Source organism: Amycolatopsis minnesotensis, from assembly GCF_039529815.1.
Classification (GTDB): domain Bacteria; phylum Actinomycetota; class Actinomycetes; order Mycobacteriales; family Pseudonocardiaceae; genus Amycolatopsis; species Amycolatopsis minnesotensis.
Genome location: NZ_BAAANN010000003.1, coordinates 1 through 56,980, shown reverse-complemented (window position 1 = coordinate 56,980; position 56,980 = coordinate 1). Strand labels below are relative to the sequence as shown.

Below are 56,980 nucleotides of genomic sequence, written 5' to 3'. Positions count from 1 at the left end.
GCAGTGGGTGCTGCTCGGCTACTCGCTTCCGCTGGTCGCGCTGAGCGTGCCCGCGGGCCGCTGGCTCGACCGCGCCGATCCGAGGACCGCGTTCGCGTTCGCCGTCGGCGGGTTCGGCGTGGCCAGCGCGCTGATCGCGCTCGCGCCCGGTTTCGCGTTCGTCGTGGCCGCGCGGGTGCTGCAGGGCCTCTTCGGCGCGCTCGTCGGCGTGACGGTGCTGCCGATCGTGGGCCGCTCGGTCCGCCAGGAGCACCGGGCGCGGGCGATGGCGGTGGTGCTGACGCTGATCCCGCTGAGCGGTGTCGCGGGCCCGGCGCTGGGCGGGCTGCTCACCGAAGCCTTCGGCTGGCGTTCGGTCTTCCTGGTGAACATCCCGGTGGCGGCGCTCGCCGTCGGATGCGGGATGCGCGCCATCGCGCGGGAGGGGCCGGGTCTGCCGAAGCCCGAGCGCGGGATGCTGACCGAGACGCTCGTGCTCGGCACGGCGTCGGCGGCGCTGTTCCTCGCGCTGGACCTCTTCGGCCGTCGAGGGAGCGTCGTGCCGCCGCTGCTGCTGGTGGCGGCCGCGGGCGTGGGCACGGCGGTGTGGGCGGCCCTGCGCCCGTCCCGTCCGGTCATCGCGCTCGTGCGGCGGCCTGGCATGTCCCGCGCGCTGCTCGCGCTGACGCTGGCCACGGCCGCGGTCGGCGCGGTGAACTTCCTGGTGCCCTACTTCCTCGCCGCCACGGCGCACGCGACGCCGGGCGAGATCGGCGCGGCGCTGCTGTGCCTGTCCGCCGCGATGGCCGTCACCTCGCCCGTCGCGGGCGTGGTCGCCGACCGGACGGGCAGCGCGCGGGTCGCGTTCGCGGGCGCGGTGGTGTTCGCGGGCGGGACGGCGTCGCTGCTGTTCACCGGCGAGCAGAGCACGCCCGGCGCGCTCGCGTGGCGGCTGGCGCTGCTCGGGATCGGGCAGGGCCTGTTCGCCGGGCCGAACGCGGCCGTGCTGCTGGACCTCACTCCGGCAGGCCGGTTCGGGGCGTCCAGCGGAGTGAGCGCGCTCGCGAGGAACATCGGGTTCTCCGTCGGCCCGGCGCTCGGCGCGCTCACCTGGGCCGCCGCGGGCGATCCCGGCGCGGGCTTCCGCGCCGGGGCGATCGCGCTGCTCGTGGTGGCCGCGCTCTCCGCCGCCGCGTCCCTGCCCCGGCGCGCGCTCAGAGCGCCTGGGACAGCGCGGGAGCGAGATCCCCGCGCCCGCCGGTGACCACGCCGTCGAGCTCCAGCCAGTCGGCCATGTGCCGGAGCTCGGCGGCGAGCTCGCCCGCCACGCGCTTCCTGTCGGTGCCGGGTTCGCTGAACGCGCCCTGCGCGCGCAGCACCCCGGCCGCGCGGTCCGCCTTGAGGTCGACCCTGCCGACGAGTTCGCCGTCGAGCAGGAACGGGTACACGTAGTAACCGTACTCCCGCTTGGGTTCCGGCACGTAGATCTCGATGCGGTAGCGGAAGCCGAAGAGCCGCTCGGTGCGCGCCCGTTCCCAGATCAGCGGGTCGAAGGGGCACAGCAGCGCCCGGCCGGTGACCGACCGCGGCGTGCGGGCGGCGGCGTGCCGGTAGGCCGTGCCGCGCCAGCCCTCGACGGCGACGGGTTCGAGGACGCCGTCGCCGACCAGTTCGCCGATGGCCTGCCTGGTGATCTCCGGCCCGAGCCGGTAGTAGTCCCGCAGATCGGTCTCGGTGGCGACGCCCAGCGCGGTCGCCGAGTTCTCGACCAGCCTGCGCGCACCCTCCTCTTTGGACACCGCGCGGCCGTGGATCTCCGGCGGGACCACCCGCTCGGTGAGGTCGTAGAGGCGTTCGAAGGAACGGCGGGTGCCGGTGGTCAGCGTGCCCATGCCGAACAGCCACTCGCACACCTTCTTCACCTCCGAGCGCTCCCACCAGGACCCCGGCATCCGCTTCGACGAACCCGCGACCTCGCGCTCGATCCCGCCCGCGCCGATCGGGCCCAGTTCCTCGACCACGGCGAGGATGTCGTCGACCAGCCCCGGCGACGCGTCCACCAGCGGCCGGTAGTTCCGCCACCAGCCCGGCCGCTTGGCACCGGAGTGCAGCAGCGGCCAGTCCTCCACCGGGATCAGGCTCGCCTCGTGCGCCCAGTACTCCACCAGCATCCGGGGCCGCTTGGCCGAATGCGCCCACGCCGCGTCGTCCACCAGCGCCGGGTCGTACGCCCCGAGCCTGGCGAACAGCGGCGCGTAGTGCGCGCGCACCGCGACGTTCACCGAGTCGAGCTGGATCAGCCGCACGCGCGAAAGCACCTTCCGCAGGTGCCGCCGCGTCGGCTCGCCCGCCGGACGTGGATCCGAGAAACCCTGCGCGGCCAGCGCCGTGCGCCGCGCGGCCGCCACACTCATCGTCTGCATGATCACCTCATCGTGCCAGCACCCACCGACATTTTCGGTTCGGCCGTCCGTTCCGCGCGGACCACCACCGCCACCGCCGCGAGCACGAGCAGCGCGCCGGCGAGCTGTGCCGCGCCGAACCGTTCGCCCGCGAACAGCACGCCGAGCACCACCGCGATGACGGGGTTCACGTACGCGTAGGTGGCCACAGTGGACAGCGGGAGCTCGGCGAGCACGAAAACGTAGGCGCTGTACGCGATCAGCGAGCCCGCGACGATCAGGTACGCGAGCGCGAGCCACGACGCGGTGCTCACCTCGTCGAGCACCAGCCGCTGCCCGCTCGCGAGCCCGGTGGCCGACAGGGCGGCCCCGGCGGCGGTCAGTTCGATACCCGCGGTGGTGAACGGGTTCGGCGGCATCTTCAGCCGGGTGCTGGCGACCGTGCCCAGTGCCCAGCTGAACGCGGCGACCAGCACCAGCGGCGGCGCCCACCAGGCGGTGCCGTGCGCCCCGCCGGCCTGCCCGCCCAGCAGCAGGAGCGCGGCGAGCCCGGCCAGTCCGAGCGCGACGCCCACCGCGGTCACCTTCGGCGGCCGGTCGCCGAGCAGCCGCCGCAGCGCGAGCACGTACAGCGGCACGACGGCGACGAGCAGGGCCGCGATCCCCGAGGACACCTTGGTCTCCGCGATGGTCAGCAGGCCCTGCCCGCCACCCGCCATGAGGAGCCCGAGGACCACCGCGGCACCGGCCTGCCGCCCGGTGACCCGGAACGCGCCACGACCCGCCGCCACCGCCACCGCCGCGAGCAGCACCGGGCCAGCGGCACCGAACCGGATCCCGGCGCCGAGCAGGGGCGGAACGGTGCCCACCAGCGAGCGGATGGCCAGGTACGTCGACCCCCATACGACGTACACGACACCGAGCGCGGTCCAGGCGAGCCAAGGTCGAGTCCTCACGAAGCCCACCGTGGCACAACCGGCTAAATAATTACAGTGGTTATTTTCGGGGCGGCCTCCCGCGGCCGGGCCGATGCGTTAGGTTGCCGTGGTGAGCACCGCGAACGTCCGCCCCGCCACCGTCGGCGACGCCCCCGAGATCGCCAGGATCCAGCGCGACACCTGGCGGACCGCCTACGCCGATCTGCTCGGCGAGCACGGGCTGGCCGAGCTGGACGCGACGGACCCGACGCTGCAGTGGACCGGCGCGATCGAGCACCCGGAGACGAGGGTCTTCGTGGCCGTCGAAGGCGAGTTCACGGTCGGCTTCAGCGTGTCGGGCCCCGCGCCGGAGGCGGACGCGGCGAACGCGGCGGGCGAGCTGCCCGAAGACGCCGGGCACCTCGCGATGATCGCGTCCGTGCTCGTCGAACCGCGCTGGGGCAGGCGCGGGCACGGCGGCCGCCTGCTCGCCACGGCCGCGCGCGCGTTGGCCGAACTCGGCGCCGAACGGGGCATCGCGTGGGTGGCGCAGGCCGACTCGGCGTCGCTGGGGCTCTACCGCCGCGCGGGCTGGAAGCCGGACGGCACCGTGCGCACGCTCGACACCGGCGAGCGGACGGTGCGCGAAATCCGCGTGACCGGCCCGCTCGACCTCGAACTGACGGAGTAGCCGCTCAGTCTTCCTGGCGGTCGGTGAACACGACCCAGCGCATCACCGAGTACATGAACACGCCCTCGCAGGCGCCCGCGATGATGCGGGACAGGTGGTACTCCACACCGAGCGCGGTGAGCCCGCTGCCGACGCCGAGGATGAACGCGGCGTAGTTGATGCCGACCGCGATCGCGTACTTCACCATCTGGCCGCCGACCGGGGCGTGGGAACGGAAGTTCATCGCCCGGTTCAGCACGAAGCTCAGCCCGAACGCGCACAGGTAGGCCACCGTGATGGCGATCGGCACCGGCCAGCCGAGCCCGCCGTGGAGCGCGGTGAGCAGGGCGAGGTCGACGGCGAAGGTAAAGCCGTTGATGACCGCGAAGCCGAGGAAGCTGGGCGCGACCCAGCGGCTCAGCCCGAACGGCAGCACGCGGACCACGGCCGCGCAGAGCGCCGAGAACCGGTCGGGAAGGGACTCGCGATGCCGTGCGGTTGCCCCGGCCTGCTCCTGCGCCACCTCACGAGAATCGCAGCCGCAGATGACGGCGAGCCGTCCGAGAGGTGATCTTCTGGTGCGTTCCGCCGCTCGAAGACGGGTGCCAACCCCACCGATTCCCCGGTGGTGGACTGCTAGCGTGGGAAATTCGGAGGGAGACGAGCATGCTGGGTTGGCTGTGCGTGACGCTCGGTGTCGCGTTCAGCTCCGCGCTGATCCCGGTGGTCAGCGTCGAGGTCTTCGTGCTCGGGCTCGCCGCCGCCCAGCCCACGTTGCACTGGTTCGCACTCGGCCTGGTGGTCGCGGTCGGCCAGCTCGCCGGGAAGTCGATCTTCTACCTGGCGGCACGGGGATCGATCAAGCTGCCCAAGAAGCTGCACGACAAACTGCACGCCAGGCTGCACCGCGAACGCCCGCCGTCCGCGCGCCGCGAACGCTGGCACGCCAGGACGGAATGGCTGCGCACCAAGCTCGACGCGCTGCGCGACCGGTGCCACCGCCACCCGCACTGGATGACCGGCACCTACGGCGTGAGCTCGATCGTCGGCCTGCCGCCGTTCATGGCGACCACGGTGCTCGCCGGCCTGGTCAGGATGCCGCTGTCCACGTTCCTCGCGGCGGGGCTGGCGGGCCGGATGATCCGGTTCAGCGCGCTGGCCGCGGCCCCGGCCGTCTTCTCGGGCTGGCTGCACTTCTGACCCGCGGGGCGTCCAGGTCCCTGGAGGTCGCAGTGCTGATGTGTGCGCGTCGATTCCGGTGAGCTGGGTGGCCGAAGTGCGGAGCCACCCGGGAGCCGCCCGGGGCTTGGTCCCTGAAGGGCACCTTCAGGGCATCCAACGCCGGGGTTCGCGGCACTCACACGGCCTTGGCCAGTTCGACGGCGCGGCGCATGGTGTCGCGGGCCCGTTTGCGGTCACCGGCGACGTCGTAGGCGTATGCCAGGCGGTACCAGTAGCGCCAGTCGTCGGGATGCGCTTCGAGCTCGGCCTTGCGGTCCTCGAACCACGCGTCGGCCGCCTTGCGGTCCACCCGGCCCGACGGCATGCGCGGCAGGTCTTCGACGTTGGGCAGCCCGCCCTCGGCTTCGAGACTGCGCGCGAGCCGCTGGATCTTGGAGCCGGAGCGCCAGGTCGCCACGATCATCCACGCACCGAGCACCGGCAGCACCATGACCCCGACGCCCAGCAGGACTCCCGAGGTCTCGCCGCTGCGGAACAACGCGATCGCCCGGTCCGCGAGCATTACGATGTAGAGCACCAACGCGGCGGTCAGCACCAGCGCGAGATTGCGGGCCCTCACAGTTCGATCACGTTCTCCAGGCCGATCGTCAGCCCGGGGCGCTTCGGTACGGTGCGGACGCCGAGCAGCACACCCGGCATGAACGACGCGCGGTCCATCGAGTCGTGGCGGATCGTCAGCGTCTCACCGTCGGCGCCGAACAGGATCTCCTCGTGCGCGACGAGACCGGGCAGCCGCACCGAATGCACCGGCACGCCGTCGATCGCGGCGCCGCGAGCACCGTCCAGTTCGGACGTCGTCGCGTCGGGGCCGGGCTTGAGACCCGCCGCCGACCTGGCCTCGCCGATGAGCTTCGCGGTGTGCGCCGCGGTGCCGGATGGCGCGTCGGCCTTGCGGTTGTGGTGCAGCTCGATGATCTCCGCCGACTCGTAGAACCGGGCGGCCTGCTGGGCGAACCGCATCGCGAGCACCGCGCCGAGCGCGAAGTTCGGCGCGATCAGCACGCCCAGTTCGGGTTTCGCGGCAAGCCACCCGCGCAGGGTCTGCAGCCGTGCCGAGGTGAACCCGGTGGTGCCGACCACCGCGTGGATACCGCGGTCCACGGCGAACCGGAGGTTGTCCATCACCACGTCGGGATGGGTGAAGTCGATGACCACCTCGGCACCGGCGTCGGCGATCTCGAACACCGAATCCCCGGCGTCGACCATCGCGACGACCTCGAGATCGCGGCTGGCTTCCACGGCCTTGACGGCCTGCGCGCCCATCCGGCCCCTGGCACCGAGCACGCCGACCCGGAGGGGTTTCCCCTCGCCGCGCTGAAGGTCTTCGGTCACGCGATCACCTCGTGCAGTTCGTCGGGCAGGTCGTCGTCGTGAGCGTACGGGCCGACCACGGCCGCGGCGGACACGGCCACCCCCGCTCCCCCGCGGGGCCTGCGCAGCAGCGCCTTCGCGAGATCGGCCACCTCGTCCGGGGTCACCGCGTCGATCCTGGCCACCGTGTCGTCGACGCCGTGGTAGTCGCCGTAGTTGAGCTCCTGCTTGCCGATGCGGGACATCCTGGACGCGCTGTCCTCCAGTCCCAGCACCAGCCCGCCGCGGAGCTGTCCCTTCGCCCGCGCGACTTCGGCGTCGGAGAGGCCGTCACGGGCGACGTCGGCGAGCACGTCGGTCAGCACACCGGTGACCTCGCCGAGCCGGTCCGGCTGGCATCCCGCGTACACCGAAAGGTGACCGACGTCGGCGTAGCTCGCGACCGACGAATACACCTGGTACGCCAGCCCGCGGCGTTCACGGACCTCCTGGAACAGCCGGGAACTCATCCCGCCGCCGAGCGCCGCGTTGAGCACGCTCAGCGTGTAGCGCCTGGGGTCGTGCCGCGACAGCGCGCGCATCCCGAGCATGACGTGCGCCTGCTCGGTGTCGTCGGTGTGCAGCACCAGCTTGCCGTCGCCGGTCAGCCTCGCCTTACCGGCGCGCGGCGGCACCGGGGTGTCCACACCGGACAGCCGCGCGCCGAGTGCCTTGCGCACCAGGCGAAGCACCTGTGCGTGTTCGACGTTCCCGGCGACCGCGAGCACCATCCTCGGCTGGGTGTACCTGGTGCGGTAGAAGCGGCGCAGCGCTGTCGCGGCCATGCCCTCGATGGAGGCTTCGGTGCCCAGCACCGGGCGGCCGAGCGGATGCGTGCCCATCACCGCGCCGACGAAGTTCTCGTGCAGCAGGTCCTCCGGGTCGTCGTCGCGCATCGCGATCTCTTCGAGCACCACCCTGCGCTCGGTGTCCACATCGGACGGATCGCACCGCGCGTCGAACACGACGTCGGTCACCAGGTCGACGGCGAGGGGGAGATCGGCGTCGAGCACCTGCGCGTAGTAGCAGGTGTGCTCCTTGGAGGTGAACGCGTTGAACTCACCGCCGACCGCGTCGATCTCCTCGGCGATCTGCGTCGCGCCCCGCTTGGCGGTGCCCTTGAACAGGAGGTGCTCGAGGTAGTGCGCGGCACCGGCGACGGCAGGCTGCTCGTCACGCGAACCGACACCGACCCACAGCCCCACGGTGGCCGACCTCGACGCGGGCACGTGCTCGGTGACCACGCGGAGCCCGCCTGCCAGCACGGTCCGCTTCACCACCGCGCCGTCCGAAGTGGACTCAAGGGTGCGGGTGCTGCCGACGGGCTGTTCGTGCCCGGAAACCTGACGCGCCATGGGGTCCTAACTCATGTACCGACCGAGAAGGCCCCCCGCGCGGCGAAACACGCGCGCACGGGAGGCCTTCGCGGAACTGCTGTCCTGTTCGGACTTACTTGGCTTCGGCCTTCTCGGCGTCATCGGCCTTCGGGGCGTCGCCCTCGGCGGGCTTCGCGTCCTCGTCCACGACGATCAGGCTGATCTTGCCGCGGTTGTCGATGTCGGCGATCTCCACGCGCAGCTTGTCGCCGACGTTCACCACGTCCTCGACCTTGCCGATGCGCTTGCCGTTGCCCAGCTTGGAGATGTGCACCAGGCCGTCCTTGCCCGGCAGCAGCGAGACGAACGCGCCGAACGCGGCCGTCTTCACCACGGTGCCGAGGAAGCGCTCGCCGACCTTGGGCAGCTGCGGGTTGGCGATGGCGTTGATCTTGTCGATCGCCGCCTCCGCCGACGGGCCGTCCGCCGCGCCGACGTAGATCGTGCCGTCGTCCTCGATCGAGATGTCGGCGCCGGTCTCCTCGGTGATCGAGTTGATCATCTTGCCCTTCGGCCCGATGACCTCACCGATCTTGTCGACCGGGATCTTCACGCTGGTCACGCGGGGGGCGAACGGGCTCATCTCGTCGGGGCCGTCGATCGCCTCGGCGATCACCTCGAGGATGGTGTGCCTGGCGTCCTTCGCCTGGTTCAGCGCGGCGGCGAGCACCTCGGACGGGATGCCGTCGAGCTTGGTGTCCAGCTGCAGCGCGGTGATGATGTCCTTGGTGCCTGCGACCTTGAAGTCCATGTCGCCCATGGCGTCCTCGGCACCGAGGATGTCGGTCAGCGCCACGTACTCGGTCTTGCCGTCGACCTCGTCCGAGATCAGGCCCATCGCGATGCCCGCGACCGGCGCCTTCAGCGGCACACCCGCGTTGTACAGGCCCATCGTGGACGCGCAGACCGAGCCCATCGAGGTGGAGCCGTTCGAGCCGAGCGCCTCGGAGACCTGGCGGATCGCGTACGGGAACTCGTCCCGCTTCGGCAGCACCGGCACCAGCGCGCGCTCGGCCAGCATGCCGTGGCCGATCTCGCGCCGCTTCGGCGAACCGACGCGGCCGGTCTCGCCGGTGGAGAACGGCGGGAAGTTGTAGTGGTGCAGGTACCGCTTCGTCGTCTCCGGGGACAGCGAGTCGATCTGCTGCTCCATGCGCAGCATGTTCAGCGTGGTGACGCCCAGGATCTGCGTCTCGCCGCGCTCGAACAGCGCCGAGCCGTGCGCACGCGGGATGACCGCGACCTCGGCCGAGAGCTGGCGGATGTCGGTCAGGCCGCGGCCGTCCATGCGGATCTTGTCCGTGAGGACGCGCTTGCGCATGATCTTCTTCGACAGCGACTTGAACGCCGCGCCGATCTCCTTGTCACGGCCTTCGAAGGCTTCGCCCTCACCGACGCCGACCTTGGCCAGCACGGCGGCCTTGACCTCGTCGACGGCGCCGTCGCGGTCCTGCTTGCCCGCGATCTGCAGCGCCTTGGCGAGGTCGTCGGTCGCGACGGCGGCGACGGCGTCGTAGGCGTCCTGCTGGTACGCCAGGTAGACGGGGAAGTCACCGGTCGGCTTCGCGGAGACCTCGGCGAGCTTCTGCTGCGCCTCGCACAGCGCGCGGATGAACGGCTTCGCGGCCTCGAGGCCCTCGGCGACGGACTGCTCGTTCGGCGCCTTGGTGCCGGCCGCGATCAGGTCCAGGGTGTGCTCGGTGCCCTCGGCCTCGACCATCATGATCGCGACGTCGTTCGCGCCCTCGCCGACGATCCGGCCCGCGACGACCATGTTGAAGGTCGCCTTCTCGAGCTGGCTCCAGGTCGGGAACGCGACCCACTGGTCCTCGATCAGCGCGACGCGCACGCCGCCGATCGGACCGGAGAACGGCAGGCCCGCGATCTGCGTCGACGCCGAGGCGGCGTTGATCGCGAGCACGTCGTACGGGTCGTCGGGGTTGAGGCTCTGCACGGTGATGACGACCTGGATCTCGTTGCGGAGACCGTCGGTGAACGACGGGCGCAGCGGGCGGTCGATCAGGCGGCAGGTGAGGATCGCGTCGGTGGAGGGGCGGCCCTCGCGGCGGAAGAACGCGCCGGGGATGCGGCCCGCGGCGTACATGCGCTCTTCGACGTCCACGGTCAGCGGGAAGAAGTCGAAGTGCTCCTTCGGGTGCTTCGACGCCGTGGTCGCCGACAGCAGCATGGTCTCTTCGTCCAGGTACGCGACGACGGCGCCGGCGGCCTGCTTGGCCAGCCTGCCGGTCTCGAAGCGGACGGTACGGGTGCCGAACCGGCCGTTGTCGAGAACGGCTTCGGTTTCGTGCACGGTGACTCCGGTGGAGTCGGTCATAGGGTGTTTCTCCTCTTTTTCTCTGCGGTCGCGCCGGGGTGCCAGCCCTTGGCGCCCCGCGCCCGAGAGTGAGGCCGGTCTTCGATCGAAGCCCCCGGGACCTCTCCCGGGAACCACTACCGAGGACCGGCGAACGTGTTCTCGTGGCGCGACGCGCGACCCTTCGTTTTCGGTCTTCTTTGTACCGAGGGGGAGCGACCTGACCGGTCACTCCCCCTCGAAACGTGCTATCGGCGCAGGCCCAGGCGCTGGATCAGCGACCGGTAGCGCTCGATGTCCACCTTGGCCACGTAGTTCAGCAGCCTGCGGCGGCGGCCGACCAGCAACAGCAGGCCGCGACGCGAGTGGTGGTCGTGCTTGTGGGTCTTGAGGTGCTCGGTGAGGCCGGTGATCCGCTTGGTCAGCAGCGCGACCTGCGCCTCGGGCGATCCGGTGTCCGAGTCGTGCACGCCGTACTCGGTGAGGATCGACTTCTTCTCGTCAGTGGACAGCGCCACGCTTACTCTCCTGTGTTCTGGTGATCGCGACCGCATGCGGCCGCGCCACCGGTGGGTGCCGTGCGGCCCGGACGGTGTCGCCCGCCGGGTGAGACGGTCACGGCCGCCACGGACTGCAGCCGGACCCGGTTCGCAAGGTTACCAGCCGACTACCGGACCACCGCGCCCGGCGGTCAGGGGGAACCGCTCGACCTCGGTGTACACCGGCCCGCCCTGGCCGGGGTCGCTGCGCAGGAGCACCACCTCGGACACGGTCCAGGACGCGCTCTCGTAACGCTGGAGCCGCCGAGTCCATTCCGGGTCGACCCTGGTCTCCGCCCTGGCCACGGTCAGGTGCGGCACGTAGTCGCGCTCCGACCCGCCGGCCAAAGCGGCGAGCAGGTCGAGATCGCCTTCGCCGAGGTCCTCGACGCCGAGCCACAGCACCCTGCCGAAGGTCCCCGACCCGGCGAGCCGGACCGTCGGCCTGCGGCACTGCGCGAACACCGTGCGCAGCGTCTCCGCCCTGCCCTCCGGGTCGCGCAGCGCGCCGTAGTAGGACAGCGTGATGTGCCACTGGTCCGGCGGGGACCACCGCAGGCCCTGCTGGAGCGCACCGTACTCGGGGTACACCGCCAGCTCCGCCCGCAGCGGCACGGTGACGTCGAAGGGCGGCAGCAGCGCCGTGAAGTACGTGCTCAGGGCTTACCGCGCCCGGCACGGCGGAGCAGGTCCGCGATCGCGGGGAAGTCGTCTTCGAGCCGCTTGGCCGCCTCGGTGAGGTCCTCGTTCTCGGCGACCTCGCGCAGCGCGATCAGGATCGCGCCGTCCTCGGTCGAGCCGGGCGACGGCGACTCCGCGGAGACCGGGAAGTTGTCCCTGCCCACCGTCGGGCGCGCGTCGCGGACGTCCTCGAGCGCGGCGAGCAGCGCCTCACGGCGCCCCGAGGCGACGTCGGCGGTGAGGCACTTCCGCTCCAGCATGATCATCCTGGCCAGCACCACCGGGTTGCCGATCTTGGCCCGCCGCCCGCTCATCACCTGGCTCAGCATCGGGGCGCTGATGCCGAGCACCTCGGCCAGGAACGCCTGCGACACGTCGAACGCGACCACCAGCCTGCGTACCCGGTCCCCGAGTGGCTCGCCGTACCACTCCCGTTGCAGCTCGATGTTCCGCTGCACGATCTTGTGGTCCTCCACAGCTCCCGCTCCCCTACCAGCTTCGGCGACCTCGTCCGGAAAGGCATCTTGCCAGGTGGCGCGCCCCGGCGTGCACGATTCGGGCAGGCCCGCACCCGATGCACCCGACCGGACGGCGCTCAGGCCAGTACCTGCCGCGTCCGCACGACGTCGTCGTCCATCTGCTTCACCAGCTCCTCCGACGAGGAGAACTTCACCATGCCCCGCAGCCGCTCGACGAAGTCGACCGCGACGTGCTGGCCGTAGAAGTCCTCGTCGACGTCGAGCACGAACGCCTCGACGCGCCGCTCGCGACCGGAGAACGTCGGGTTCGTGCCCACCGACACCGCGGCCTTCAGCGGCCGGTCCGGTGCGCTGGCGCGGGTGAACCAGGCCGCGTAGATCCCGTCGGCAGGCACCGCCGCGTACCGCGGGCTCGACAGGTTCGCCGTCGGGTAGCCGAGGTCGTGGCCGCGCCCGTCGCCGCGCACCACGATCCCTTCGAGCCGGTGCGGCCTGCCGAGCGCTTCGGCGGCGGCGACCATGTCACCCGCGTCGATGCACGAGCGCACGTAGGTCGAGGAGAAGGTGACCTCGCCGGTCTCGGCTGGCTGGTCCGGCTGCAGCGTGCCGCCCTGGAGCTCGGCGCCGTGCGCGACGAACCCGAACCGCTTGCCGAGCGTGCGCAATAGCGCGACGTCACCCGCCGCCTTCGCGCCGAAGGTGAAGTTCTCCCCCACGATCACCGCGGCCGCGTGCAGCTTGTCCACCAGCATCTCGTGCACGAACTCGTGCGCGGGCAGCCGCGAGAGCTCCGGGGTGAACGGCAGCACCGCGAACACGTCGACGCCGAGGCTCTCCACCAGCTCCGCCTTGCGGCGCAACGTGGTCAGCTGCGCCGGGTGGCTGCCCGGGCGGACCACTTCGGACGGATGCGGGTCGAAGGTCAGCACCACGCTGGGCAGCCCGCGCTCCTTGGCCACCTCGACCGTTCTGCGGATCAGGGCCTGGTGCCCGCGGTGCACACCGTCGAAGACACCGATGGTGACCACGCACCGACCCCACCCACCGGGGAGATCCGACAACCCTCGCCAACGCTGCACAGGAACACCTTAGGCCGGGCTGAGCACGACCACCGAGCGGGCCACGCCACCCTCGTCGACGGCGAGCGCCAGCACCCGGCCGTCCGGGGCGAACACCCCGTAGGTGCCGTCGATCCCGGCCGAGGGCACCTTCTGTCCATATTGGACCGCCTTGGCGAGCCCGGTGCCGACGTCGCGGCGCGGGAACGCCTTCGCCACCGCCGCGTCGAGCGAAAAGGACAGTTCCGGTTTCTCTTCGAGCTGCTCCAGCGTGCGCGCGGCGGCGAGCGCGAACGGGCCGACGGTGGTGCGCCGCAACGCGCCGAGGTGACCGCCGGCGCCGAGCCCGGCGCCGAGATCCCGTGCCAGCGCGCGCACGTAGGTGCCCGACGAGCAGTCCACCACCGCGTCGAGCTCGATCCTGCCCTCCTCGCGGCGGAGCACCAGGAGGTCGAACCGGTACACCGTGACCGGACGGGGCGGCAGGTCGAGCTGCTCGCCGGCGCGGACGCGGGCGTAGGCGCGCTTGCCGTCGACCTTCACCGCGCTGACCGCGCTGGGCACCTGCTGGATGTCCCCGGTCAGCGTCGCGATCCCGGCGGCGACGGCCTCGTCGGTCACCGCGGCGACCTCCTCGGCGGAGGCTTCGGTGAGCTGCTCGCCTTCGGCGTCGTCGGTGGTGGTCGAGGAGCCGAGGACGATCGTCGCGAGGTAGGTCTTGCGGTCCAGCGCCAGGTGCCCGAGCAGCTTGGTGGCCCGTTCGATGCCAAGCACGAGCACGCCGGTCGCCATCGGGTCGAGCGTGCCGGCGTGGCCGACCTTGCGGGTGCCCATGATGCGGCGGACGCGCGCGACGACGTCGTGGGAGGTCATCCCCGGCGGCTTGTCGACGACCAGCAGTCCGGGGGGTGGCGGGGGACGGCGGGGACCTTGCGGGCGGGACACGGGCGAACCCTATCCGCCCGCCGGTTACGCGGCGGCGGGGGACAGCGCGGGCGTCCGCGCGTCCCAGCGGCGGCGGGTGATGCGCACCGGGATCTCCTCGCCGCGGGCCTCGGCGGCGAACAGCGTCGCGCGCGTCCGGCGCCACCACACCAGCATCCGGACCGCGCCCAGTGCCAGCACCACGACCACGGCCAGCAGCGCGATCCGGAAGTTGCCCCCGGTCCAGCCCAGCAGCAGGCCGATGCTGAGCGCGGCCACGGTCGTCGCGACGAACCCGCCGACGTTCACCACCCCGGTCGCGGTGCCGACGCGGTGCAGCGGGTTGTAGTCCCTGGCGAGGGCGAACCCGATCATCGACGCGGGGCCGCCGAGCGAGAGGAAGGCGAAGGAGGGCACCAGCACGCCCAGCGGCACGGCGCCCGGCCAGCCGAGCAGGAGCGCCCACACCGCCGCCGCGCCGACGAGGTAGCCGCCGACGAGCGGCATCCGCAGGGACGGGCGGCCCGCGATGATGCTGCCGACCACCGGCCCGCCGATCATCGAGCCGAACACGAACACGGTGAGCAGCGCGCTCGCCGTCGCCTTCGGCTGCCCCTGGCCCTGCACCAGGTACGGCACGCCCCACAGCATGGTGAGCACGTTCGGCGCGAACATCGTGGTGAAGTGCACCCAGAACCCGAGCCGCGTGCCCGGCACCCGCCACGCGCCCGCGACCTGGCGCCCGAGCGCCTTCACGTCCACCGGTTCGCGCACCGCGGGCGGCGCCGCTTCCCCTGGCGCGTCACGGATCCCGCGGATCGCGAAGACCGCGTACAGCACGGTCACCACGCCGACGGTCAGGAAGGTCGGCGTCCAGCCGGGCCCGGCGAGCAGGAGCGTCAGCGGGACCGTCGCGGCGAGGTTGCCGACGTACCCGAGCGCGGTGGTGAAGGAGGTGACGACCGCGTACTGGCGGCCGGGGAAGTGCGCCGCGATGAGCCGCAGCACGCTGACGAAGGTGAGCGCGTCACCGAAGCCGAGCACCGCCCGTGCCGCCAGGCCGAGCCCGTACGAGGTGGCGAGCGCGAGCAGGATCTGGCCCAGCCCGAGGAAGAGCAGCGCCGCGGTGAGCACGCGCCGCGAGCCGTAGCGGTCGACGAGGACGCCCGCCGGGATCTGCATCGCCGCGTAGACGCCGACCTGCAGCACGGTGAACGTGCCGAGCGCGGCGACGCCGACGCCGAACCGGTCGGCCGCCTGCAGCCCCGCCACCCCGAAGGAGGTGCGGTGGAAGACGGCGAGCAGGTAGATGCCGGCGGCGGTCAGCCAGATCAGCCACGACTTCGCGGAAGCACGGACGGGCCGGGACGGGGAGCGCCGCTTCCTCGGGGGGTGGTGGTCGGGCGACGGGTGGGCCGCTTCGGGCGACACGAAGATCCTCCAGGCGGGGACGGTGGCGGTCACGGTGGCCCCGCGTCGGCCGGGCGCTGGTCGAGCCCCGGCGCGGACGCGGTCACGAGAGCGTCTTCGTTGCCGCCTCACCAGTTGTATCGCCTAAGCAACGCCGAAACATAGCCGTGACCCGCGTGCGATTGACCACACGTCACGCCCGCGCGGGCGGCGCCCCCACCACCGCCCACCGGCCCGACCGCCAGCGCTGGACGACCGCGGCCAGCCGCAGCACCATGAACAGCGACAGCCCGGTCCAGATCCCGGCGAGCCCCCAGCCGAGCGCGAGCGAGACCCAGATCAGCGGCAGGAACCCGATCCCGGCGCTGACCAGCGTCGCGGTGCGCAGGAACGCCGCGTCACCGGCGCCGAGCAGCACCCCGTCGAGCGCGAACACCACCCCCGCGATCGGCTGCAGCGCCACGAAGAACCACCACGCGTGCGGGATTTCGCCGAGCACGCCAGGATCGGACGTGAAGGCGCGCGGCAGCACCTGCCACAGTGCCGCGAACAGCGCGCACAGCGCGCAGCCGAACACCGCGCCGTACCGGGTGATCTGGGTGGCGACGCCCTTGGCCCGGCCTGCCGACCCGGCACCGAGCGCCGCGCCGATCAGCGACTGCGCCGCGATCGCGACCGAGTCGAGCACGAGCGACAGGAACGTCCACAGCTGCAGGACCACCTGGTGCGCGCCGACCGCCTCGGTCGAGGTGCGCGCGGCGACCGCGGCCGCGGAGACGAAGCACGCCTGGAACGCGAGGCTGCGCAGCACCAGGTCACGGCCGAGGCCGAGCTGTTCTCGCATCACCTTCGGCCGCGGCCGAAGCGGGACCTTTTCCTTGACCAGCGCCCGCACGAACAGCGCCGCGGAAAGGAGCTGCGCGACGAGGTTCGCGACCGCCGAGCCCTCCAGCCCCATCCCTGCCGGGTACACCAGCAACGGGCACAGCACGGCCGAGATGCCGTTGCCCAGCAGCACGTAGCGCAGCGGGCGCGTGGTGTCCTGCACGCCGCGCATCCAGCCGTTGCCCGCCATCGTGACCAGGATCAGCGGCGCGCCGAACAACGCGATCCGGAGCCAGGACACCGAGGCCGCCGCGGCGCCGGGATCGCCGGAGAGCGCGCGCACGACCGGGCCCGCCAGCAGCTGGCCCGCGACGAGCAGCACCACGCCGAGCGCCAGCCCGAGCCAGGTGGCCTGCACGCCCTCGCTGACCGCGTCACCGCGCCTGCCCGCCCCGTGCAGGCGCGCGGTGCGGGAAGTGGTGCCGTAGGACAGGAAGGTGAGCTGGGTGGAGACCTGCGAGAGCACCACGCCGCCGAGCGCGAGCCCGGCGAGCGGGACCGCGCCGAGATGCCCCACCACCGCCGTGTCGACGAGGACGTACAGCGGTTCCGCGGCGAGCACCCCGAGCGCAGGCAGCGCCAGCCCGAAAACCCGCCTCGCCGGTACCCGCTCGTCGACTGTGCTCACCACGGATCCGACCATAACGAGCGAGTCCGACAGTTCCCGCCTACACCAGTGGCGCCGTGGCCAACGCCTCACGGATGAGGTCGAGCGCCTCCGCCGCGGTCCCCTGCAGGGTGCAGCCCGCGGCGAGCCGGTGCCCGCCGCCGCCCAGCGCCTTCGCCGCCATCGAAACGTCGATCCGGCCCGCCGACCGCAGCGAGACCGACCACCCCGCGGGCCCGGCGGGCTTGAGCACCGCGGCCACCCCGGCGTCGCGGACGCACCGCACGACGTCGATCACGCCCTCGATCTCCTCGAGCCGCACCGAGGCCGCCTCTTCGATCGAGACGACCGCGTGCACGAACCCGAACCCTTGCGCGCCTTCCGGTTCGAGGCGCGCGGTGGACAGCACGGACGACAGCATCGGCAGCCACGCGAACGGGTGATCGTCGACGATGTCGCGCGCGATCGCGGCCGGATCCGCGCCCGCCTCGATCAGCCTCGCCGCCATGTGGTGCGTCGACGGTTTCGCCAGCCGGAAGCCCGCGGTGTCGGTGACGAGCCCGGCGTAGAGGCACCGGGCGACCGGCTCGTCGACCTCTTCGCCGAGCGCGTCGATGAGCTTCAGCACCAGCACGACGGTCGCTTCCGCCACGACGTCGACGACGTGCCGGGTGCCGTAGCCGAGGTTCGAAGCGTGGTGGTCGACGACGAGCACTTCGCCGCCCGCGTCCTTCGCCGTGTCCACCCTGGCCGCGAGCACGCCGAGACGGGCGGGGCTCGGCGTGTCGAGCGCGATCAGCAGCGGCTCGGACTCGGGGAGCTGGTCCAACGGCGTGAAGAGCCCGTCGACGTCCAGCGGCCGCAGGCTCTCGGGCATCTCGGCCGGTGTCCCGAAGGACACGCGCACCTTCGCGCCGCGCCGGTGCAGGACGTGGCCGAGCGCGAGCGCGCTGCCGAGCGCGTCGGCGTCCGGGCGCACGTGCGCGAGCAAGGTCACGTCGGTCGCGGTTTTCAGCAGTGCGGCGGCCTGCTCGATGTCGTGCTGGAGAGAGGTTCCCATGCGGGCAAGCTACGCTCACCGGCGATGTCCGACTACGCGATCCTCGTCTACCCCTCCGCCAACCGGGTCTACGCCGACTCCTCCCCCGCCCTGCTGCGCGCCGAACTGGCCGCGTTCGGCGGCGCGCTGAGCGCGGAGCCCGCCGACCTCGGCGAGCGGGATCTCGGCGGCGTCGGCTACGTGACGTTCTCCACCCCGGCGCCACTGTCCGAAGAGGACATCGCACTGCTGTCGAACCTGTCCGCGCTGTACGCGCTGTTCGAAGTGGACGGCGAGTACCTGAAGCCGGTGCGCCTGTCCCCCGCCGCCGAGTTCGACTCGGACCTGCTGACCATCCAGAAGTACGCCGGTAAGACCAACGAGCTGTTCACCAAGCTGCTGCTCAACGTCACCCTGCTCGCCGCGGGCACGGCGCCGGGCAGCCGGGTGCGCGTGCTGGATCCGCTGTGCGGCAGGGGAACCACGCTCAACCAGGCGATGATGTACGGCTTCGACGGGATCGGGCTCGATGTCGACGGCAAGGATTTCGAGTCCTACGAACACTTCGTGAAGACCTGGCTGCGCACCAAGCGGATCAAGCACACCGCGGAGACGATGGCCGTGCGGCGCGACAAGGTCCGCCTCGGGCGCAGGCTCGACGTCACCTACGGCGCGACGAAGGAGCGGTACAAGTCGGGCGACACCCGCACGATCGCCTACTTCAACTGCGACACGCTCACCGCGGACCAGCTACTGGGCGCGGGCTCGGCCGACGTCGTGGTCACCGACGCCCCCTACGGCGTGCAACACGGCAGCCACCGCGGCACCGGGCTGGCCAGGAGCCCGCGCGACCTGCTCGCCGCCGCCGTCCCGGTGTGGACGCGCGTGCTGCGCCCCGGCGGCGCGATGGGGATCTCCTGGAACACCACCGTGCTGCCGAGGGAAGAACTGGCCGCGACGCTGGCGAAGGCGGGCCTGCGGGTCTGCGACGGTCCCTTCGCGGAGTTCGAGCACCGGGTCGACCAGGCCATCCTGCGCGACCTGATCGTCGCGATCAAACCCTGAGGAGTTCAACGGCCCTTCTCGGTGGCGCAGCCACTTGTGTGGGCCGCCGGCTGGCACCGCCGCGCAAAGGGCGCCGAACAGTCTCTAACCGCGCAGGTGGCGGCCGGTGAAGGCCATGATGTCGGGCATGACCTGCTTCCAGTACTTGTCGGTGTGCCCGCCGGGCGCGAACGCGCTGTCCACCGGGGACGCGCCCTGGGCGAGCTTGCGCGCGGCCTTCACGAACGGGTCGCTCGTGCCGCACCAGACCCCGACCGGCATCGGTTTCAGCTCGTCGAGGTGACGCAGCGGCTCGTTGGCTTCCCATTCCTCGCGGGTCTCGAAGACCTTGCGCGCCTTGGCATCGCCCCAGCTCGTGAACAGCGCGGGGCTGCACGCCGTCGCCGCGCGCAGGTCGTGGTGGTCGCGGGCGTAGCGGAGCGCGCCGAAGGCGCCCATCGAGATGCCGAACACCGCGGAAGGCTGCCTGAGGTTCCGGTTGGACAGCCACGCGGGCAGTTCCTGCGACAGCATCCGCTGCGGGTCGTCGCCCGGTTCGGTTTCCACCCAGTAGTGGTCGCCGTCGATCGCGACCACCGCGAACGGCGGCGTCCCGTCCCGCACCACGCGGGTGAGCGCTTCGGGCAGGCCGAGGGTGAGGAAGTTCCGGGCGTTGGCGCCGCGGCCGTGCAGCGCCAGGCAGACCGGCAGATCCGTCGCCGATACCCCTTCCGGCAGCATGAACACCAGGTCGACGGTCTGGTTGCGGGCGGCTGAGACCACCCGCTCGACGGTGACCGCCGAGGTCAACGCCGCCGGTTTGACCGGAGGGGGCGCCGCGGGCGGGCCCGGCTGCGGGGTGTCGGCCGAGCAGCCCGCCGCGGTCAGCGCCACCGACGCGCCCGCGGCCAGGAATCCGCGGCGGGACAGCTCCTTGCCCAAGTCAGCCAGCTCCTACCGTTTCCGCCGGACACACGGTCGTAGTCCTTGGACGTGCGTGCCCGCGCTTCGGTTGCGAGGTCCTAGCCGCGCGACTCCGGCTCGGCGAGTTCGTCGGCGTCGTCGTCCGCGTCATCCGCCGCGTCGCTGTCCTCGCGGGGCACGCGGTACGGGTCCGGCTCGCCCGCGTGCTGGGCACCGGTGGCGCGGCGCGCGACCTCGGCGTCGGCCTGGCGTGCCTTCTCCAGCAGGTCCTCGATGCGCTGGGCGTCCTCGGGGATGGTGTCCGCGAAGAAGGTCAGCGTCGGGGTGAACCGGACACCGGTCGCCTGGCCCACCTTGCTGCGCAGCACCCCGCGGGCGGACTCCAGCGCCGCCGCCGCGCCGGCGAAGTCCGGTGCGGCGTCGAGGCTTTCGCCGAGCACCGTGTAGTACACCGTCGCGTCGTGCAGGTCCGCGGTGATCTTCGTGTCGGTGATCGTGACGTAGTTCAGGCGCGGGTCCTTGATCTCGTGCTCGATCGCGGACGCGACGATCTGCGAGATTCGTTTGGCGAGCTTGCGCGCGCGTGCCGGGTCGGCCACAACGCACCCCTTTCTGGTGAAGAACTCAGTCGTCCGGCCCGAGCAGCCGTCGATGCGCGGTCAGCAGCTCCAGCTCGGGCCGTCCGGCCACGAACCGTTCGCAGCTGTCCAGCACGTCCCGCACGTGCGCGCCGTCGGCCGCCACGACGGCGACGCCGAGCAGTGCCCGCCGGTGCAGGTCGAGATGGCCCGCCTCGGCGACGGACACTTCGAAGCGCTTCCTGATCTCGGCCACCACGGGCCGGACCACGGAGCGCTTCTGCTTGAGCGAATGGACGTCGCCGAGCAGCAGGTCGAGTTCGAGCGCACCTACGTACATGGGCATCAAAGGTGGTGTCGGAACGGATAGGGAACGGCGGGGCCGGGGAACAGGTGTTCCCCGGCCCCGCCGTGTCGATCAGGCGCGCGGCTTCTCGCGCTGCTCGTAGGTTTCGATCACGTCGCCGACCTTCAGGTCGCTGTACGACCCGAGGGTCAGACCGCACTCGAACCCGTCACGGACCTCGACCACGTCGTCCTTGAACCGCCGCAGCGAGCTGATCGGCAGGTTCTCCGCGACGACGGTGCCGTCCCGCATGAGCCGGGCCCGCGCGTTGCGGCGGATCTCGCCCGAGGTGACCAGGCAACCGGCGATGGTGCCGATCTTCGAGGACTTGAAGACCTCGCGGATCTCCGCCTTGCCGAGCTCGACCTCTTCGTACTCCGGCTTGAGCATGCCCTTGAGGGCCTGCTCGATCTCTTCGATCGCCTGGTAGATCACCGTGTAGTACCGGACGTCGACACCCTCGCGGTTGGCCCGCTCGGTCGCCTTGCCCTGTGCCCGCACGTTGAAGCCCAGCACGATCGCGTCGGACGCGGTCGCCAGGTCGATGTCGCTCTCGGTGACGCCACCGACGCCGCGGTGGACCACGTTGAGCTCGACCTCGTCGCCGACCTCGAGTTGCACCAGCGAGGCTTCGAGCGCCTCGACGGTACCGGAGTTGTCACCCTTGATGATCAGGTTGAGGGTCGAGGTCTCCTTCAGCGCGGAGTCCAGGTCCTCGAGGCTGACGCGCTTGCGCTTCGCCGCGTTCTGGGCGTTGCGGATCCGGGCCTGGCGGCGCTCGGCGATCTGCCGCGCCACCCTGTCCTCGTCCACCACCAGGAACGTGTCGCCCGCGCCCGGCACCGAGGTGAACCCGATGACCTGGACGGGCCGCGACGGCAGCGCCTCGGTGACGTCGACGTTGTGCTCGTCGACCATCCGGCGCACGCGGCCGTAGGCGTCGCCCGCGACCACCGAGTCGCCGACGCGCAGCGTGCCGCGCTGCACCAGCACGGTCGCCACCGGGCCGCGGCCGCGGTCGAGGTGCGCCTCGATCGCGACGCCCTGCGCTTCCATGTCCGGGTTCGCCCGGAGGTCCAGCGCCGCGTCCGCGGTCAGCAGGATCGCCTCGAGCAGGCCATCGATGTTGATGTTCTGCCGCGCGGAGATCTCCACGAACATGGTGTCGCCGCCGTACTCCTCGGCCACCAGGTTGTACTCGGTGAGCTGCTGCCGGATCTTGTCCGGGTTCGCGCCCTCCTTGTCGATCTTGTTGATCGCGACCACGATCGGCGCCTTCGCCGCCTGCGCGTGGTTGATCGCCTCGACCGTCTGCGGCATCACGCCGTCGTCGGCGGCGACCACGATCACCGCGATGTCGGTGGAGTTCGCACCACGGGCACGCATGGCGGTGAACGCCTCGTGACCGGGGGTGTCGATGAAGGTGATCAACCTCGGGTTGCCCTCGAGCTCGGTCTCGATCTGGTAGGCGCCGATGTGCTGGGTGATGCCGCCGGCCTCACCCTCGCGCACCTTCGACTTCCGGATCGTGTCGAGCAGGCGGGTCTTACCGTGGTCGACGTGACCCATGATGGTCACGACCGGCGGCCTGACCTGCAGGTCCTCGTCCTCACCGGCGTCCTCGCCGTAGGTGATGTCGAAGGTTTCCAGCAGCTCGCGGTCTTCTTCCTCGGGGCTGACGACCTGAACGTTGTAGTTCATCTCGCCGCCGAGCAGTTCGAGGATGTCGTCCGACACCGACTGCGTCGCGGTGACCATCTCGCCGAGGTGGAAGAGCACCTGCACCAGCGAAGCCGGGTTGGCGTCGATCTTCTCGGCGAAGTCGGTCAGCGAGGCACCGCGCGGCAGCCGGATCGTCTCGCCACTGCCCTTGGGCAGGCGGACGCCGCCGACGCTGGGCGCCTGCATGTTGTCCATGTACTCCTGGCGCTTCTGCCGCTTCGACTTGCGGCCCTTGCGCGAGGGACCACCGGGACGCCCGAAGGCACCCGCGGTACCGCCACGGCCACCGGGACCGCCGCCACGGGGACCGCCGCGGAAGCCGCCACCACCGGCGGGCGCGCCGCCACCGGGACGGAAACCACCGCCACCGCCACCGGGGCCACCGCCACCGGGACGGAAACCGCCGCCGCCACCACCGGGACCGCCACGAGCGCCGCCACCGGGACCGCCACGACCGGCACTGGGACCGCCGCCGGGGCCGCCACGGGGCCCGCCGGGGCCACCACGACCGCCGCCACCGGGGCCGGGACGGCCCGCGGGACGGCCCGGCATCATGCCGGGGTTGGGCCTCGGCGGCATGTTGCCGGGGCTCGGCCGGTTGCCACCGGCACCGCCGGGACGCGGGGCAGGCCGGTCACCACTGGGCCGGTCGCCGCCACCGGGACGCTGCGGCCGGTCGCCGCCGCCCTGCTGGCCACCACCGGGACGCGGTGCCGACGGGCGCGGGGCCGGTGAACCGGCGCCCACGCCGAACGGGTTGTTGCCGGGCCGCGGCGGGCGCGGACCGGGCTTGGGGCCCACGGGCTTGGGGCCCTGCGGCTTCGGCGGCACGACCGAACCCGGCTGGTTGCCCGCCTGCGCGGCGGGTGCCTGCTGGGCCGGCGCCTCCGGAGCGGGCTTCGACTCCGGGGCGGGCGCCTTGGCCGCGGCGGGCTCCGGAGCGGGCTCCGCCACGGGGGCGGGGGCGGGAGCGGGCGGCTTCGGGCCCGGCTTGGGGCCGGGAACCGCGGCCGGGCCGCTCGGCTTGGCCGGTGCCTGTGGTGCCTGCGACACCGGTGCCGGGTCGGCGGACGCCGCCGGCTTGGGCGCGGGCGGCGCCGGGGTCGCGCCGTTGGACGGCGGGCCCGGCATCGGGGCGGGCTTCTTCGCGCCGCCACGGCCGCCGGGCTTCCCGGACTTGCCACCGAGCGCGTCGCGCAGCCGCCTGGCCACGGGGGCCTCGACGGTGGACGACGCGGACTTCACGAACTCGCCCTGCTCTTTGAGCTTCGCGAGTACATCTTTGCTGGTAACGCCGAGCTCTTTCGCGAGCTCGTGTACTCGGGCCTTGCCTGGCACAGCACTCCTATTCTGGGGAGGCCGGCGGCAGACCCGCAGACCTCGTCCTACTGTCGCGCGTTCATGGCTTCAGCTTCACGGCTGACTCATGACGGGTCGACCTGCTTCCTTGTTTCCGACTGAGCGGGAGAAACTCCCCCGCCGGGTCCGTTCACGGCGCGTCCGCCGAGGTGCTCGGACACCTCCCGCGCGTCGAGCACCCCAGAAACCCGTAACGCCCTGGGGAACGCTCGCCGCCGTTCGGCCTTGGCCAGGCACTCCGGCCCGGGGTGCAGCCAAGCACCCCGCCCCGGCAGCCGCCGACGTTCGTCGACGACGAGGCACCCGTCCACCGCGACCACTCGCAGCAACTCGCCGATCGAAGCCCGTTTCCGGCATCCCACGCACGTTCGTACCGGGGTCTCCCGATGTTTCGTGAGCGCGGTCGCCGTCAGCGGGCTTCGAACCACACCTGAGTCTAGCCGGTCGCCCCTCACTCAGCCGAACCGGTTGCGGCGGCGCGCGGAGGACTGGCCTCGTGTCCTTCGTCACCCTCCTCCGCGGGGGCGGCGCCGGGGTCGCCCGCGGCGTCGCTGCGGATGTCGATCCGCCATCCGGTCAGCCGCGCGGCGAGCCGCGCGTTCTGGCCTTCCTTGCCGATCGCGAGGGAGAGCTGGAAGTCGGGGACGACGACTTGCGCGGCCTTCGCCCGCTCGTCCACGACCCGTACCGAGACAACCTTGGCCGGCGACAGGGCATTCCCGACGAAGCGCCCCGGATCCTCGGAGAAGTCGATGATGTCGATCTTCTCGCCTGCCAGCTCGCTCATCACGTTGCGCACCCGCGCGCCGACCGGGCCGATGCAGGCGCCCTTCGCGTTGACCCCGGCCACGGTCGAGCGCACCGCGATCTTCGACCGGTGCCCCGCCTCGCGCGCCACCGCGGCGATTTCCACGGTGCCGTCGGCGATTTCGGGCACCTCGAGCGCGAACAGCTTGCGCACCAGGTTCGGGTGCGAGCGCGAGAGCGTGATCTGCGGGCCGCGGCTGCCGCGGGACACCGTCACCACGTAGGCCTTGATCCGGCTGCCGTGCTCGTAGCTCTCGCCCGCCACCTGCTCCGCCGAGGGCAGCACGCCCTCGATGTCGCCGACCTGCACCACGACCATGCCGCGCGCGTTGGCCCGCGCGTCGCGCTGGATGACACCCGCGACGATCTCGCCCTCCTTGGTGGAGAACTCGCCGTAGGTCTTCTCGTGCTCGGCGTCGCGAAGGCGCTGCAGGATGACCTGGCGCGCGGTGGTCGCGGCGATCCGGCCGAAGCCCTCCGGCGTGTCGTCCCACTCCTCGTCGACCGAGCCGTCGTCGGCGAGCGTGTGCGCCAGCACCCTGACGTACCCGGTCTTGCGGTCGATGTCGATCCTGGCGTGCGGCTGGTGGCCGTCGGTGTGCTTGTAGGCGGTGAGCAACGCGGTCTCGATGGCTTCGATGACCGTCTCGAAGGGGATGTCCTTGTCCCGTTCGATCGCGCGCAGCGCCGCGATGTCGACGTTCACTTCGACTCCTCCTTCGGGTCGGTCGAGGCGGCGTCGATCATGCCGCAGGCATCGTCTTCGAGGCGCTTCAGGTCCTCGGTCGGCGGCTGCTTGAACTCGATCTCGATCACCGCGCGGGTGACGTCGCGATAGGACACGTCCCGGAACTCACCCGACACGAGCAGCCGCGCCGAGTCCTCGCCCGCGTACCCGACCCTGCCCGTGAGCTCACCGCCGTCGGCGGTGGTGACGCGCACCAGCCGGTACTTCGCGCGCCGCCAGTGTCTCGGCTTGACCAGCGGGCGGTCGACGCCCGGCGAGGTCACCTCGAGTGTGTAGGCGCCGGCGATCACGTGCTCGTGCTCGTCGAGCACCGCCGACACCACGCGGCTGACCTCGGCCACTTCGTCGAGCCCGACCCCGTCGTCGGCATCCACGACCACCTTGACCAGCTTGCGGCGCCCCGCCTGCTGGACGTCGAGCGCGTCGAGGTCGAAACCCGCGTCCGTCACGGCCTCGGCCACGATGGGCTCGAGCCTCCCGGCGAGTTCTCCTGGCACCTTGGCGCTCTCCCGTTTCTTTCGGTTGTGCTGAAGCTTCCGTGCACACGCCCGCCGACGTGTCGGCCCGCGTGCGTGGTGTGCCAGCTTATCTCGTTCCCGCCGGGCTTCGCCGATGGTCGGGGCGCGCCTGGCAGGATGGGCGCACGTGAGCTCAGGACGGAACCCCCGCACCAGGCGGGAAGTGCTGCGCGCGGGCGCGCTCGCGGCGTTGGCACTGCCCATCGGCCTCGGCGTCGCCGCGTGCGGCGAAGGCTACGCGGACGGCCCCGACCCGCTGGTGCCGCTCGCCGAGCAGGCGAAGGCGGACGCGGCAGCCGCCGACGAGGCGGCGAAGGCCGCGCCGGAGCAGGCCGCTCTCGCCCAGCAGGTCGCCACCGCGCGCCGCGCGCACGCGACCGCGCTGCAGTCCGAAATAGACAGACAGAACCAGCCGAAGGGCGGGCCGGGCGCGATCCCGCACAGCGGCAAGGGCATGGCCGGGCTGAAGGAGCGGCTCGCGGCGTCCCGCCGCCAGGCCGCCGATCTCGTGCCGGGGTTGCCCGCCTACCGCGCCGGGCTGGTCGCCTCGGTCGCCGCGGGCTGTGCCGCGCTGCAACGGATCTCCGATCAGCTCGGGCTCGGCGAGGACGTGTCGATCGACCCGGCCAAGGCGCCGAAACCGCCGGCCGAAGCGGGCGACGCCGTGCAGGAGGCGCTCGCCGCCGAGCACGCGGCGGTGTGGGTGTACGGGCTCGTGACCGCGTTCCTGCCCGACGGGTACCGGGCCTCGGCCACCGACGGCGCCGCCGACCACCGCGCCCGCCGCGACGCCTGCGAGCGCATGCTGGCCTCGGCCGGGGTGAGCGCGAAACCGGCGAAGCCCGCCTACGTGACGCCCAAGCCGGTGACCGACGGCAAGTCGGCGATGGCGGTGGTGGCGACCGCGGAGGCCGACGTGGCCACCGCCTGGCGCGGGGTCGTCGAGCGGACCGACGACCGGGGCCTGCGCGCGTTCGCCGCGCTCGCCCTCACCGGATCGGCGCGCCGGGGCACCCGCTGGCGGATCGCCGCGGGCGAACAGCCCAGCGCCCCCGCGCTCCCCGGCACCCCGCAGTCCTAACCCCCTTTGCCGGGGCCACCACGACAGCGTTTCGGGTGGTGCCCCGGCAGGCATGGCGATGCCGACGTCCTGAAGGCGCCCTTCACGGCACCACATTCCCTCAAGGGCGCCTTCAGGACATCCACCCCGGAGCCGAGCCGTCCCGCGAAGGCCACATCCGCGACATGCACGCCCCTGGAGACCCCTTCGGGGCACCAGCGCGGAAACGAGCACGAGGCGCGAGCCGTGAAGCCCCAGCACATGCCCGGAAGGACGCCTCCAGGGCATCCGACGCCACGTTCCCGGCCAGCGCAGCGCGGAGCGTGCTGCTCAGCGCAGGTTGCTGTCCAGGTGGAGCGCGCCGGTGGTGATGCGGTGCAGCAGCGCCTTGTCCTCGTGCTTTTCGAAGAAGGCGGCCTCGACGATCGTCACCTCGGCTCCCGCCTGGTTCGAGGCGTACTCACCGCCCGCGACCTTGGGCGCCTTCGCGATCTTCGCGGTGCCGTCCTTGACCAGGTCGGTGACGTTGCCCGCGTCGTCGGTGTCGGTGAGCTGCTTGAGCCCCGCGGCGAGATCGGGCGACGGCATGGTCACCAGCGACACCGAGACGAGCACCTTGGCCTTGCCGGAGTTCACCGTGTAGAGCGCGCGGGACAGCCGGGTGCACTGGTGGTCGCCGAACCACTTCTTGACCTCGCCGTAGGAGTTCGCGGCGCAGTCGCTCGCCACCTTGGGCCCCTCGGCGAGCTTGTAGTCGAACGCGGGTTTTTCACCCCCCTGCGCCTGCGACGGCGGTTCGTCGCCGTCGTGGCGGATCAGCCACCAAAGGAAGCCGGACACCACGGCCACCGCGACCAGCCCGGCACCCTTGAACAGGTACCCGGTCCGCCTGGACGGCGGTTCCGGCTGGGGTCCCGCCGGCCCGGCCGGAATCCGCTGCAACGGGGCCGTGTCACCCGGTCTCGGAGTAAATTGCGCACCAACCACGGGCGCATACGGTAGTTCACCCTGCCGGGCGACCTCACTCGAACGCGGACAATACCCGGTCTACATCACTGTCCGTGTTGTAGAGGTAGAAGCCGAACCGGGTCTTCCCGGCCCGCACCGCGGCGCGGACGCCCGCCGCGGTCAACCGCTCCGCCACCCCGGGTGAGCACTCCACCGAAACGATGGCGCTCCCCCTCGGCGCCAGCCCCAGCCCTGCGAGCAGGCGATCCGCGAGACCGGCGCAATGCGCGCGGACCGCTTCGGCGTCGAGCGAGGCGAGGTACGGCAGCGCGGCGGCGGCCCCGATCTGGGCGAGCCAGCCCGGCGAAAGATCGAGACCGCGCGCGCCGTCGGCCAGCCGCAGCGGAAGGCCGTACACGCTCTGCCACCGGTCCTGCCCCGCGTACCAGTTGGCCGAGACCGGCCGGGTGCGCTCGAGCGCGCGCGGGTGCACCGCGAGCCACGCCGCCCCGCGCGGCGAGAGCAGCCACTTGTACCCGGCGGCGACCACCCAGTCCGCCCAGCCGAGGCGCAGCGGGAGCCAGCCAGCCGCCTGAGTGGCGTCGAGCAGCACCGGGACTCCCGTGGCGCGCAGCGCGTCGAGATCGGCGAGCGCGCCATCGGCCGACTGCACCACGCTCACCGCGACCAGGTCGTATCCCGGTGCCCGCGCGGCGAGCTCACCCAGCGGCGCCTCGGTGACCGTGACGCCGCGGCCGGCCTGCGCGGCGAACGGGAAGGAGACGCTGGTGAACTCGCCCTCGGCGACCAGCACCCGCGCGCCGTCGGCGAGCCCGGCCGCCACCAGGCCGACGAGCTGCGACACGCTGGCCCCGCTCGCCACCGCGTCCTCGGCCACGCCGACGATCGCGGCGAACGCGGCGCGCGCGGCGGCCACCGCGGGATCGAAGCCGGGCGCGGAGGCCTCGCCGGAGCGCCATTGCTCGACACCGGCGGCCACCGCGTCGGCGACCGAGGCCGGCGGGATGCCGATGCTCGGCGTGTTGAGATACCCGTCCGGCACGGCGAACCCGGCCCCGAAAGCACTGCGCATGATCACGAGCGTACGGACGCCAAGGCACGATTTCGACCGGCTGACCCTGGCTCACAGTGCACGACCCCAGTGTCCACTGTGGAGGGCCAGGGTCAGCCGCCGCTACCGCCGTTCGCGCTGCTCGCGATACCGGCCCGCACGCCGTCGAGCGCGCGCAGCACCGACCGCAGCGCCGGTGCCGGCGCGCCGGCGCTCGCGCCGAGCGCGTCGAGCCGGTCGGAGTAGCGGCGGCGCTCCCCCGCGGTGGCGATCCCCTTCACCCTCGCCGTGACGGCGAGAGCGGTCAGCGCGGCATCGGAAGGCGGGATGGCGGCCACCTCGCCGCCGCCGCGCAGCACACCGTCCACGACGGACCGGAGACGGTGCTGGGCCCCGGTGTCGCGCAGGCGCTCGCCGCGCACCGGGAACACCCCGAGCACGTGCGCGCGCCGCGGTTCCACCACGCCCGCCGCCTCCAGTTGCGCCTCGACGGTGCGCACGGTGCCACGGGATCCCTTGCGCACCGCGCCTTTCCAGCTCCCCGGCCGATCCTCGACAAGCTGCCCGAGCACCTCGTCGAGCACGTCGTCACCGGTCGACCCGGCAGGCCGCACCACCGGCGTGCCGCCGTCGTCTCCGAGCCGCCCCCTGAGCACCAGATCGGTCAGCGCGGCGGCGCGCACCGCGTATGCGCTGCGCTCGCGGTCGCGAAGGCGTCCCGACTTCGGGTTGAGCGCGAGCAGGTATGCCTTGCCCGGCAGTGAAAGCTCCATGTCCGTCTCCTTCATTGGGTCTTGAGCGTCGGCCAGATCTCGGCCCACGGGCGGGTTCTGCCGGTCTCCAGCCAGGCCAGCCCCTCGATCACCGGTGTCGTCGCGGTGAAGGACCGGCCGAGCTTGCCGGGGTCGAAGCCGACGAAGAGCACGTCGCGCGCGCTTTCCGGTGGGGCGCCGAAGTACCAGTACCCTCTGTGTCCACTGTAGACAGTCCCGACGCCTCGCGCGGCGCCGTTGTATTCGATCGCCGAGGCGAACGGGTAGATCTCCGCGAACACCACCGTGCGCGCCTTCTGCTCCGGCGGCAGCGCGTCGTAGGTCGCGGCCACCAGCTCGCCGATCTGCTGCTGCGGCAGCTCCCCGCCTGCCATCGCCGAGCCGAGCGTGACCGGGCCCCACGACGGGGGCATGTCCGCCACCGCCGAAGCCGGGTAGATCGGCAGTCCCGCCACCGTGATCGCCGCCGACAGCGCGAACGCGGGCCACGCCAGCACCCGCAGCCACGACGGCGGCCGAAGGCGGCTCACGTCCACCGCGGCGACCGCGAACGGCACCGCGAACACCGACATCAGGTAGTACGAGCGGCCGTTGGCGAGCACGAACCCGGCGATCGTCAGCAGGATCGCGACGCCGAGGAACCGGAACGGCCGGAAGTGCCTGGCACACACCAGCCGCGCGAGGCCGTAGACGAACGCCAGCACACCGACGCCGATACCCGCTTCCAGCAACCCGTCGCGGAAGAACGCGCCGTACCCGGGGAACTCCGCCGCCACGACGTCGCCCATGTGCGGGTACGGCCAGTCGTGCGCGGCCTGCCAGAGCAGCGTCGGCACGGTGGCCACCACCGCGATCGCCGCACCCGCCCACAGCAGGGGCCTGCGCAGCAGCTCGCGGGGCCCCAGCACGAGCGCGCTCACCGCGATCGCCGCCCAGAACGCCGGGATCAGGAACTTCGTTTCGAGCGAGACCGCGGTGACGATCCCGGCCCACAGCAGCGGCCGGTCGTCACGGACCCCGTCCCGGTTCAGCCGCGCCCACCGCACGACGAGCCACGCGATGACCGTCCACCACAGCGGGTCGATCGTGTAGGTGCCGAGGAGGTGGCTGATCACGACGATGCCGGACGTCGCGTAGCAGCCGGCGGCCATCGCCTGCGCGCCGCGCCCGCCGCCGAGTTCCCTGGCGATGAGCGCGGTCACCACGATGCCCGCGGCCACGGCGAGCGCGGTCGGCAACCGCAGTGCCGGCAGCGAGCCGGGGAAGAGCGAATCGAGCGCCCCGGCGAGCGCGGGCACCAGCGGCGGCTGGTCGAAATACCCCCAGTCAAGGTGATCTCGACCGGCCATCAGGAAGTACACCTCGTCGAACCCGTGGCCGTACCGGGTGCTCGTCCACACCAGCAGTGCGGCGGCCAGCGCCGCGATCGCCAGCACCGGCAGCCGCGCGAACGGCGGGACGCCCGCCGCCACCCCCTGCCGGGGCAAGTCCACGGAAACCACGTGCAGCCACTTCCTCTCCACTCGGCTCTCCTCGGCTGCGGCGATTTCAGCCGATCGCGCAAGCCCGCCGACAGCGGCCAACGAGGACAACCGCGTCGACGAAAGTCGGATACCGGCGAGACGGCCGCAACTTTCGTTGCGACCGTCCGCGCCGTCGGTGGGATCTGGCGGCGGCCACCTGCTCCGGTGGTTACCGTGTGCGCGTGACGGAGTTCCTGCCGCGCCACCCGGCGTGGTTCCCGCTGTGGCCGGAGCGCCGCGACGCGGGGTACATCGTGGGCGCGGCGGCGCTGTTCACCGTGCTCGACGCGACCCTGTTCGCCGCGGGCCCGGACACCACCGGCTGGCTCGGGCCCTTCGCGTGGCTCGTCACGGCGCTGGCGGCGGACTTCGCGCTGGTGTTCCTCGTCCGGTACCCGGTCGCGGTCGCGGTGCTGATGATCGCGATCTCCGCCGCGTGGCTCGCTTCCGACCTGTTCTCGCCGGGGCTGCTCAAACCGGTCATGCCGCTGACGCTGACCACGGTGCCGGTGGCGGTCCCGGCGATCGCCACCCAGCTGCCGCGGCTGCTCGACCGGCGCACCGGGCTGATCCTGGTCGGGGTGCTCGCGCTGTTCGCGTCGAGGCCGTGGGCCCCGAGCTGGAGCACCACCCCGTTCGGACTGCTCACCACGGTGGCGCCCGCGCTCGGCGGCATGTACGTCGAAGCGCGGCGCCAGCTGGTGAGCTCGCTGCGGGACCGCGCGGAACGGGCGGAACGCGAACAGGAGCTGCTCGCCGAGCGGGCGAGGGCGCAGGAACGCCGCCACCTCGCCGCCGAGATGCACGACGTGGTCACCCACCGGCTGAGCCTGATGGTGCTGCAGGCGGGCGCATTGGGTGTCGTCAGCACCGACGACAAGGTCCGCACCGCGGCCAACGACATCCGGCAGGCGGGCACCCAGGCACTCGACGAGCTGCGCGACCTCGTCGGAGTGCTGCGCGGCGACGAGGCGATCGCCATGGTGCAGCCGGGGAGGAACGGCTCGCCACCGGAGAACCCGGCCGACTTCGACGCGCTGGTCGCCGATTCCGGGACCGCGGGCACCCCGGTGTCCTACCAGGTGGAAGGCGAGCGGGAATCGGTTTCGCCGACGGTCGCGCGCACCGCGTACCGCGTGGTGCAGGAGGCGCTGACCAACATCCGCAAGCACGCGCCCGGCTCGGCGACCCGGGTCCAGCTGCGGTACCTGCCCGACGGGCTCCGGATCAGCGTCGTCAACGAAGCGCCGTCACGGCCGCCGGACCCGCTGCTCGCCGCGAGCGGCTCCGGCGCCGGCCTGCTCGGCCTCCGCCAGCGCGTCGAGCTGATCGGCGGCAGCCTGCACAGCGGGCACTCGCCCGACGGCGGCTACCGTGTCGATGCGATACTTCCGGCCTACGTCCCGACGGCAGAAAGCACACGCCATGATCAGGGTGATCGTCGTCGATGACGAGCCCATGGTGTGCGCGCACCTGCGCACCATCCTGGGCTCCGTGGACGACATCGAGGTGATCGCGCAGGCGCAGGACGGCGCCGAAGCGGTCGAAGCGGCCGTGCGGCACCGGCCGGACGTGATGCTGATGGACCTCCGGATGCCGGGCGTCGACGGGCTGACCGCGATCGAGCGCATCGCGAAGCTCCCGCAGGCACCCGCGGTCGTCGCGCTGACCACGTTCGACGCCGACGACTACGTGATCCGCGCGCTGCGCGGCGGCGCGGCGGGCTTCCTGGTGAAGTCGACGCCGCCGGAGGACCTGATCGGGCTGGTGCGGGTCGCCGCGGACGGGCACACCGTGCTCTCGCCGGAGGCCGCGCGGCGGCTCGTTGCCGCGTCTTCGGACAGCTCGCTGCGCGCGGAGGCCGCGAAGCGGCGCGCGGCGGCCTTGACCGACCGCGAGGTCGAGGTGCTCGGCTGCCTCGGCGGCGGACTGTCCAATGCGGACATCGCGGGCAAGCTGCACCTGTCCGAGGCGACCGTGAAGAGCTACGTGTCGCGGATGCTGGTGAAGCTCGACTGCGCCAACCGCACCCAGGCCGGGCTGCTCGCGCTCGAAGCGGGCCTCGTCACGCACTGAGGCCGGAGCCGGCAGGCCCCATCAGCGCCACGAACAGAATGCGCAGGTGCCCCCGCGCGCGGTGCCAGCGCGCGGTCAGCTCGGCATCGTCCCTGGTCGCCCAGCTCGCGATGAGGATGCCCCTGATCACGTCCATCGCGGTGTACACCGCGTGCAGGAACTCCGGGTGCGCCGCGTGCTCCGGCATCAGCGCCTTGCCGAACTCGACGAGGCTGCCGGTGGCGATCGGCTCCACGAGCGTCATCTGGTGCCGCAGCTCCGGGTCGGTGCGGGAGGCCACCCACAGCTCGACGGTCGCGGAGAACACCGGCCCCTGGTGCATTTCCCAGAGCAGCTGCAGCGCGTCCCCGATCGGGTCCGCCGACGCCTTGAGCCGGTCGAGCTCGGCCATCGCGACCTCGGTCCGCTTCGCCGCGAGGTGCCGGATCGCGGAGGTGACCAGGTCGGTCTTGGTCGGGAAGTGGTGCACCTGTGCGCCCCTGGTGACCCCGGCCCGGTCGGCGACCCTGGTCGTGGTGGTGCCCGCGTAGCCGAACTCGACGAGGCAGTCGATCGTGGCGTCCAGCAGGCGCTGGCGCATGGCCGCGCTGCGCTCTTCCTGGGTGCGCCCCGTCGCCCCGCGTCGTACCGCCATGCGGGCAACCCTATTGCGCCTGGCCCTCCGCTTCACGCTCACCCGCCGTGTACGCGACGAGCCCGTCGACCGTGCGCGCGATGAACCCGCCGAGGACCCGGCGGAACAACCAGCCGGTACCGGGCACCTTCGGCCGGAACGTCGAGTGCCAGTGGATCTCCGTGCCGCCGCCTGCCCCGGCCTCGCTGAGCTCCACGTCCGCCCGGTACCCGCGCAGCGGCAGGCCCGAGTTCAGCGTGTAGGAGAACCGGCGGTCCGGCACCAGCTCCACCACTTCCTCGCAGGTCGTGGTGCGCCCGGTGCGGAAGCGGCGTAGCGCGCCGAGGCCCTCACCGCCTTCGGATGACTCCTTGAGCAGCGTGAACGATCCGAGCGGCGACCATCGCGGCCAGCTCGCGCCGTCTCTGAGCAGTGCGTACACCACGGCTGGTGGCGCGTCGGACCGGCCGCGCACCGAAATTTCCTGAACCATCCGGTACATGTACCATCTGGTTCAGACGGCTGACAAGGGGGCGATCCATGCCGACCGACGCGCGCGCGGCCCTGCTCGCGACCGCGGTGGACGAGCTCGCGGAGACCGGTGTCGGCGACCGGAGCCTGCGCGCGCTCGCCACGGACCTCGGCACCAGCCACCGCATGCTGATCTACCACTTCGGCTCCAAGGAGGGCCTGCTCGCCGAGGTGGCCCGCGAGGTCGAACGCCGCATGCGCGAGACGCTGCGGGCACTCGAACTCGACAGCGATCTGCCCGCCGATCGGATCGCGCTCCGCTTCTGGCACGCGCTGACCGATCCAGCGCTGCGGGCGAGCGAGCGGCTGTTCTTCGAACTCTACGGCCAGGCACTGCAGGGCAGGGCGGGCACGACCGGGCTGCTCGACGGGATCATCGACGACTGGCTGGGCCCGGTTTCCGAGCTGCTGCGGCGGCTCGGCGTCGAGGAGCACGCGCTGCGCGCCCACGCCAGGCTCGGCCTCGCCACCGCGCGCGGGCTGCTCCTCGACCTCGTGACCACCGGGGACACCGAAGGCGTGCGCGAGGCGATGGAGGTGTTCGTCGCGGGGTACCCGCGGCCACGGTCACAGCGAACTCACAGCTTGCGCCAGGCAGACTGCCAGGGTGCCGGAGCAGACTGACCAGGTGATCGCAGACGTCGTCCCGAGACCGCTGGCGCGTGCCGTCGCGGCACTCCCCCGGCCGTCGACTACACCGTTCACCTTCTGCTACCTCGTGATCCTGCTCGGCACGACGATCGTGCTGCACACCGCCGACCCGTCGGTGACCGCGAAGCTACTCGCGCTGTCCAGCACCGACGCGCACAACCTGTGGCACCGCCCGCTGCTCACGCTGTTCACCAGCGCGATGTGGCTCGCCGATGCGATGTGGCTGGTCAACCTGGTGATCTTCACGATCGCGGTGGCGCCGCTGGAACGGCGGATCGGTCCGATGTGGACGGCGGCGGTGTTCTTCAGCGGGCACATCCTGGCGACGCTGGCGACCGAGCTGCCGGTGATGTGGTCGATCAGCGCGGGCGCGCTGCCTCCGCAGGACGCGCGCTGGCTCGACATCGGCGTCAGCTACGGCTTCTTCGCCACCGCGGGCGCGCTGCTGGCGCTGGTCGTCCCGCCGCTGCGGCGGTGGGCCGTGCTCGCCGCCGAAGCCGCGATCCTGCTCATCTACCTGACCGACCAGCCCGGCGCGCTGGAGGACGTCGTCACCCTCGCCGGGCACCTGTTCGCGCTGCACTTCGGCATGTTCGCGTGGTTGCCGTGGCTGCGGCGGCGTGGCCTCGTCGGCAGCGTCGCGTTCACCTCGCCATGGCCACGGCGCCGGCCGCGGGTCGCCGCTCCCCTGGACGAACTCGCCGAACCGGCCCCGGTCGCCTGACCGCCGTCCACTCCCCGGCTCCGCACGGGTTCCGCGTGCCCGAAGGCCACAGTGATGATGTGTGCACGTTGATTCCGCTGCGATGGGCGGCGGAAGCGTGGAGCCGCCCGGGGGCTTGGTCCCTGAAGGGCGCCTTCAGGGAATCTGACGCCCCAATCTCGCCCCTCACGGCACGCGGCATGGTGATGCTGATGCCCTGAAGGTGACCTTCACGGCATCACGTTCCCCGAAGGGCACCTTCACGGCATGAACAGCCCCGCCCCGCCCGCCCGCGAAGGCGCGAAAAGTGGCCTCAGGTGCCCTGAAGGTCGCCTTCGGGGCATGCGCGCACCTTCACCGCCATCCCGCCCGGGCTCCGCAGCGGCGGCGGAAACCGGGTGGGGCGTCGGTACGGTGGCGAAGTGATCTCCCGGGAGCTGCGGCAGGCGCGGTGGGCGGTTTCGGTGGTGTTCGCGATGTGCGGCGCCGCGTTCGGAACCTGGCTGGCGCGCATTCCGTCCGTGCAGGCGCAAGCCGGGCTGAGCACGGGTCAGCTCGGGGTCGGGTTGTTCGGGCTCGCGGCGGGCTCGGTGCTCGCCCTGCTCGGGGCGGGCGCGCTGATCACCAGGATCGGCAGCAGGGCCGCGGTCCTGCTCGGCGCGACCGTGTTGTGCGCGGGCCTGCCCCTGGTCGCGTTCGCGCCGAGCCTGCCGCTGTTCGTGGCCGCCCTGGTCGTGCTCGGCGTCGGCAACAGCGTGCTCGACGTCGCGATGAACTCCCACGCGGCCAGGGTCGAGGCGGGTTACGACCGCCCGATCTTCGCCGGGTTCCACGCGTTCTGGAACCTCGGCGGCCTGGCCGGATCGGGTGTGGACGCGCTGATGGAGACCTGGCACGTGCCAGTGCCCGTCCACTTCTCGTGCACCGGGGCGCTCCTGCTCGCGATCGCGCTGTGGGCGGCGGCGACCCGGTTCCTCCTCGGCGCGGACCGCGGGCAGGGCGAAGCCGCCTTCGCCCTGCCCAGCCGCGCGCTGCTCCCGCTCGGGGCGATCGCGTTCTGCGCGTTCGTGGCCGAGGGCGCGGTCAACAGCTGGAGCGCCGCGTACCTCGTCGACATCACCGGCGCCACGCCCGCGCTGGCCTCGCTCGGCTACTTTTCCTTCTCCCTCACCATGATCGTGGTGCGCGCGGTGACCGACCGCGTCGTGGCGCGCGTCGGCCCCGCGCGGTTCGCCCGTGTCGCCACCGGGATCGCCGTGCTCGGGTTCGCGCTGGTGCTGGCGGTCCCGGTGCCCGTCGCCGGCGTGCTCGGGTTCGCCGTGATCGGGATCGGTGTCGCCGGGATCGTGCCGATCGCGTGGAGCGTGGCGAGCCGTAAGCAGCCCGGTTCGCCCGGCAAGGCCGTCGCCGCGGTCGCGGCCTGCGGCTACCTCGGCTTCCTCGTCGAACCCGCCTTGATCAGCGTGCTCGCCGGGTTCGTCGGGCTGCACTGGGCGGTCGCGTCCGCCGTCGTGCTCACCTCGTGCGTCTTCGCCCTCGCCCCGGCGCTGCGCACCGCCCCCGCTCAGGTCCTGGCGTAGGTCAGGTGCAGGACCCCGCTTTCGTACGTCGTGGTGCCGGTGAGCGCGAACCGCTGCGGTGAAAACCCGCCGGAAAACAACGGGATCCCGGCTCCGGCGACCACCGGGTGGAGCTTGAGCACGATTTCGTCGATCTCTTCGCGCAGCGACTGGGCGAGCCCGGCGCCGCCGCACAGCCAGATCCCGAGCCCGTCTTCCCGCTTCAGCTCGCGGACCTTCTCGACGGGGTCGCTCGCCACCAGCTCGACCGCGGGGTCCCCGGTCTCGGTCATGGTCGTCGAGAACACGTAGTGCCGCATATGCGGATACGCGTCAGCGATGCCTTCGGCGAGCCCGATCTCGTACGAACCACGCCCTTCCAGGACGGTGTCGAAGACCTTGTTCGGGCCGTCGATACCCAGCGCCTCGCGGGCGAAGCCCGGCACGATGTCCGGGTAGTCGGTGAGAATCCCCTGCATGTGGTCGCCTTCGGCGACGAAGAAGCCGTCGGGGCCCGACGGGTTGCCGCCGCCGGGTGCGGCGATGAACCCGTCCAGGGTGGCCGCCACCAGATAGGTCAGCTTTCGCATGGGTCCTCCTTGTGTCTCGCTGAGCAACTACAGTTGTAGTACTATGTCTGTAGTGATTGCAAGCCTTTTCCGGAAGGAGTTCGCATGCGGGGAAATCCGGCGCGGCGCAGGGCGCTCATCGACGCGGCCATCGAAGTGCTCGCCCGCGAAGGCGCGCGCGGCCTGACGTTCCGCGCCGTCGACACCGAAGCGGGCGTCCCCCAGGGCACCGCGTCGAACTACTTCCCCAGCCGGGACGACCTGTTCGACCAGATCGGCGGCCGCGTCCACGAGCGCTTCACCCCCGAGCCGTCCGGCCTCGCCGAGACGATGCGGGCGCGCCCGACCCGCGAGCTGGTGACCGTCCTGATGCGCCAGCTCATCGAGCGGCTCAGCGCCGATCCGCACGGCTACCTGGCACTGGTCGAACTGCGCCTCGAAGCGACGAGGCGGCCGAAGCTGCGGGCCGTGCTCACCGACCTGATCGGCGCGAACATCGACGAGAACGTGCGCTTCCACCTGGACTCGGGGCTGCCGGGCGACCGGATCACCGTGGTGCTGCTGCAGTTCGCGATGAGCTGGCTGATGGTGGAGCACCTGACGCTGCCCGGCCTGTTCGAGCGGATGCCCGCCGAAGACCTCGTCGCCGCCATGGTCGACCGGCTCGTGCCGGACGCCTAGGGCACTTCCGCGATTTCCCGCCCTCGCGAGCGCGCGGGCAGCGTTAGAGCTGGACGGCGCGGTGCAGCGACCCGACCTCGGCACGGGTCAGCGCGCGCAGCGAGCCTTGCTTCCCGTTGCCGAGCTGCACGTCGCCGATCGCGGTCCGCACAAGCTTGCGCACCGGGTGCCCGACCTCGTCGAGCAGCCTGCGCACGATGTGCTTGCGGCCCTCGTGCAGCACGATCTCCACGAGCGTGCGCCCCGCCTGCATGTCCTTGACGCGGAACGCGTCCGCCTTGACCGGCCCGTCTTCGAGTTCGATCCCGGCCTTCAGCGTCTTGCCGAGCCCGCGCGGCACGAGCCCGTCGACCTCGGCGAGGTAGGTCTTCAGCACGCGGTACGACGGGTGCATCAGCCGGTGCGCGAGATCGCCGTCGTTGGTGAGCAGCAGCAGGCCCTCGGTGTCGGCGTCGAGCCTGCCGACGTGGAACAGCCGTTCGTCCCGCTGCCGGATGTAGTCGCCGACGCACGGGCGGCCCTGGTCGTCCTCCATCGTGCTGTGCACGCCGCGGGGCTTGTTCAACGCCAGGTAGACCAGTGTTTCGTCGAGCACGACCCGGGTGCCGTCGACGTGGATGACCGCGGTCGCGGGGTCCACCCTGGTGCCCTGCTCGCGCACGGTCCTGCCGTCCACCGTGACGCGGCCCCGCGCGATCAGGTCCTCGGCGGCGCGGCGCGAAGCCACTCCCGCCTTGGAGAGCACCTTCTGCAGGCGCACGCCTTCGGGTCCGTCGGGCGTCGCGTTGCGGGCGTCGCGGTCAGATGTCATCGATCGAATCCACTTCCGGGAGCAGGGGCGCGATCGGGGGCAGGTCGTTGAGCGACGAGAGCCCGAGCCGTTCGAGGAACAGCTCGGTCGTCACGTACAGGGTGCCACCGGTCTCGGCGTCGGTCCCGGTCTCCTCGATCAGTCCCCTGGCGAGCAGGGTGCGGATCACGCCGTCGACGTTGACGCCGCGCACCGCGGCCACCCTGGCTCGGGTGACCGGCTGACGGTAGGCGATCACCGCGAGGGTCTCCAAAGCGGCCCTGGTCAGCTTCGAACGCTGGCCGTCGAGCAGGAGCTTTTCGACGAACGGCGCGAACGTGTCGCGCGTGAAGAACCGCCAGCCCTCGCCGACGCGGCGCAGGTCGATCCCGCTGTCGCGCTCGGTGAACCGGGTCGCCATCAGGCGCAGCGCCTCGGTGACCCTGGGCACCGGCTGGTCGACCGCGTCGGCGAGCGACTCCTCGCTCGCGGGCGAGTCGACGACCAGCAGCAGCGCTTCGAGCGCGGACTCGAGCATCCAGCTCTCGGTGAGATCCGGCAGCGAGCTCGCGACCGCGACCAGCTCCGGGTTCTCATCGTCCTCGACGTCTTCGCCAGGTCCGGTCCCCGGCTCCACCACGGCATCCGCACTGTCCACTGTGTCCAGTGGCGCGTCGGCGGGTGGCGCATCGTCCGGTGCGGTGTGGTCCGGTTCCGCGTCATCCAATGCCGCGTCATCCAATGCCGTGTCTTCCGGTTCCGCGGCGTCCGGTCGCGCGGTCTGGAGCGCGTCCAGGTCGACGACCGGCGCGGCCTCGTCGTCCGTGCTCACCCGTACTCCTCCTCTTCGACAACGGCCCGGTCGCGGTCCTCGTCGGCGGCCGCCTGCGCTTCTTCCACCGAACCGCCGGTCCACCGCACGTGCAGTTCCTGCAGCGCCGCCTCCTGTTCGAAGTGGACGGACGACTCGCGGTAGAGCTCCAGCAGGGCGAGGAACCTGGCGACCACCTCGAGCGTGTGCTCGCAGTCGGAAACCAGCTCCCCGAACGTCAGATGCCCGGCCTCGGCCAGGCGCAGCCGCAGCACCGCCGCGTGCTCGCGGACCGAGACCTTGCCCGCGTGCAGGTGGTCGAGCGAAACCGTCGGCGGCGGCTTCGGGCGGAACACCGAAAGCGCGATCTCGGCGAACTTCTCCGGGGTGACCCCCAGCATCACCTCCGGCAGCAGCCCGAGGAACTTGTCCTCCAGCGCCACCGAACGCGGGTACCGGCGCAGCGCACCCGCCTCCAGCTCCGCGAACAACGCGGCGACCTGCTTGTACGCGCGGTACTGCAGCACGCGCGCGAACAGCAGGTCCTGCGCCTCGAGCAGGGCGAGATCGTCCTCGTTCTCGACGTCGGCCGAGGGCAGCAGCCGCGCGGCCTTCAGGTCGAGCAGGGTCGCCGCGATGACGAGGAACTCGGTGGTCTCGTCGAGGTCCCACTCGGCGCCGAGCGCCCTGGTGTAGGCGATGAAGTCGTCGGTGACCGTGTGCAGCGCCACCTCGGTGACGTCCAGCTCGTGCTGCGAGATCAGCTGCAGCAACAGGTCGAACGGGCCTTCGAAGTTGGCCAGCCGGACCTTGAACTTCGACGACGAGCCATCGTCCGGCGCCGGGTCCCCGCCGGGTGCCGCATCCGGAACGGGCTGCGGTTCGACAGGTTCGACGGGCCCGGCAGGCTCGGCGGCCGCGGTGCCGTCCCCGACCGACTCCGGCCGGGGATCAGGGTCCCCGGCCAGTTCGGTGGGTTCCATCAGTTGCGCTCGGCCTGTTCCGCCTGGAGGCCATCGTGGCCGCCGACGTCACCGACCCCGCCGTCGCGGAGCCGTTTCACCAGCACCGAATCCGCGCCGTGCTGGTCGAAGTCCGCCAGCAGCACCGCCACCGCCTCGCGCACCAGCCTGCCCCGGTCGACGACGAGGTCGTGCGAACCGCGCAGTGTCAGCCTGGCGTGCTCCATCGCGAGCAGCTCGTCACCGGAGACGTAGACGGTGATCTTCGCGTCGTGCTTCTGCCTTCCGGAGCCGCGCCGCGCCGCGCCGTTGTCCGGCAGCGAACTCTTGCGAGCGCTCGGCGCCTGCCGCGGCTGCTCTCGTGGTTCCGGCGCGGGTTCGGCGTCGAACGCGGGGCTGCTGCCCGTCAGGCGAAAGAGTTCCGAAGCCCCGGGAAGGGAGGCCCGCCTGCTCACCTGGCGATCACCTCACGGGCCAGCGCGCGGTACGCCGCCGCACCGGCCGACTTCGGAGCCCACCGGGTGATCGGCTCGCCGGCCACCGTGGTCTCGGGAAATCGCACGGTGCGGTTGATGACCGTGTCGAACACGGTCTCCCCGAATGCCTCCACCACGCGCGCCATGACCTCCTTCGAATGCAGGGTTCTCGGGTCGAACATGGTCGCGAGAATCCCCGTTATGTCCAGCTTGGGGTTGAGGCGCTCACGCACCTTCTCGATGGTGTCGATCAGGAGCGCGACGCCGCGCAGACTGAAGAACTCGCACTCAAGGGGAATGACCACGCCGTCCGCAGCGGTCAGTGCGTTCACCGTGAGCAACCCCAGCGAGGGCTGGCAGTCGACCAAAACATAGTCGTAGTCGTCCATCACCGGACGAAGGACCCTCAGTAGCGTGTGTTCGCGGCCCACTTCGGCGACCAGCTGGACCTCCGCCGCGGACAGGTCGATGTTGCTCGGCAGCAGGTCCACGTTCTCCACACGGGTGCTCCGGAGCACGTCGGTGACGTTCACCGAGCGCTCCATGATCACGTTGTAGACCGTGTTGTCCAGCTCGTGCGGCTGGATGCCGAGGCCGACCGACAGCGCGCCCTGCGGGTCGAAGTCGACGAGCAGCACGCGCCGCCCGTACTCGGCGAGCGCGGCGCCGAGGTTGATCGTGGAGGTGGTCTTGCCGACCCCGCCCTTCTGATTGCACATCGCCAGCACGGTCGCCGGGCCGTGCCGGTCGAGCATGGGCGGCTCCGGGATCACCCGCCACGGGCGGCCCGTCGGACCGAGCTTCTTCTCCTTCGCCTTGGCGTCCAGCACTTCCGTCACGTCTTCGTCGGCATTCCTGTCTTCGGTTGCTATCTTCGCCTTGCTCAGGCTTGCGGCCGCGGAACCCGCTTGCGCGGCCGACCTGGCTGCGTTGACCTCAGGTGTCGACATGGCGAGAAAGCTCCTCGTTCGGCGGGTCTCCGGCAGCCTATTCGCGCTCGGGTGCCCCACCAAAGCGGCTCGCCGAACACGAGCAGGTCCACTGCGCTAATCGAACGCGCGGGGGTGCGCGGTCGCGTAAACCTCACGCAGCGTGTTCACCGTGACGAGGGTGTACACCTGCGTCGTGGTCACCGAAGCGTGCCCGAGCAGCTCCTGCACCACACGGACGTCGGCACCGCCTTCCAGCAGGTGGGTCGCGAACGAGTGACGCAGCGTGTGCGGCGACACGCTCGCCGAGATCCCGGCGCGCTCCGCGTTCGTCTTGAGCACTTGCCACGCGCTCTGCCGGGACAGCCTGCTGCCCCGCGCGTTCAGGAACACCGCCGGGCTACCGCGCCCGCGGCGGGCGAGCGCGGGCCGCGCCCGGACGAGATAGGCGTCCACCGCCTCGACCGCGGGCCGCCCGATCGGGACGAGGCGCTGCTTGCCGCCCTTGCCGTCGAGCAGCACCGTGCGCTCGTCCGCGTCGATGTCGTCGAGGTCGAGGCCGACCGCTTCGGAGATCCGGGCGCCGCTGGAGTACAGCAGTTCCAGCAGCGCCCTGTCCCGCAGCGCGCGATCGCCGTCCGGCGGCGGCATGTCGAGCAGGCGCAGCACGTCGGCGACGGGCAGCGCCTTCGGCAGCCGCTTCGCCGCGGCGGGCGGGCGCACCTCGCGGGCGGGATCGTCCTCGGTGATCCCGTCGACGTGCGCGAACCGGTGCAGGCCCCGCACCGCGACGAGGGCCCGCGCGGCGGAGGACACCGCGAGCGGGCGGTGCTCGGCGTCGCCCTCCCGCAGCGCCGCGCCGAACGCGGTGATGTCGGCCTCGGTGACGCTGGCGAAGTCGGTGACCCCCGACCCCGCCAGGTGCCCGGCATAGCGCCGCAGGTCGCGCGTGTAACCGTCCAGGGTGTTGCGCGAGGTGCCGCGTTCGACCGTCAGGTGGTCAAGATAGGCGGCGACCACCGCGCTCACTTCGACACCGTCCGCCACGCCGACACTCTAGGGTGACCGGCGCCGTCCCGACAGCTCTGCGGCGGGCGGTGCGCTCAGCGGCCGGTCCGGCGGGCGAACGCGCTGGGCCGGTCGCGCCACGGCGCGCCGGCGGGGCGGAGTTCCGCGGCACCGGACAACGCCGCGTGCGCGGCCAGCACGCCGCCGACGGTGGCGCCGTTGACGAGCTCGCCTGCCAACGCCATCCGCACCGCCTCGGCGAGCGGAACCTTGCGCACCACCAGGTCCGCCTCCTCCTCGCCGAGCACCTCCCTGTCCACATCGGACAGTTCACGGGCGAGGTACACGCGCACCACCTCGTCGGTGAACCCCGGCGACGCCGCCACGTCGACGAGGGTGTCCCAGCGCTTCGCGCTCAGACCGACCTCCTCGACGAGTTCGCGGCGCGCGGCGTCCACCGGGTCCTCGCCGGTGTGGTCGATCAGCCCGGCGGGCAGCTCCCACAGGCGCCTGCCCACCGGGTGCCGGTACTGGTGGATCATCGTGAGCGCGCCGTCGTCGTCGAGCGCGGCGATCGCGACCGCGCCGAGGTGCTCGACGACCTCGCGCCGGGCGGTCTCCCCGCCCGGCATCACGACCTCGTCCACCCTGAGCCCGACGACCCGTCCGATGTGGACGACCTCGCTCGAGGCCACCGTGAACTCGTGCGTACCCGGTTCGCTCATCGCGCGGCCACCGGCGTTTCGGGCAGCTCGACCGGGAGCCGGTCCGCGGTGCGGTACTTCACCACCGCGCCGACGAACGCGCTGAACAGCGGGTGCGGGCGCGTCGGACGGCTCTTCAGCTCCGGGTGGGCCTGCGTGCCGACGAAGAACGGGTGGACGTCGGCAGGCAGCTCGACGAACTCGACGAGCCGGTCGTCCGGCGAGGTGCCGGAGAACACCAGGCCCGCGTTGGCGAGCTGCTCGCGGTAGGCGTTGTTCACCTCGTAGCGGTGGCGGTGCCGCTCGGACACCTCCACCTCCCCGTAGGCCGCCGCCACCTGCGAACCCGGGCGCAGCTTGGCCGGGTACGCGCCGAGCCGCATGGTGCCGCCCATGTCCCGCTCCCCCGCGACGACGTCGCGCTGGTCGGCCATGGTCGAGATCACCGGGTGCCCGCTGGTCTCGTCGAACTCCGACGAGCCCGCGTCCTCGACACCGGCGAGGTTGCGCGCGGCCTCGATCACCATGCACTGCAGGCCGAGGCACAGCCCCAGCACCGGGATCCCGCGCGTCCTGGCGTAGGTGATGGCGCCGATCTTGCCCTCGATACCGCGCACGCCGAAGCCGCCCGGCACCAGCACACCGTCCACACCGGACAGTGCGGCGGCCGCGCCCGCCGGTGTCGTCGCCTCGTCGGAGGCGACCCAGACGATTTCGACCTTGGCGCGGTGGGCGAACCCGCCGGCGCGCAGGGCCTCGGTGACCGAGAGGTAGGCGTCCGGCAGGTCGATGTACTTGCCGACCAGCGCCACCCGCACGGTCTCCGCCGGGTTGTGCACGCGTTCGAGCAGATCGCCCCACACCGTCCAGTCCACGTCACGGAACGGCAGGCCGAGCCTGCGCACCACGTAGGCGTCGAGCGCCTCGCGGTGCAGCACCTTCGGGATGTCGTAGATGGACGGCGCGTCCGGGCAGGCGACGACCGCCTCGGTGTCCACGTCGCACATCAGCCCGATCTTGCGCTTGAGATCGTCGGGCAGGTCGCGGTCCGCGCGGCACACCAGCGCGTCGGGCTGGATGCCGATGTTGCGCAGCGCGGCGACCGAGTGCTGCGTCGGCTTCGTCTTGAGCTCGCCCGACGGCGCCAGGTACGGCACCAGCGAAACGTGCAGGAAGAAGCAGTTGTCGCGACCGACGTCGTGGCGGACCTGACGGCAGGCCTCCAGGAACGGCAGCGATTCGATGTCGCCGACCGTCCCCCCGACTTCGGTGATCACGACGTCGGGATGCGGTTCGTCGCCGCTTCCGGCGACGGCCATGATCCGCGACTTGATCTCGTCGGTGATGTGCGGGATCACCTGCACCGTGTCGCCGAGGTATTCACCACGGCGTTCTTTCGCGATCACCTCGGAGTAGACCTGTCCGGTGGTCACGTTGGCCGATCCGGAGAGGTTGCGGTCGAGGAACCGTTCGTAGTGGCCGATGTCCAGATCGGTCTCGGCGCCGTCGTCGGTGACGAACACCTCGCCGTGCTGGAACGGATTCATCGTGCCTGGATCGACATTGAGGTAGGGATCCAGCTTCTGCATCGTGACCCTGAGTCCACGAGCGGTGAGAAGCTGGCCCAGGCTGGAGGCGGTGAGCCCCTTACCCAGAGAGGAGGCGACGCCTCCAGTGACAAAGACGTACTTGGCTGTCCGCGGCTGAAGTCCCACGGGCTTCCACCTTATCGCACGGCGTCCGGCGCGCTCGGTAGCCTCGCCTAGTCACCTCGCCGGACTTCCAGGAAAGAGACCGCCGTGCCCGAGCCCGTCGCCGCACCGAACACCGAAAACACCTGGACGGCCCCCCTTTCGGTGCATCGGGTGGACGCCGTCGTCCGCGTCCCCGGCTCGAAGTCCATCACCAACCGCGCGTACCTCCTCGCCGGGCTTTCCGCAGGCCCGACCGACGTGCTGGCCCCGCTCGACTCCCGCGACGCGCGCCTGATGCTCAGCGCGCTCGACGCGCTCGGCGGCGCGCACGAGTCCATCGTGGACGGCGTCCGGATCTCCCCGATCGTCACGGACAGCGACGGGGAGGTCGCTGTGGCGCTCGGAAACGCGGGCACCGTCGCGCGGTTCACCCCCGCGCTCGCGGGCCTCGGTTCGCGGACCGTCCACTTCGACGGCGACGAGGCCATCCGCAGGCGGCCGATCGCACCGCTGCTGCGCGCGCTCGCCGATCTCGGCGTCGACCTCGACGACGGCGGCCGTGGCGCGCCGCCGTTCACCGTGCGCGGGCACGGCGGGATCCCCGGCGGCACCGTCGAGCTGGACTCGTCGGCGTCGAGCCAGTTCCTGTCCGCGCTGCTGCTCGCCGGGCCGTCGTTCGCCGACGGCGTCACCGTGCGGCTGGTCGGCGGGACGCCGCCGAGCGAGCCGCACATCGCGATGACGCTCGACCTGCTGCGCCGCTTCGGTGCCGCGCCCGAGCGCGACGGCACGGAGTTCCACGTCCCGCCGGCGCGCCTCTCGCTCGCCGGGTACACCGTCGAACCGGACCTGTCGACCGCCGCCCCGTTCGTGCTGGCGCCCGCGCTGACCGGCGGCACCGTCCGGCTCGAAGGCTGGCCCGCGGAAACCACCCAGCCGGGTGACTGGCTGCGGAGCCTGCTCGTGGAGCTGGGCCAGGAGGTTTCCCTCGACGAACACGGCCTCACCGTCACCGGGACGGGGCACGTCCGGGGTGCCGAGCTGGACCTGCACGAGGTCGGCGAGCTGACTCCCGTGGTGGCGGCGCTGCTGTGCTTCGCCGACGGCCCGTCGACGATCACCGGCGTCGCGCACCTGCGCGGCCACGAGACCGACCGGCTCGCCGCGCTGGCGACCGAGCTGTCCGCGCTGGGCGGCGAGGTGACCGACACCGAGGACGGCCTGCGGATCACCCCGGCTCCCCTGCACGGCGGCGTGTTCCACACCTACGACGACCACCGGCTGGTGATGGCGGGCGCGGTGCTCGGGCTCCGCGTCGACGGGATTGTCGTGGAGAACCCGGCGACGGTCGGCAAGACCTTCCCGGGGTTCACCTCGGCGTGGGAAACGATGCTGCGCCCGTGACGCGGTTGCGCACGACCGGGCCTGCGCCTGCCCCGAAGGGCACCGTGATGACGCGCGCGCCGATTCCGGTGAGATGGGGGGCGGGACCGTGGAGCCGCCGGGGCTTGATCCCTGAAGGCGCCCTCCGGGGAATCTGACGCCGCAATCTCGCCCCTCACGGCATACGGCACCGCGACGCCCGTGCGCTGAAGGGCACCTTCAGGGAATGCGCGGCGGACCTCGCCTCGACCTCTGCAGGAGCATCCCGCAGGGCATGCGTCAGCGCGGCCGGAAGTCAGTTCGCGGGGTGTTTCACACCGGGTGCGGGTGCCTGCGCGTTGCCGGCGATGCCGTACCGGCCCGCGGTGCCGTCGAGCTGCTCGCGCAGCGCGAGGATCGCGCTGACCCGGCCTGCCGCCGTGTTCACGTTGTCCACAGTGGACAGGATCGAGGTGGCGGAGGTGTCCGCGCGGACGTTGCCGATCGCGCCGGTGCCCTCGGCCGACTCGGGGTCGCCTGCCAGCACGGCGCCCGCGCCCGAGCGGTCGAGCTGCGTGGCGAACCGGGCGAGCGTGGCGGCCTTGTCGCCCGCGCCGTCGCCGCTCGCCTTGCCGCCGGCGAGCACGACCGCGAGCTGCGCAGGCCGCACGTTCTCGCTCGGCTTCACGAAACCGCCGTCGGTGAGCCCGCCGAGCGCCGCCGCGAGTTCGTCCGGAGTGGACTGCGGCTGCGCGTTGTCCTTGTTGAGCAACGCGACCGAGCCCAGCAGTGCGCCGGCGAGGGTGCCGGGGTCGCCCGCGGTGGGGAACTTCGCCCCGGCGGGCTGCAGCCGGGTGACCACCTGGCGGAGCTGCTCGGCCTTGTCCGGGTCGGAGAACGCGGCGGTCAGCTGGATCTCGCCGGTGACGGTCGCGCCCGCCTGCCCGGCGAGCTGCTTGAGCGCGTCGCGATCGGACGGCTTGGCGTCGTCGGTGGTCAGCAGCACGATGGACCGCTTGTCGAGCGCGCCCGCGACGACCTTGGGGCCGGTCGATCCCGCGAACGCGTCGGCGTCGGCGAGCCTGGCGTCGAGTGCCGCGCGCTGGGTTTCCAGATCCGAGACCTGCGACGCGAGCTTGCCCTTCTCGTCGGACAGGCCCGACAGCAGCGACCCGTTCAGCGCCGTCGATCCCAGCACGACCCCGATGGCCAGTGCGAGGAACGCGGCGGCGATCGAGACGATGTGATACCGCAGAGAAATCACGTGAAGAGCCCCTTGACCCAGCCGGTGAACGAATTCCAGGTGCGCGCGACCCAGTCGAGGTAGACATCGCCGACGTCGGAGACCAGCAGCGCGGCGATCACCACCACGAGTGCCGCGAGCACCAGCAGCACGACGGCGCCGAGCGACACCCTGCTGCGGTGGAGCGTGGCGACGGCCTTGCCGTCGACGAGTTTCGTGCCGAGCTTCAGCCGGGTCAGGAACGTCGACGGGTTGGACCCCGCCCTGCCATGGTCGAGGAACTCCCGCAGCGTCGCCTGGAACCCGACGGTCACCACGAGGCTCGCTTCGTGGGCGTCGGCGAGCAGGAGCGCGAGGTCCTCGGAGTTGCCGGACGCGGGGAAGGTCACCGCGCCGATGCCGAGGTCCTGGATCCGCTCGACGCCGGGCGCGTGCCCGTCGGGCTGCGCCGGCACCACGACCTCGCCGCCGCTCTTGAGCGTGTCCGCCTCGATCGCCTGCGGGTCGCCGACGATGACGTCGGGGTTGTACCCCTGCGCGCGCAGCGCGTCCGCGCCGCCGTCCACGCCGATGAGCACCGGCCGGTGCTCGGCGATGTACTTCTTCAGGTGCTTCAGGTCCTCGGCGTGCCCCTTGCCCGGCGCGACGACCAGCACGTGCCGGTCGCGCAGCGCCACCCGCAGCTCCGGCACCCCGACCCCGTCGAGGATCAGCGTGCGCTCGCGGCGGAGGAACTCGATCGTGTTCGCCGAGAAGGCTTCCAGCTGGGTGGACATCCCGGCCTTCGCCTCGATCATCTGGTCGGCGACGCTCTCGCGCGTCTGCTCGACCCCGGCGGCGATCTTGCGCTCGCCGATGTAGACCCCGCCCTCGTGCAGGCGCAGTTTGCTGCCGTCCTTGACCGCGCGCAGCACTTCGCCGCCGACACCGTCGATCAGCGGGATCTGCGCGCCGACCAGGATCTCCGGGCCCAGGTTGGGGAACCGGCCCGAGATCGACGGCGAGGCGTTCACCACCCCGGCGACCTCCGCCTTCACCAGCGCGTCGGCGGTGGGGCGGTCGAGGTCGAGCTGGTCGAGCACGACGATGTCGCCGGGACCGACCCGGCGCAGCAGCTCCCGGGTACGCCGGTCGACCCTCGCCACCCCGGTGATGCCGGGCAGCGTCTCCTGGTTCCGTGCGAGCAAGCCGGTGAGCTTCATGGGACTGATGGTGACAAATGGACACCTGATGACAGAGCCGCCACGCCGTAGCGGGCCGCCACCTCTTGGCGCCGATTCGAAAACCTGCTAGGGCTCACCCGGGGACGAACAACGGTGCGCCGCGGGCTCATTTCCCCCGTTTGCGCGCCGCGGAAACCGTCTTCTTCTTGCCACCGCGCGCTTTCTTCGGCGCGGCCGCCTTGTCCGCCTCCGCCGCGGCGAGCAGTTCTTCCGCGTGGGCCCTGCCGCTTTCGGTGTCGTCCATCCCGGCGAGCATCCTGGCCAGCTCGAGCACCCGCTCGGACTGCTCCAGCACGCGCACCCCGCTGCGGGTGATGCCGTCGGCGGTGCCCTTGTCCACCACGCAGTGCCGATCCGCGAACGCGGCGACCTGCGGCAGGTGCGTCACCACGAGCACCTGGTGGCTGCGCGCGAGCCGGGCCAGCCGCCTGCCGATCTCGACCGCGGCGCGCCCACCCACCCCGGCGTCGACCTCGTCGAAGACCAGCGTCGGCACCGTGTCCGCGTGCGCGAGCACGACCTCGATCGCCAGCATCACGCGGGAAAGCTCACCACCCGAGGCCGCTTTGTGCACGGGCAGCGGCGGCGCTCCCCCGTGCGCGCGCAGCCGCAGCTCCACTTCGTCGACGCCGTCGGCACCCGCGTGCACCAGCGCACCGTCGACCTTCAGCCCGTGCGGGTCCGAGGCCTCGGCGGCCCTGGTCCCGACGGTGACCTCGATCTCCGCCTGCCCCATGGCCAGTCCGGACAGCTCGGCCGTCACCTCGCTGGACAGCTCGCCCGCCGCGGCGGTGCGCGCCTTCGACAGCGCCGCCGCGTGCCCGGCGAGCTGCCCCGCCAGCTCGTCGCGCCGCGCGGCCAGCTCGGCGAGCGCCCCCTCTGAGGTATCCATTGTGGACAAACGAGCGGAGGCGTCCTCGGCCCACGCGAGCACGCCGTCGACGTCCGCGGCGTACTTGCGGGTCAGCCGCTTGAGATCGGCCTGCCTCGCGAGCACCTGCTCCAGCCGCTGCGGATCCGCCTCGAGACCGTCCAGGTAACCACCCAGCTCGGCGCCGACGTCGGTGAGCAGCACCGCGGCCTCGGCCAGCCTCGGCTCCAGGTCTCGCAACGCCGAGTCCTCGGTGCCGGAGAGCCTGCGCCGCGCCTCGCCCAGCAGTCCCAGCGCGCCCGGTGCGTCGGGGTCGCCGTCGCCAGCGCCGGCGACCGCGTCGTGCGCGGCGGTCGCGGCCGCGCGCAGTTCATCGGCCGCGGCGAGCCGTTTGACCTGCTCGGCCAGTTCGGCGTCCTCCCCCGCCTGCGGGGCGACCGCCGTGATCTCGTCGAGCCCGTGGCGCAGCAGATCGGCCTGCTGCGCCAGTTCTCGCGAGCGGGTCTGCCGTTCGGTCAGCTCGGTGACCACGGCCTGCCACCGCTCCCGGACTTCGCGGTAGCGCGCGAGCGGCTCGGCCACCGCGTCCCCGGCGAACCGGTCGAGCACGTCCCGCTGTTCGGCGGACCGCAGCAACCGCAGCTGGTCGTTCTGGCCGTGCACCGCCAGCAGCCCGTCGGCCAGATCGGACAGCACGTTCACCGGGACCGTCCGGCCGCCGAGGTGCGCGCGCGAACGCCCGTCCGCGCTCACCGACCGCATCGCGATCAGGCTGCCGTCCTCGTCGGGCTCGCCACCCGCGTCGGTCACGATCCGGGCGACGTGTTCGGCGAACACCCCGTCGAAACGGCCTTCGACGACGGCGCGCCCCGATCCGGTGCGCACCTTGGACGCCTCCGACCGTCCGCCGGAGAGCAGGTGCAGCCCGGTGACCACCATGGTCTTGCCCGCACCGGTCTCCCCGGTGACCACGGTGAATCCCGGGTGCAGTTCGAGCAGGGCGTCCTCGATTACTCCGAGGCCCTGGATGCGCATCTCGGCCAGCACGAGGACACCGTAGCGGCCTGGCCCGACGGGACGCGCACGGCAGGGGCCGTGGCGCGGTGAAAAGGGCGAAATCCCGGTGAACGGATCCGTTCGCCCGCCCGCGGAAGGGCGCCGGGGGTGCGCCCGCGGCCTCCGGCTCAGCTCGTGTGGCGTTCGCGCCAGCTCTTCACCGGCAGCTCGAACTTGTGCACCAGCCGGTCGGTGAACGGACCGTCCCACAGCCGCACGAGCCGCACCGGCACCCGCCCGCACACCACCTGGACCCTCGCCCCGCGCGGCAGCTCGACGTGCCGCAGGCCGTCGCAGGTGAGCACCGCGGGCGACCCGTCGGGATCGATGCCGACGGTGATCGTCGACCGGCGCGACACCACGAGCGGACGCGAGAACATGGCGTGCGCGTTGCTCGGCACCACGAGCAGCGCTTCGACGTCGGGCCAGATGATCGGGCCGCCGGCCGAGAACGCGTACGCGGTGGAACCGGTCGGTGTCGCGCACAGCACGCCGTCGCAGCCGAAGGACGACACGGGCCGCCCGTCGACCTCGATGAGCGCGTCGAGCACCCGCTCCCGCGAGCTCTTCTCGACGCTCGCCTCGTTCAACGCCCACGTGCTCATGGTCGCGACGCCGTCGACGGTGACCGTGACGTCCACGGTCATCCGCTCCTCGACCCGGTAGCGGCGCTCGACGACGCGGTCGACGGTGTCGGCGAGCGCGTCGGAATCGGCCTCCGCGAGGAACCCGACCCGGCCCATGTTGACGCCGAGCACCGGCACCCCGTGCGGCCTCGCCAGCTCGGCAGCCCGCAGCAGCGTCCCGTCCCCGCCGAGGACCAGCACCAGCTCGGTGCCGTCCGCCGGGTCGAAATGCGGTGCGACCACCGTGCACGTGGGTCCCTCGAACCCGGCGGGTTCGATCAGCTCGCGGACGTCCTCGTCGGTCACCCGCAGCCGGATGCCCGCGTCGGCGAGTCTCGTCGCGACCGCACGGGCCGCGTCGCGGGTGGCGTCGCGATCGGGGTGCACGACGAGCAGCACCTCGCGTTTTTCACTCACTGTGGGCCCTCCAGGACCGCGGTCCTGACGTGCTGTTCCACGTCGGTCACCTCGTCAACCGTGGACTCGCCACCGGCGGCGCGCAACCAGGCGAAGTATTCGACGTTGCCCGCCGGTCCCGGCAGGGGGCTGGCCACCACCCCGAGCGGGCGCAGGCCGAGCTTCGCGGCCTCGCCGAGCACGCCCAGCACGGCGTCCGCCCGCAGCACGGGATCGCGGACGACACCGCCGCTGCCGAGCCGCTCCTTGCCCACCTCGAACTGCGGTTTGACCATCGGCACCAGGTCCGCGCCCTGCTCCGCGCACGCGACGAGCGCGGGGAGCACGAGCTTCAGGGAAATGAACGACAGGTCGCCGACCACGGCCTCCACCGGTCCGCCGGTCTGTTCGGGGGTGAGGGTGCGGACGTTCGTGCGGTCCAGCACGACGACCCGCTCGTCGGTGCGCAGCCGCCAGTCGAGCAGGCCGCGGCCGACATCGGCGGCCACGACCTCGCGCGCACCCGCGCGCAACAGCACGTCGGTGAATCCGCCGGTCGACGCGCCGGCGTCGAGGCAGCGCTTGCCTTCGACGGTCAGGCCGCGCGGCCCGAACGCCTCCAGCGCGCCGAGCAGCTTGTGCGCGCCGCGCGACGCCCAGCCGGGATCGTCCCCGGTGCGCACCACGATCGCGGCCGCCGCGTCCACGCCGGTGGCCGGCTTGCTCGCGACCATCCCGCCCACGGTGACCTTGCCCTCGCTGATGAGCGTGCTCGCCTGCTCCCTCGACCGGGCGAGGCCCCGGCGCACCAGTTCGGCGTCGAGGCGAGCCCTTCGGGCCATGTCCTCAGACCTTGTCGATGCTGGACAGCGCGACGGTGAGCTCGGTGTGCACGGCGTCGAAGCGTTCCACGTGCTCGGCGAGGGGCACCTGCTCGAGATCGTCCAGCCCGGCGACGGCCTCGTCGATCCCGGCGCACGGGTCGGTCTGCTGGGCGGGGGCGTCCGCGCTGGGCGGCGGGCCCGGCAACGGACGCGGGAAGGGGTTCGGTTGCACCCCCCAACGCTAACCGATCCTGGCCGGGGGCCGTCCGAGGCTCAGCCTATTTCGAGGGCCGACAACGCGGCCTCCGCTTCGCCGCCCTCAGCCCGGACGGCAGTGACACCGGACTCCCATGCCACCGCGCACAGCGCGCGCAGCAGGTCCAGCTCGTCGGCGCCGCCGTCACCGCGGACGCGCAGCGCTTCACCGTCCACGCGGACGTCCCAGCCGTCGCGTCGCCCGATCGTGAGCTGCTCGACGGGTTCGGTGAGCGCGGACAGGTCCCGGCCGAGGTGGTCCGGCCGTTCCCCGTGGGCGGCTTCGAGCAGCAGGGCGGGGGTCGCGACACCGGTGAGCACGCACAGCGAGGTCATCTCCGCGGTCACCGCGCCCGCGATGTCGGTGTCGAGCCGGTCGCCGATCACCAGCGGGCGCCGGGCGCCGCAGGACTCCGCGGCCGCGTCGAGCAGTGGCGACGCGGGCTTGCCCGCGACCACCGGCTCCGCCCCGGTAGCGGCCCGCAACGCGCCGACGAGCGACCCGTTGCCGGGCAGCAGGCCCCGTTCGGTCGGCAGGGTCACGTCGACGTTGCAGGCGACCCACAGCGCGCCCGCCCTGATGGCCACGGACGCCTCGGCGAGGTTCCGCCAGCCGGTGTCGGGCGAATGCCCCTGCACGACGGCCACGACGTCGTCACCGGCCTCGCGGACCGGTGTCAGCCCGGCGGCCGTCACTTCGTCGGCCAGTGAGCCGGTCCCGACCACGAGCACCCGCGAACCGGGGGCCAGGCGTTCACCGAGCACCTTCGCCGCCGCCTGCGCGCTCGTACTCACCTCGGCGGGCTCGGCCGAGACGCCGATTCCGGCGAGATGCCGGGCGACGTCTTCGGCGGCTTTCGAGGCGTTGTTCGTCACGAAGCGCACCGGCGTGCCCGCGTCCCTGGCGGCGCGCACCGCCTCCGGTGCGCCGGGGATGACCCGCGTGCCGTGGTAGACGGTGCCGTCGAGGTCGAACAGCAGGCCGTCGTGCGCGCTGAGGAGCGTGTCAGCCATCAGCCAGCTCGGCGGCGCGTTCCGCGGCGTCCGTGGTGTCCTCGTCGTCGGCTTCGGCGGCGTTCATGAACCAGCGGACCGCCTCGTCCGTGCGCCCAGCCGCGGCGAGGTTGTCCGCGTAGGCGTAGAACAGGCGCGCGCTCCACACTTCGCGCTTGCGCGTGTCGAGGTCGTCGCCCTGCAGCGAGACCACGGCCGCGTCGAGCTGGCCCAGGTCGCGGCGCGCGCCGGCCGCGACGATCCGCAGCTCGATCTGGACCTCGCGGGGCAGCGCACCGACGTTGGCTTCCTTCGCCAGGTCGAGCGCGCGCTCGGGCCTGCCCAGCGCGCGCTCGGCGTCGGCGATGATCGCGATGTGCGTTTCGCTGCGCGTCATCCTGCGGACCGCGCGGAGCTCGGAAAGGGACTCCGCCCAGTTGCCCGTGTGATAGGCGACGAGTCCGAGCGCCTCACGCACGATCGGCACGCGCGACGCCTTGGCCTTCGCGTAGCGCGCGTGCTCGAGCGCGGTGTCGGGATCGTCGTCCATCAGGCTGCCCGCCGCGACGAGGTGCTTCCCGACGGTTTCGGCGAGCGCCTTGGGCAGCGTGCGGAGTTCCCGGCGGGCTTCCTCGTCGAGATCGGAGAATTCGACGCCCTCGGGCAGTTCCGGCGCTTCCAGCAGTTCCTTCGCCAAGGTCTCGTCGTCGAGCGGTGACGCGTTCACGTGCGGCGAGCGGGTGTCGCGGCGCGGCTTGAACTCGGGCTTGCCGTCGCGCGCTTCGCGAGGACGGCCCGCGCCGCGCCGGTCGTCTCCGCGGGACTGGGCATCGCGGGACGGTCCTTCGCGCCGGTCGCGGTTGCCGTAGGCGGGCTTGTCATCGCGGTCGCGGAACGAGGGCTTGTCGCCACGAGCACCGTGCGACGGTTTGCCCCGGTCACCGTACGACGGCTTCTCCGCGCGGTCGCGATTGCCGTAAGCGGGCTTGTCACCGCGATCTCGGTACGAGGGCTTGTCACCACGGTCGCCGTACGACGGCTTTTCGGCCCGGTCCCGGTTGCCGTAGGCAGGCTTGTCGCCGCGGTCGCGGAATGCGGGCTTGTCCGCCCGGTTCCCGTAGGCGGGCTTGTCACCACGGTCACGAAATGGCGGCTTGTCGTCGCGGCCACGGGTGCCGTAGGCAGGCTTGTCACCACGGTCACGAAATGGCGGCTTGTCGGGCCGGTCGCGATTCCCGTAGGCGGGCTTGTCACCCCGGTCACGGAACGGCGGCTTGTCGTCGCGGCCACGATTCCCGTAGGCGGGCTTGTCACCACGGTCACGGAACGGCGGCTTGTCGGGCCGGTCGCGATTCCCGTAGGCGGGCTTGTCGCCACGGTCACGAAATGGCGGCTTGTCGTCGCGGCCACGGGTGCCGTAGGCGGGCTTGTCGCCACGAGGGCCGCCCGTGCGCGGACCACGGTCTTCCCATCGGCCGCCCTGGCGGGGCTGGCCTTCGCGCCGGTCGTCGCGGCCGTACGGTGCCTTGCCGCTGGGCTTGTCACCGGGTTTCCCGCCGCGGTAACCACCGGACCGGCGGTCGTCCCCCTGGCCCTTGCGATCATCTCCGAAGCGTCGCCGGCCGGTCTCCGGCGCGTCGCCGCGGGAACGGTCACCGCCCCTGGCGTCGCGGCCGAAGGGCGGCTTGCCGCCACGTTCGCCGCGGTCACCCCGGTCGTCACGGCGGGGGCGCCCCTGGTGGCTGCTGTCGCGGCCGCCACGGTCCTGCCTCCCGCCCACGTTCCGGTTGCCGCCGTGCGGCGCACCGGATCGGCCACCGCGGGGCTTGTCGTCGCGACGAGCTGGACGGCCGGACGCACCTTCGTCCTCAGAGTCACGTCGACCGAACTCGGACACCTGGCCTCCTGCCACGGAAAAAGTACCTCAGACACACGTAAGGCCCGTTAGGCGAGCCGATTGGCTATCCTAACGGGCCCTACGGAAAGGGTGTTCGGCGGCGTCCTACTCTCCCACAGCCCTTCGGCTGCAGTACCATCGGCGCTACCAGGCTTAGCTTCCGGGTTCGGGATGGGACCGGGC

The 56,980-nt window shown here is 72.0% G+C and carries 57 protein-coding genes and 1 rRNA gene (1 of these 58 cut by a window edge); 12 read left to right on the top strand and 46 right to left on the bottom strand.

Annotated elements, in window-relative coordinates:
• Window positions 1-1,243: the 3' portion of an MFS transporter gene (locus ABD256_RS04255; protein WP_344413619.1), read on the top strand. The gene continues 149 nt to the left of window position 1, outside the view; the window shows 1,243 of its 1,392 coding nt (coding positions 150-1,392); its start codon lies beyond the left edge, outside the window; the stop codon is at window positions 1,241-1,243.
• Here ABD256_RS04255 and ABD256_RS04250 read toward each other — a convergent pair.
• Window positions 1,194-2,402, bottom strand: coding sequence for a winged helix-turn-helix domain-containing protein (locus ABD256_RS04250; RefSeq protein WP_344413617.1), 1,209 nt, complete (start codon window positions 2,400-2,402; stop codon window positions 1,194-1,196). The two genes, ABD256_RS04255 and ABD256_RS04250, sit on opposite strands and share 50 nt — an antisense overlap.
• Window positions 2,403-2,404: 2 nt before the next feature.
• Window positions 2,405-3,337, bottom strand: coding sequence for an EamA family transporter (locus ABD256_RS04245; protein ID WP_344413615.1), 933 nt, complete (start codon window positions 3,335-3,337; stop codon window positions 2,405-2,407).
• A 91-nt stretch (window positions 3,338-3,428) separates the two neighbouring features.
• Between ABD256_RS04245 and ABD256_RS04240 the strand changes: the two genes are divergently transcribed.
• Window positions 3,429-3,989 carry a GNAT family N-acetyltransferase gene (locus ABD256_RS04240; RefSeq protein WP_344413613.1) on the top strand — a complete coding sequence of 187 codons (561 nt, stop codon included), beginning with the start codon at window positions 3,429-3,431 and terminating at the stop codon, window positions 3,987-3,989.
• Between the two features lie 4 nt (window positions 3,990-3,993).
• Here the strand turns inward: ABD256_RS04240 and ABD256_RS04235 are convergent, their stop codons facing one another.
• Window positions 3,994-4,491, bottom strand: coding sequence for a GtrA family protein (locus tag ABD256_RS04235; protein WP_344413611.1), 498 nt, complete (start codon window positions 4,489-4,491; stop codon window positions 3,994-3,996).
• A 143-nt stretch (window positions 4,492-4,634) separates the two neighbouring features.
• Between ABD256_RS04235 and ABD256_RS04230 the strand changes: the two genes are divergently transcribed.
• Window positions 4,635-5,168 (top strand): hypothetical protein, encoded by a 534-nt coding sequence (locus ABD256_RS04230; protein WP_344413609.1) that lies wholly within the window; start codon window positions 4,635-4,637, stop codon window positions 5,166-5,168.
• 157 nt (window positions 5,169-5,325) lie between these two features.
• On the opposite strand, the gene ABD256_RS04225 is transcribed toward ABD256_RS04230, so the two are convergent.
• The 12 genes from ABD256_RS04225 to ABD256_RS04170 all read right to left on the bottom strand — a co-directional run bounded on the left by ABD256_RS04225 (window position 5,326) and on the right by ABD256_RS04170 (window position 17,893).
• Window positions 5,326-5,769 (bottom strand): tetratricopeptide repeat protein, encoded by a 444-nt coding sequence (locus ABD256_RS04225; RefSeq protein WP_344413607.1) that lies wholly within the window; start codon window positions 5,767-5,769, stop codon window positions 5,326-5,328.
• On the bottom strand, window positions 5,766-6,542 hold the full coding sequence (gene dapB / locus ABD256_RS04220; RefSeq protein WP_344413605.1) for a 4-hydroxy-tetrahydrodipicolinate reductase: 777 nt from the start codon (window positions 6,540-6,542) through the stop codon (window positions 5,766-5,768). Before dapB ends, ABD256_RS04225 begins: the two co-directional genes overlap by 4 nt.
• Window positions 6,539-7,915 (bottom strand): M16 family metallopeptidase, encoded by a 1,377-nt coding sequence (locus ABD256_RS04215; protein ID WP_344413603.1) that lies wholly within the window; start codon window positions 7,913-7,915, stop codon window positions 6,539-6,541. The genes dapB and ABD256_RS04215 overlap by 4 nt, the downstream gene beginning before the upstream one ends.
• 94 nt (window positions 7,916-8,009) lie before the next feature.
• On the bottom strand, window positions 8,010-10,271 hold the full coding sequence (locus tag ABD256_RS04210) for a polyribonucleotide nucleotidyltransferase (protein WP_344413601.1): 2,262 nt from the start codon (window positions 10,269-10,271) through the stop codon (window positions 8,010-8,012).
• 227 nt (window positions 10,272-10,498) lie between these two features.
• Window positions 10,499-10,804 carry a 30S ribosomal protein S15 gene (gene rpsO / locus ABD256_RS04205; protein ID WP_425546374.1) on the bottom strand — a complete coding sequence of 102 codons (306 nt, stop codon included), beginning with the start codon at window positions 10,802-10,804 and terminating at the stop codon, window positions 10,499-10,501.
• A 102-nt stretch (window positions 10,805-10,906) separates the two neighbouring features.
• Entirely contained in the window at window positions 10,907-11,404 is a 498-nt protein-coding gene (gene thpR, locus ABD256_RS04200; protein ID WP_344413595.1) for an RNA 2',3'-cyclic phosphodiesterase, read from the bottom strand.
• A gap of 41 nt (window positions 11,405-11,445) precedes the next feature.
• The gene (locus ABD256_RS04195) at window positions 11,446-11,946 is read right to left on the bottom strand and encodes a helix-turn-helix transcriptional regulator (RefSeq protein ID WP_344413593.1); all 501 of its coding nucleotides are present in this window, start codon (window positions 11,944-11,946) and stop codon (window positions 11,446-11,448) included.
• 119 nt (window positions 11,947-12,065) lie between these two features.
• Window positions 12,066-13,028 (bottom strand): bifunctional riboflavin kinase/FAD synthetase, encoded by a 963-nt coding sequence (locus ABD256_RS04190; protein ID WP_344413591.1) that lies wholly within the window; start codon window positions 13,026-13,028, stop codon window positions 12,066-12,068.
• A 9-nt stretch (window positions 13,029-13,037) separates the two neighbouring features.
• Entirely contained in the window at window positions 13,038-13,952 is a 915-nt protein-coding gene (gene truB / locus ABD256_RS04185; protein ID WP_344413589.1) for a tRNA pseudouridine(55) synthase TruB, read from the bottom strand.
• 24 nt (window positions 13,953-13,976) lie between these two features.
• Entirely contained in the window at window positions 13,977-15,266 is a 1,290-nt protein-coding gene (locus ABD256_RS04180; protein WP_344414191.1) for an MFS transporter, read from the bottom strand.
• A gap of 268 nt (window positions 15,267-15,534) precedes the next feature.
• Window positions 15,535-16,857: an MATE family efflux transporter gene (locus ABD256_RS04175; RefSeq protein WP_344413586.1), complete on the bottom strand. Its 1,323-nt coding sequence runs from the start codon at window positions 16,855-16,857 to the stop codon at window positions 15,535-15,537.
• A 37-nt stretch (window positions 16,858-16,894) separates the two neighbouring features.
• Window positions 16,895-17,893 carry a DHH family phosphoesterase gene (locus ABD256_RS04170; RefSeq protein ID WP_344413584.1) on the bottom strand — a complete coding sequence of 333 codons (999 nt, stop codon included), beginning with the start codon at window positions 17,891-17,893 and terminating at the stop codon, window positions 16,895-16,897.
• Window positions 17,894-17,917: 24 nt separating this feature from the next.
• Here ABD256_RS04170 and ABD256_RS04165 point away from each other — a divergent pair, with 24 nt between their 5' ends.
• Window positions 17,918-18,937: a TRM11 family SAM-dependent methyltransferase gene (locus tag ABD256_RS04165; RefSeq protein WP_344413582.1), complete on the top strand. Its 1,020-nt coding sequence runs from the start codon at window positions 17,918-17,920 to the stop codon at window positions 18,935-18,937.
• Window positions 18,938-19,021: 84 nt separating this feature from the next.
• On the opposite strand, the gene ABD256_RS04160 is transcribed toward ABD256_RS04165, so the two are convergent.
• The 7 genes from ABD256_RS04160 to rimP form a co-directional block, all read right to left on the bottom strand.
• Window positions 19,022-19,858, bottom strand: coding sequence for an alpha/beta hydrolase (locus ABD256_RS04160; RefSeq protein WP_344413580.1), 837 nt, complete (start codon window positions 19,856-19,858; stop codon window positions 19,022-19,024).
• 80 nt (window positions 19,859-19,938) lie between these two features.
• Window positions 19,939-20,439: a 30S ribosome-binding factor RbfA gene (rbfA, locus tag ABD256_RS04155; RefSeq protein WP_344413578.1), complete on the bottom strand. Its 501-nt coding sequence runs from the start codon at window positions 20,437-20,439 to the stop codon at window positions 19,939-19,941.
• Window positions 20,440-20,464: 25 nt separating this feature from the next.
• On the bottom strand, window positions 20,465-20,758 hold the full coding sequence (locus ABD256_RS04150) for a DUF503 domain-containing protein (RefSeq protein ID WP_344414189.1): 294 nt from the start codon (window positions 20,756-20,758) through the stop codon (window positions 20,465-20,467).
• Between the two features lie 78 nt (window positions 20,759-20,836).
• Window positions 20,837-23,824 carry a translation initiation factor IF-2 gene (gene infB / locus ABD256_RS04145; protein ID WP_344413576.1) on the bottom strand — a complete coding sequence of 996 codons (2,988 nt, stop codon included), beginning with the start codon at window positions 23,822-23,824 and terminating at the stop codon, window positions 20,837-20,839.
• 86 nt (window positions 23,825-23,910) lie between these two features.
• The gene (locus tag ABD256_RS04140; protein ID WP_425546382.1) at window positions 23,911-24,156 is read right to left on the bottom strand and encodes a YlxR family protein; all 246 of its coding nucleotides are present in this window, start codon (window positions 24,154-24,156) and stop codon (window positions 23,911-23,913) included.
• A gap of 140 nt (window positions 24,157-24,296) precedes the next feature.
• Window positions 24,297-25,358, bottom strand: a complete 1,062-nt coding sequence (nusA, locus tag ABD256_RS04135) for a transcription termination factor NusA (RefSeq protein WP_344413572.1) — start codon at window positions 25,356-25,358, stop codon at window positions 24,297-24,299.
• Window positions 25,355-25,897, bottom strand: a complete 543-nt coding sequence (rimP, locus tag ABD256_RS04130; RefSeq protein ID WP_344413570.1) for a ribosome maturation factor RimP — start codon at window positions 25,895-25,897, stop codon at window positions 25,355-25,357. Before rimP ends, nusA begins: the two co-directional genes overlap by 4 nt.
• Window positions 25,898-26,045: 148 nt before the next feature.
• Between rimP and ABD256_RS04125 the strand changes: the two genes are divergently transcribed.
• A complete protein-coding gene (locus ABD256_RS04125; protein WP_344413568.1) occupies window positions 26,046-26,999 on the top strand; it encodes a ferritin-like domain-containing protein in 954 nt (317 codons plus the stop codon).
• Between the two features lie 309 nt (window positions 27,000-27,308).
• Here the strand turns inward: ABD256_RS04125 and ABD256_RS04120 are convergent, their stop codons facing one another.
• The 4 genes from ABD256_RS04120 to ABD256_RS04105 form a co-directional block, all read right to left on the bottom strand.
• Complete coding sequence (locus ABD256_RS04120; protein ID WP_344413566.1) at window positions 27,309-27,920, bottom strand: hypothetical protein; 612 nt, start codon at window positions 27,918-27,920, stop codon at window positions 27,309-27,311.
• A gap of 79 nt (window positions 27,921-27,999) precedes the next feature.
• A complete protein-coding gene (locus tag ABD256_RS04115; RefSeq protein WP_344413564.1) occupies window positions 28,000-29,019 on the bottom strand; it encodes an aminotransferase class V-fold PLP-dependent enzyme in 1,020 nt (339 codons plus the stop codon).
• 92 nt (window positions 29,020-29,111) lie between these two features.
• Window positions 29,112-29,771: a GOLPH3/VPS74 family protein gene (locus ABD256_RS04110; RefSeq protein ID WP_344413562.1), complete on the bottom strand. Its 660-nt coding sequence runs from the start codon at window positions 29,769-29,771 to the stop codon at window positions 29,112-29,114.
• An 11-nt stretch (window positions 29,772-29,782) separates the two neighbouring features.
• Entirely contained in the window at window positions 29,783-31,294 is a 1,512-nt protein-coding gene (locus tag ABD256_RS04105) for a glycosyltransferase family 39 protein (RefSeq protein WP_344413560.1), read from the bottom strand.
• 182 nt (window positions 31,295-31,476) lie between these two features.
• Here ABD256_RS04105 and ABD256_RS04100 point away from each other — a divergent pair, with 182 nt between their 5' ends.
• Both ABD256_RS04100 and ABD256_RS04095 read left to right on the top strand, forming a co-directional pair.
• Window positions 31,477-32,745: a sensor histidine kinase gene (locus ABD256_RS04100; protein ID WP_344413558.1), complete on the top strand. Its 1,269-nt coding sequence runs from the start codon at window positions 31,477-31,479 to the stop codon at window positions 32,743-32,745.
• A complete protein-coding gene (locus tag ABD256_RS04095; RefSeq protein WP_344413555.1) occupies window positions 32,720-33,370 on the top strand; it encodes a response regulator transcription factor in 651 nt (216 codons plus the stop codon). The genes ABD256_RS04100 and ABD256_RS04095 overlap by 26 nt, the downstream gene beginning before the upstream one ends.
• Here ABD256_RS04095 and ABD256_RS04090 read toward each other — a convergent pair.
• Together ABD256_RS04090 and ABD256_RS04085 are read right to left on the bottom strand one after the other, a co-directional pair.
• The gene (locus ABD256_RS04090; protein WP_344414187.1) at window positions 33,360-33,950 is read right to left on the bottom strand and encodes a TetR/AcrR family transcriptional regulator; all 591 of its coding nucleotides are present in this window, start codon (window positions 33,948-33,950) and stop codon (window positions 33,360-33,362) included. The two genes, ABD256_RS04095 and ABD256_RS04090, sit on opposite strands and share 11 nt — an antisense overlap.
• Before the next feature lie 64 nt (window positions 33,951-34,014).
• The gene (locus tag ABD256_RS04085; RefSeq protein ID WP_344413553.1) at window positions 34,015-34,476 is read right to left on the bottom strand and encodes an SRPBCC family protein; all 462 of its coding nucleotides are present in this window, start codon (window positions 34,474-34,476) and stop codon (window positions 34,015-34,017) included.
• A 47-nt stretch (window positions 34,477-34,523) separates the two neighbouring features.
• On the opposite strand from ABD256_RS04085, the gene ABD256_RS04080 reads away from it, so the two are divergent.
• From ABD256_RS04080 to ABD256_RS04070, 3 genes are all read left to right on the top strand, one after another.
• A complete protein-coding gene (locus ABD256_RS04080; RefSeq protein WP_344413551.1) occupies window positions 34,524-35,138 on the top strand; it encodes a TetR family transcriptional regulator in 615 nt (204 codons plus the stop codon).
• Window positions 35,139-35,142: 4 nt separating this feature from the next.
• Window positions 35,143-35,889: a rhomboid-like protein gene (locus ABD256_RS04075; protein ID WP_344413549.1), complete on the top strand. Its 747-nt coding sequence runs from the start codon at window positions 35,143-35,145 to the stop codon at window positions 35,887-35,889.
• Window positions 35,890-36,290: 401 nt separating this feature from the next.
• On the top strand, window positions 36,291-37,448 hold the full coding sequence (locus tag ABD256_RS04070) for an MFS transporter (RefSeq protein WP_344413546.1): 1,158 nt from the start codon (window positions 36,291-36,293) through the stop codon (window positions 37,446-37,448).
• Here ABD256_RS04070 and ABD256_RS04065 read toward each other — a convergent pair.
• The gene (locus tag ABD256_RS04065; protein WP_344413544.1) at window positions 37,433-38,017 is read right to left on the bottom strand and encodes a dihydrofolate reductase family protein; all 585 of its coding nucleotides are present in this window, start codon (window positions 38,015-38,017) and stop codon (window positions 37,433-37,435) included. The genes ABD256_RS04070 and ABD256_RS04065 overlap by 16 nt on opposite strands.
• Window positions 38,018-38,101: 84 nt before the next feature.
• Here ABD256_RS04065 and ABD256_RS04060 point away from each other — a divergent pair, with 84 nt between their 5' ends.
• Entirely contained in the window at window positions 38,102-38,677 is a 576-nt protein-coding gene (locus tag ABD256_RS04060) for a TetR/AcrR family transcriptional regulator (RefSeq protein WP_344413542.1), read from the top strand.
• 43 nt (window positions 38,678-38,720) lie between these two features.
• Here the strand turns inward: ABD256_RS04060 and ABD256_RS04055 are convergent, their stop codons facing one another.
• From ABD256_RS04055 to pyrG, 8 genes are all read right to left on the bottom strand, one after another.
• Window positions 38,721-39,488 carry a pseudouridine synthase gene (locus ABD256_RS04055; RefSeq protein WP_344413540.1) on the bottom strand — a complete coding sequence of 256 codons (768 nt, stop codon included), beginning with the start codon at window positions 39,486-39,488 and terminating at the stop codon, window positions 38,721-38,723.
• Entirely contained in the window at window positions 39,478-40,299 is an 822-nt protein-coding gene (gene scpB / locus ABD256_RS04050) for an SMC-Scp complex subunit ScpB (RefSeq protein ID WP_344413538.1), read from the bottom strand. Before scpB ends, ABD256_RS04055 begins: the two co-directional genes overlap by 11 nt.
• Window positions 40,296-41,261: a segregation and condensation protein A gene (locus ABD256_RS04045; protein WP_344413536.1), complete on the bottom strand. Its 966-nt coding sequence runs from the start codon at window positions 41,259-41,261 to the stop codon at window positions 40,296-40,298. The genes scpB and ABD256_RS04045 overlap by 4 nt, the downstream gene beginning before the upstream one ends.
• Window positions 41,261-41,695: a cobyrinic acid a,c-diamide synthase gene (locus tag ABD256_RS04040; protein ID WP_344413534.1), complete on the bottom strand. Its 435-nt coding sequence runs from the start codon at window positions 41,693-41,695 to the stop codon at window positions 41,261-41,263. Before ABD256_RS04040 ends, ABD256_RS04045 begins: the two co-directional genes overlap by 1 nt.
• On the bottom strand, window positions 41,692-42,666 hold the full coding sequence (locus ABD256_RS04035) for a ParA family protein (RefSeq protein WP_344414185.1): 975 nt from the start codon (window positions 42,664-42,666) through the stop codon (window positions 41,692-41,694). The genes ABD256_RS04040 and ABD256_RS04035 overlap by 4 nt, the downstream gene beginning before the upstream one ends.
• Window positions 42,667-42,762: 96 nt before the next feature.
• The gene (gene xerD, locus ABD256_RS04030; protein ID WP_344414183.1) at window positions 42,763-43,665 is read right to left on the bottom strand and encodes a site-specific tyrosine recombinase XerD; all 903 of its coding nucleotides are present in this window, start codon (window positions 43,663-43,665) and stop codon (window positions 42,763-42,765) included.
• 83 nt (window positions 43,666-43,748) lie between these two features.
• Entirely contained in the window at window positions 43,749-44,378 is a 630-nt protein-coding gene (locus ABD256_RS04025) for an NUDIX domain-containing protein (protein WP_344413532.1), read from the bottom strand.
• Window positions 44,375-46,072, bottom strand: coding sequence for a CTP synthase (gene pyrG / locus ABD256_RS04020; protein ID WP_344413530.1), 1,698 nt, complete (start codon window positions 46,070-46,072; stop codon window positions 44,375-44,377). Before pyrG ends, ABD256_RS04025 begins: the two co-directional genes overlap by 4 nt.
• Window positions 46,073-46,156: 84 nt before the next feature.
• Here pyrG and aroA point away from each other — a divergent pair, with 84 nt between their 5' ends.
• Window positions 46,157-47,455, top strand: a complete 1,299-nt coding sequence (gene aroA / locus ABD256_RS04015; protein WP_344413528.1) for a 3-phosphoshikimate 1-carboxyvinyltransferase — start codon at window positions 46,157-46,159, stop codon at window positions 47,453-47,455.
• A 274-nt stretch (window positions 47,456-47,729) separates the two neighbouring features.
• Here aroA and ABD256_RS04010 read toward each other — a convergent pair whose 3' ends face one another.
• The 9 genes from ABD256_RS04010 to rrf form a co-directional block, all read right to left on the bottom strand.
• A complete protein-coding gene (locus ABD256_RS04010; RefSeq protein ID WP_344413526.1) occupies window positions 47,730-48,677 on the bottom strand; it encodes a copper transporter in 948 nt (315 codons plus the stop codon).
• Window positions 48,674-49,858 (bottom strand): putative cytokinetic ring protein SteA, encoded by a 1,185-nt coding sequence (gene steA, locus ABD256_RS04005; RefSeq protein WP_344413524.1) that lies wholly within the window; start codon window positions 49,856-49,858, stop codon window positions 48,674-48,676. Before steA ends, ABD256_RS04010 begins: the two co-directional genes overlap by 4 nt.
• Before the next feature lie 127 nt (window positions 49,859-49,985).
• Window positions 49,986-51,797: a DNA repair protein RecN gene (gene recN / locus ABD256_RS04000; RefSeq protein ID WP_344413522.1), complete on the bottom strand. Its 1,812-nt coding sequence runs from the start codon at window positions 51,795-51,797 to the stop codon at window positions 49,986-49,988.
• 137 nt (window positions 51,798-51,934) lie between these two features.
• A complete protein-coding gene (locus tag ABD256_RS03995) occupies window positions 51,935-52,849 on the bottom strand; it encodes an NAD kinase (RefSeq protein WP_344413520.1) in 915 nt (304 codons plus the stop codon).
• Entirely contained in the window at window positions 52,846-53,670 is an 825-nt protein-coding gene (locus ABD256_RS03990) for a TlyA family RNA methyltransferase (protein ID WP_344413517.1), read from the bottom strand. The genes ABD256_RS03995 and ABD256_RS03990 overlap by 4 nt, the downstream gene beginning before the upstream one ends.
• A 4-nt stretch (window positions 53,671-53,674) precedes the next feature.
• Window positions 53,675-53,857, bottom strand: a complete 183-nt coding sequence (locus ABD256_RS03985) for a hypothetical protein (RefSeq protein WP_344414181.1) — start codon at window positions 53,855-53,857, stop codon at window positions 53,675-53,677.
• A gap of 68 nt (window positions 53,858-53,925) precedes the next feature.
• Entirely contained in the window at window positions 53,926-54,921 is a 996-nt protein-coding gene (locus ABD256_RS03980; RefSeq protein WP_344413514.1) for an HAD-IIA family hydrolase, read from the bottom strand.
• Window positions 54,914-56,797 (bottom strand): hypothetical protein, encoded by a 1,884-nt coding sequence (locus ABD256_RS03975; protein WP_344413512.1) that lies wholly within the window; start codon window positions 56,795-56,797, stop codon window positions 54,914-54,916. The genes ABD256_RS03980 and ABD256_RS03975 overlap by 8 nt, the downstream gene beginning before the upstream one ends.
• A gap of 92 nt (window positions 56,798-56,889) precedes the next feature.
• Window positions 56,890-56,980, bottom strand: a 5S ribosomal RNA gene (gene rrf, locus ABD256_RS03970); the annotation flags it as partial.

Bases quoted from the DNA above. Each gene is read 5' to 3' on its own strand.
- ABD256_RS04230 (WP_344413609.1), top strand. From the start codon at position 4,635: ATGCTGGGTTGGCTGTGCGTGACGCTCGGTGTCGCGTTCAGCTCCGCG.
- ABD256_RS04090 (WP_344414187.1), bottom strand. From the start codon at position 33,950: ATGCGCCAGCGCCTGCTGGACGCCACGATCGACTGCCTCGTCGAGTTC.
- steA (WP_344413524.1), bottom strand. From the start codon at position 49,858: ATGAAGCTCACCGGCTTGCTCGCACGGAACCAGGAGACGCTGCCCGGC.
- ABD256_RS04025 (WP_344413532.1), bottom strand. From the start codon at position 44,378: ATGAGCGAACCGGGTACGCACGAGTTCACGGTGGCCTCGAGCGAGGTC.
- ABD256_RS04210 (WP_344413601.1), bottom strand. From the start codon at position 10,271: ATGACCGACTCCACCGGAGTCACCGTGCACGAAACCGAAGCCGTTCTC.
- ABD256_RS04150 (WP_344414189.1), bottom strand. From the start codon at position 20,758: ATGTACGTAGGTGCGCTCGAACTCGACCTGCTGCTCGGCGACGTCCAT.
- ABD256_RS04170 (WP_344413584.1), bottom strand. From the start codon at position 17,893: ATGGGAACCTCTCTCCAGCACGACATCGAGCAGGCCGCCGCACTGCTG.
- ABD256_RS04110 (WP_344413562.1), bottom strand. From the start codon at position 29,771: ATGGAGCTTTCACTGCCGGGCAAGGCATACCTGCTCGCGCTCAACCCG.
- ABD256_RS04115 (WP_344413564.1), bottom strand. From the start codon at position 29,019: ATGCGCAGTGCTTTCGGGGCCGGGTTCGCCGTGCCGGACGGGTATCTC.
- ABD256_RS04060 (WP_344413542.1), top strand. From the start codon at position 38,102: ATGCGGGGAAATCCGGCGCGGCGCAGGGCGCTCATCGACGCGGCCATC.
- ABD256_RS04085 (WP_344413553.1), bottom strand. From the start codon at position 34,476: ATGGTTCAGGAAATTTCGGTGCGCGGCCGGTCCGACGCGCCACCAGCC.
- ABD256_RS04095 (WP_344413555.1), top strand. From the start codon at position 32,720: ATGATCAGGGTGATCGTCGTCGATGACGAGCCCATGGTGTGCGCGCAC.
- ABD256_RS04045 (WP_344413536.1), bottom strand. From the start codon at position 41,261: ATGGAACCCACCGAACTGGCCGGGGACCCTGATCCCCGGCCGGAGTCG.
- rpsO (WP_425546374.1), bottom strand. From the start codon at position 10,804: ATGCGGTCGCGATCACCAGAACACAGGAGAGTAAGCGTGGCGCTGTCC.
- ABD256_RS03980 (WP_344413514.1), bottom strand. From the start codon at position 54,921: ATGGCTGACACGCTCCTCAGCGCGCACGACGGCCTGCTGTTCGACCTC.
- ABD256_RS04250 (WP_344413617.1), bottom strand. From the start codon at position 2,402: ATGCAGACGATGAGTGTGGCGGCCGCGCGGCGCACGGCGCTGGCCGCG.
- ABD256_RS03990 (WP_344413517.1), bottom strand. From the start codon at position 53,670: ATGGCCCGAAGGGCTCGCCTCGACGCCGAACTGGTGCGCCGGGGCCTC.
- ABD256_RS04165 (WP_344413582.1), top strand. From the start codon at position 17,918: ATGTCCGACTACGCGATCCTCGTCTACCCCTCCGCCAACCGGGTCTAC.
- ABD256_RS04065 (WP_344413544.1), bottom strand. From the start codon at position 38,017: ATGCGAAAGCTGACCTATCTGGTGGCGGCCACCCTGGACGGGTTCATC.
- ABD256_RS04035 (WP_344414185.1), bottom strand. From the start codon at position 42,666: ATGTCGACACCTGAGGTCAACGCAGCCAGGTCGGCCGCGCAAGCGGGT.
- ABD256_RS04215 (WP_344413603.1), bottom strand. From the start codon at position 7,915: ATGGCGCGTCAGGTTTCCGGGCACGAACAGCCCGTCGGCAGCACCCGC.
- ABD256_RS04080 (WP_344413551.1), top strand. From the start codon at position 34,524: ATGCCGACCGACGCGCGCGCGGCCCTGCTCGCGACCGCGGTGGACGAG.
- ABD256_RS04055 (WP_344413540.1), bottom strand. From the start codon at position 39,488: ATGACATCTGACCGCGACGCCCGCAACGCGACGCCCGACGGACCCGAA.